Annotated in this window: 45 protein-coding genes and 6 pseudogenes (1 of these 51 running past the window's edge); 18 read left to right on the forward strand and 33 right to left on the reverse strand. The window is 70.1% G+C overall.

Going from position 1 to position 57,671, the window contains the following annotated elements:
* A pseudogene (locus ACH499_RS04735) lies at positions 1-252 on the forward strand (IS5/IS1182 family transposase); the annotation flags it as partial.
* A gap of 186 nt (positions 253-438) precedes the next feature.
* Here ACH499_RS04735 and dnaK read toward each other — a convergent pair.
* The 3 genes from dnaK to ACH499_RS04750 all read right to left on the reverse strand — a co-directional run bounded on the left by dnaK (position 439) and on the right by ACH499_RS04750 (position 4,664).
* Entirely contained in the window at positions 439-2,322 is a 1,884-nt protein-coding gene (dnaK, locus tag ACH499_RS04740; RefSeq protein ID WP_399013819.1) for a molecular chaperone DnaK, read from the reverse strand.
* Between the two features lie 148 nt (positions 2,323-2,470).
* Positions 2,471-2,776, reverse strand: a complete 306-nt coding sequence (locus tag ACH499_RS04745; protein WP_399013820.1) for a hypothetical protein — start codon at positions 2,774-2,776, stop codon at positions 2,471-2,473.
* A gap of 1,060 nt (positions 2,777-3,836) precedes the next feature.
* A complete protein-coding gene (locus ACH499_RS04750) occupies positions 3,837-4,664 on the reverse strand; it encodes a trypsin-like serine protease (RefSeq protein ID WP_399013821.1) in 828 nt (275 codons plus the stop codon).
* A 423-nt stretch (positions 4,665-5,087) separates the two neighbouring features.
* On the opposite strand from ACH499_RS04750, the pseudogene ACH499_RS04755 reads away from it, so the two are divergent.
* From ACH499_RS04755 to ACH499_RS04765, 3 genes and pseudogenes are all read left to right on the forward strand, one after another.
* Positions 5,088-5,315, forward strand: a pseudogene (locus ACH499_RS04755) (transposase); the annotation flags it as partial.
* A pseudogene (locus tag ACH499_RS04760) lies at positions 5,312-5,470 on the forward strand (IS256 family transposase); the annotation flags it as partial. The pseudogenes ACH499_RS04755 and ACH499_RS04760, both read left to right, overlap by 4 nt.
* 394 nt (positions 5,471-5,864) lie before the next feature.
* Positions 5,865-7,214, forward strand: a complete 1,350-nt coding sequence (locus ACH499_RS04765) for an erythromycin esterase family protein (protein WP_399013822.1) — start codon at positions 5,865-5,867, stop codon at positions 7,212-7,214.
* Between the two features lie 284 nt (positions 7,215-7,498).
* On the opposite strand, the gene menC is transcribed toward ACH499_RS04765, so the two are convergent.
* From menC to ACH499_RS04810, 9 genes are all read right to left on the reverse strand, one after another.
* Positions 7,499-8,608, reverse strand: a complete 1,110-nt coding sequence (gene menC / locus ACH499_RS04770; RefSeq protein WP_399013823.1) for an o-succinylbenzoate synthase — start codon at positions 8,606-8,608, stop codon at positions 7,499-7,501.
* Positions 8,605-9,471: a GNAT family N-acetyltransferase gene (locus tag ACH499_RS04775; protein ID WP_399013824.1), complete on the reverse strand. Its 867-nt coding sequence runs from the start codon at positions 9,469-9,471 to the stop codon at positions 8,605-8,607. The genes menC and ACH499_RS04775 overlap by 4 nt, the downstream gene beginning before the upstream one ends.
* On the reverse strand, positions 9,468-11,033 hold the full coding sequence (locus tag ACH499_RS04780; protein WP_399013825.1) for a PucR family transcriptional regulator: 1,566 nt from the start codon (positions 11,031-11,033) through the stop codon (positions 9,468-9,470). Before ACH499_RS04780 ends, ACH499_RS04775 begins: the two co-directional genes overlap by 4 nt.
* Positions 11,034-11,062: 29 nt before the next feature.
* On the reverse strand, positions 11,063-12,613 hold the full coding sequence (locus tag ACH499_RS04785) for an amidohydrolase family protein (RefSeq protein WP_399013826.1): 1,551 nt from the start codon (positions 12,611-12,613) through the stop codon (positions 11,063-11,065).
* Complete coding sequence (locus ACH499_RS04790; protein WP_399013827.1) at positions 12,606-14,369, reverse strand: dipeptide ABC transporter ATP-binding protein; 1,764 nt, start codon at positions 14,367-14,369, stop codon at positions 12,606-12,608. Before ACH499_RS04790 ends, ACH499_RS04785 begins: the two co-directional genes overlap by 8 nt.
* A complete protein-coding gene (locus ACH499_RS04795; RefSeq protein WP_399013828.1) occupies positions 14,366-15,241 on the reverse strand; it encodes an ABC transporter permease in 876 nt (291 codons plus the stop codon). Before ACH499_RS04795 ends, ACH499_RS04790 begins: the two co-directional genes overlap by 4 nt.
* Complete coding sequence (locus ACH499_RS04800) at positions 15,238-16,176, reverse strand: ABC transporter permease (RefSeq protein WP_399013829.1); 939 nt, start codon at positions 16,174-16,176, stop codon at positions 15,238-15,240. The genes ACH499_RS04795 and ACH499_RS04800 overlap by 4 nt, the downstream gene beginning before the upstream one ends.
* A complete protein-coding gene (locus ACH499_RS04805; RefSeq protein WP_399013830.1) occupies positions 16,177-17,766 on the reverse strand; it encodes an ABC transporter substrate-binding protein in 1,590 nt (529 codons plus the stop codon). It lies immediately after the preceding gene.
* A 95-nt stretch (positions 17,767-17,861) separates the two neighbouring features.
* On the reverse strand, positions 17,862-19,442 hold the full coding sequence (locus ACH499_RS04810; protein ID WP_399013831.1) for a serine hydrolase domain-containing protein: 1,581 nt from the start codon (positions 19,440-19,442) through the stop codon (positions 17,862-17,864).
* Positions 19,443-19,716: 274 nt separating this feature from the next.
* Here ACH499_RS04810 and ACH499_RS04815 point away from each other — a divergent pair, with 274 nt between their 5' ends.
* The 3 genes and pseudogenes from ACH499_RS04815 to bioD form a co-directional block, all read left to right on the forward strand.
* Positions 19,717-20,874 (forward strand): alanine racemase, encoded by a 1,158-nt coding sequence (locus tag ACH499_RS04815; RefSeq protein ID WP_399013832.1) that lies wholly within the window; start codon positions 19,717-19,719, stop codon positions 20,872-20,874.
* 98 nt (positions 20,875-20,972) lie between these two features.
* The gene (dapE, locus tag ACH499_RS04820; RefSeq protein ID WP_399013833.1) at positions 20,973-22,055 is read left to right on the forward strand and encodes a succinyl-diaminopimelate desuccinylase; all 1,083 of its coding nucleotides are present in this window, start codon (positions 20,973-20,975) and stop codon (positions 22,053-22,055) included.
* A 129-nt stretch (positions 22,056-22,184) separates the two neighbouring features.
* A pseudogene (gene bioD / locus ACH499_RS04825) lies at positions 22,185-22,831 on the forward strand (ATP-dependent dethiobiotin synthetase BioD); the annotation flags it as partial.
* Here bioD and ACH499_RS04830 read toward each other — a convergent pair.
* The 8 genes from ACH499_RS04830 to ACH499_RS04865 all read right to left on the reverse strand — a co-directional run bounded on the left by ACH499_RS04830 (position 22,806) and on the right by ACH499_RS04865 (position 31,758).
* On the reverse strand, positions 22,806-23,618 hold the full coding sequence (locus ACH499_RS04830) for a carbon-nitrogen hydrolase family protein (protein WP_356198225.1): 813 nt from the start codon (positions 23,616-23,618) through the stop codon (positions 22,806-22,808). The pseudogene bioD and the gene ACH499_RS04830 overlap by 26 nt on opposite strands.
* A gap of 101 nt (positions 23,619-23,719) precedes the next feature.
* Positions 23,720-24,400 (reverse strand): GntR family transcriptional regulator, encoded by a 681-nt coding sequence (locus ACH499_RS04835; RefSeq protein WP_356198226.1) that lies wholly within the window; start codon positions 24,398-24,400, stop codon positions 23,720-23,722.
* Positions 24,401-24,477: 77 nt separating this feature from the next.
* Entirely contained in the window at positions 24,478-25,005 is a 528-nt protein-coding gene (locus tag ACH499_RS04840) for a flavin reductase family protein (RefSeq protein ID WP_399013834.1), read from the reverse strand.
* Complete coding sequence (locus ACH499_RS04845; protein WP_356198229.1) at positions 25,002-25,355, reverse strand: cupin domain-containing protein; 354 nt, start codon at positions 25,353-25,355, stop codon at positions 25,002-25,004. Before ACH499_RS04845 ends, ACH499_RS04840 begins: the two co-directional genes overlap by 4 nt.
* Positions 25,352-26,842, reverse strand: coding sequence for a 4-hydroxyphenylacetate 3-hydroxylase family protein (locus tag ACH499_RS04850; RefSeq protein WP_399013835.1), 1,491 nt, complete (start codon positions 26,840-26,842; stop codon positions 25,352-25,354). Before ACH499_RS04850 ends, ACH499_RS04845 begins: the two co-directional genes overlap by 4 nt.
* Positions 26,843-26,853: 11 nt before the next feature.
* Entirely contained in the window at positions 26,854-27,516 is a 663-nt protein-coding gene (locus tag ACH499_RS04855) for a DUF2848 family protein (protein WP_399013836.1), read from the reverse strand.
* Between the two features lie 1,037 nt (positions 27,517-28,553).
* Complete coding sequence (locus tag ACH499_RS04860; protein ID WP_399013837.1) at positions 28,554-30,188, reverse strand: amidohydrolase; 1,635 nt, start codon at positions 30,186-30,188, stop codon at positions 28,554-28,556.
* 64 nt (positions 30,189-30,252) lie between these two features.
* On the reverse strand, positions 30,253-31,758 hold the full coding sequence (locus ACH499_RS04865) for an APC family permease (protein ID WP_399013838.1): 1,506 nt from the start codon (positions 31,756-31,758) through the stop codon (positions 30,253-30,255).
* A 154-nt stretch (positions 31,759-31,912) separates the two neighbouring features.
* Here ACH499_RS04865 and ACH499_RS04870 point away from each other — a divergent pair, with 154 nt between their 5' ends.
* A complete protein-coding gene (locus tag ACH499_RS04870) occupies positions 31,913-32,593 on the forward strand; it encodes a TetR/AcrR family transcriptional regulator C-terminal domain-containing protein (protein WP_356198237.1) in 681 nt (226 codons plus the stop codon).
* On the opposite strand, the gene ACH499_RS04875 is transcribed toward ACH499_RS04870, so the two are convergent.
* Complete coding sequence (locus ACH499_RS04875; RefSeq protein WP_399013839.1) at positions 32,574-33,026, reverse strand: MarR family winged helix-turn-helix transcriptional regulator; 453 nt, start codon at positions 33,024-33,026, stop codon at positions 32,574-32,576. The genes ACH499_RS04870 and ACH499_RS04875 overlap by 20 nt on opposite strands.
* A gap of 111 nt (positions 33,027-33,137) precedes the next feature.
* On the opposite strand from ACH499_RS04875, the gene ACH499_RS04880 reads away from it, so the two are divergent.
* Both ACH499_RS04880 and ACH499_RS04885 read left to right on the forward strand, forming a co-directional pair.
* Complete coding sequence (locus ACH499_RS04880) at positions 33,138-33,752, forward strand: non-oxidative hydroxyarylic acid decarboxylases subunit B (RefSeq protein WP_356198239.1); 615 nt, start codon at positions 33,138-33,140, stop codon at positions 33,750-33,752.
* Positions 33,749-35,260, forward strand: coding sequence for a UbiD family decarboxylase (locus ACH499_RS04885; RefSeq protein WP_399013841.1), 1,512 nt, complete (start codon positions 33,749-33,751; stop codon positions 35,258-35,260). The genes ACH499_RS04880 and ACH499_RS04885 overlap by 4 nt, the downstream gene beginning before the upstream one ends.
* Before the next feature lie 125 nt (positions 35,261-35,385).
* Here ACH499_RS04885 and ACH499_RS04890 read toward each other — a convergent pair whose 3' ends face one another.
* Together ACH499_RS04890 and ACH499_RS04895 are read right to left on the reverse strand one after the other, a co-directional pair.
* Entirely contained in the window at positions 35,386-37,038 is a 1,653-nt protein-coding gene (locus ACH499_RS04890; protein WP_399013842.1) for an amidohydrolase, read from the reverse strand.
* A gap of 68 nt (positions 37,039-37,106) precedes the next feature.
* Positions 37,107-38,447 carry an MFS transporter gene (locus ACH499_RS04895; RefSeq protein ID WP_399013843.1) on the reverse strand — a complete coding sequence of 447 codons (1,341 nt, stop codon included), beginning with the start codon at positions 38,445-38,447 and terminating at the stop codon, positions 37,107-37,109.
* Positions 38,448-38,648: 201 nt separating this feature from the next.
* Here ACH499_RS04895 and ACH499_RS04900 point away from each other — a divergent pair, with 201 nt between their 5' ends.
* Positions 38,649-39,542: a LysR family transcriptional regulator gene (locus tag ACH499_RS04900; protein ID WP_356198246.1), complete on the forward strand. Its 894-nt coding sequence runs from the start codon at positions 38,649-38,651 to the stop codon at positions 39,540-39,542.
* Between the two features lie 132 nt (positions 39,543-39,674).
* A pseudogene (locus ACH499_RS04905) lies at positions 39,675-39,762 on the forward strand (transposase); the annotation flags it as partial.
* Between the two features lie 27 nt (positions 39,763-39,789).
* Here the strand turns inward: ACH499_RS04905 and ACH499_RS04910 are convergent.
* On the reverse strand, positions 39,790-40,464 hold the full coding sequence (locus tag ACH499_RS04910) for a hypothetical protein (RefSeq protein WP_399013844.1): 675 nt from the start codon (positions 40,462-40,464) through the stop codon (positions 39,790-39,792).
* Positions 40,465-40,641: 177 nt separating this feature from the next.
* Between ACH499_RS04910 and ACH499_RS04915 the strand changes: the two genes are divergently transcribed.
* Positions 40,642-41,622 (forward strand): LysR family transcriptional regulator, encoded by a 981-nt coding sequence (locus ACH499_RS04915; protein WP_399013845.1) that lies wholly within the window; start codon positions 40,642-40,644, stop codon positions 41,620-41,622.
* 204 nt (positions 41,623-41,826) lie between these two features.
* On the opposite strand, the gene ACH499_RS04920 is transcribed toward ACH499_RS04915, so the two are convergent.
* From ACH499_RS04920 to ACH499_RS04935, 4 genes are read right to left on the reverse strand one after another with little or no spacing between them, the layout of a single operon-like run.
* A complete protein-coding gene (locus ACH499_RS04920) occupies positions 41,827-42,657 on the reverse strand; it encodes an ABC transporter ATP-binding protein (protein ID WP_399013846.1) in 831 nt (276 codons plus the stop codon).
* A complete protein-coding gene (locus ACH499_RS04925) occupies positions 42,654-43,742 on the reverse strand; it encodes a FecCD family ABC transporter permease (RefSeq protein ID WP_399013847.1) in 1,089 nt (362 codons plus the stop codon). The genes ACH499_RS04920 and ACH499_RS04925 overlap by 4 nt, the downstream gene beginning before the upstream one ends.
* Positions 43,739-44,749, reverse strand: a complete 1,011-nt coding sequence (locus ACH499_RS04930) for an iron ABC transporter permease (RefSeq protein WP_356198256.1) — start codon at positions 44,747-44,749, stop codon at positions 43,739-43,741. Before ACH499_RS04930 ends, ACH499_RS04925 begins: the two co-directional genes overlap by 4 nt.
* A 30-nt stretch (positions 44,750-44,779) precedes the next feature.
* A complete protein-coding gene (locus ACH499_RS04935) occupies positions 44,780-45,838 on the reverse strand; it encodes an ABC transporter substrate-binding protein (protein ID WP_399013848.1) in 1,059 nt (352 codons plus the stop codon).
* 560 nt (positions 45,839-46,398) lie between these two features.
* Here ACH499_RS04935 and ACH499_RS04940 point away from each other — a divergent pair.
* Positions 46,399-47,052: a hypothetical protein gene (locus tag ACH499_RS04940; protein ID WP_399013849.1), complete on the forward strand. Its 654-nt coding sequence runs from the start codon at positions 46,399-46,401 to the stop codon at positions 47,050-47,052.
* A gap of 396 nt (positions 47,053-47,448) precedes the next feature.
* On the forward strand, positions 47,449-50,886 hold the full coding sequence (locus tag ACH499_RS04945) for a phosphocholine-specific phospholipase C (protein ID WP_399013850.1): 3,438 nt from the start codon (positions 47,449-47,451) through the stop codon (positions 50,884-50,886).
* A 465-nt stretch (positions 50,887-51,351) separates the two neighbouring features.
* Here the strand turns inward: ACH499_RS04945 and ACH499_RS04950 are convergent, their stop codons facing one another.
* The 3 genes and pseudogenes from ACH499_RS04950 to ACH499_RS04960 form a co-directional block, all read right to left on the reverse strand.
* Positions 51,352-51,783 (reverse strand): hypothetical protein, encoded by a 432-nt coding sequence (locus tag ACH499_RS04950; RefSeq protein ID WP_399013851.1) that lies wholly within the window; start codon positions 51,781-51,783, stop codon positions 51,352-51,354.
* A 154-nt stretch (positions 51,784-51,937) separates the two neighbouring features.
* A pseudogene (locus ACH499_RS04955) lies at positions 51,938-52,054 on the reverse strand (IS5/IS1182 family transposase); the annotation flags it as partial.
* 81 nt (positions 52,055-52,135) lie between these two features.
* On the reverse strand, positions 52,136-52,909 hold the full coding sequence (locus ACH499_RS04960) for a TetR/AcrR family transcriptional regulator (protein ID WP_399013852.1): 774 nt from the start codon (positions 52,907-52,909) through the stop codon (positions 52,136-52,138).
* A 212-nt stretch (positions 52,910-53,121) separates the two neighbouring features.
* On the opposite strand from ACH499_RS04960, the gene ACH499_RS04965 reads away from it, so the two are divergent.
* From ACH499_RS04965 to ACH499_RS04975, 3 genes are all read left to right on the forward strand, one after another.
* On the forward strand, positions 53,122-54,057 hold the full coding sequence (locus tag ACH499_RS04965; protein ID WP_399013853.1) for a carbon-nitrogen hydrolase family protein: 936 nt from the start codon (positions 53,122-53,124) through the stop codon (positions 54,055-54,057).
* Positions 54,050-55,393, forward strand: a complete 1,344-nt coding sequence (locus ACH499_RS04970; RefSeq protein WP_399013854.1) for an APC family permease — start codon at positions 54,050-54,052, stop codon at positions 55,391-55,393. The genes ACH499_RS04965 and ACH499_RS04970 overlap by 8 nt, the downstream gene beginning before the upstream one ends.
* A gap of 116 nt (positions 55,394-55,509) precedes the next feature.
* Positions 55,510-55,701, forward strand: coding sequence for a hypothetical protein (locus ACH499_RS04975; RefSeq protein WP_399013856.1), 192 nt, complete (start codon positions 55,510-55,512; stop codon positions 55,699-55,701).
* 175 nt (positions 55,702-55,876) lie between these two features.
* Here ACH499_RS04975 and ACH499_RS04980 read toward each other — a convergent pair whose 3' ends face one another.
* On the reverse strand, positions 55,877-56,695 hold the full coding sequence (locus ACH499_RS04980) for an SAM-dependent methyltransferase (protein ID WP_399013857.1): 819 nt from the start codon (positions 56,693-56,695) through the stop codon (positions 55,877-55,879).
* Between the two features lie 324 nt (positions 56,696-57,019).
* On the reverse strand, positions 57,020-57,671 hold the end of the coding sequence (aspA, locus tag ACH499_RS04985) for an aspartate ammonia-lyase (protein WP_356198272.1). It continues 761 nt past the right edge of the window; the window shows 652 of its 1,413 coding nt (coding positions 762-1,413); the start codon falls outside the window, past its right edge; its stop codon occupies positions 57,020-57,022.

A 57,671-nucleotide genomic window follows, 5' to 3' on the forward strand; every position in this document is an offset into this window, starting at 1 on the left:
CTACGCAAGCGCGGCATCCGGGCCGTGATCCCCGTCCCCGCAGACCAGCGCAGCCACCGGCTTCGTCGAGGCAGTCGAGGCGGCAGGCCACCGACGTTCGACCGCGAGACCTACAAGCAGCGCAACACCGTCGAGCGGTGCATCAACCGCCTGAAGCAGTGGCGCGGCATCGCCACCCGCTACGAGAAGACCGCCACCATCTACCTGGCCGGACTCCACATCGCGGGCATCTTCCTCTGGTCCGCCCGGTGATCCAAACGAAACTGCCTAGCCGGGTCCGCACGTCTTCGGCTTCTCCGGCGGCCGAGCCCGCCTGCCGGGCGGGTTCGAGGTCGCCGCCGCGGCGGGGCTCCAGGCTGGTGCCCGGACCCCGCCGCCGGTTGTCCCGGATGAGCAACAGCGGATGCTCGCCGGGGCGGTGGGTGTCGCTCGGGCGGGTCATCCGGTGCCCTCCTGCCGCTTGTCGTCGTCGACGATCTCCGCGTCGACGACATCCTCGTCCTGGCCGGCGGTGCCTGCCGCGCCGCCGCCGGAACCGGAGCCGGCCTGCTGCTGGCCCTGCGCCTGCTGTGCCTGGGCATACATCGCGGTGCCCACCTTCTGGGCCGCGGTGGTGACCTTGTCGGCGGCCTGCCGCAGAGTCGCGGTGTCGGCCGACTCCCCCTTCAGCGCCTCCTTCAACTCCGCCAGCGCGCCGTCGACCTCGCCCTTGACGTCCCCGGGGATCCTGTCGGCGTTGTCGGTGAGCAGCTTCTCGGTCTGATAAGCGACCTGCTCTGCGTGGTTCCGTGTTTCGGCGGCCTCGCGGCGGCGCCGGTCCTCCTCGGCGTGCTGGTCGGCCTCGCGCATCATGCGGTCGATCTCGTCCTTCGCCAGCGAGGAGCCGCCGGTGACCGTCATGCGCTGTTCCTTGCCGGTGCCCAGGTCCTTGGCGGAGACGTGCATGATGCCGTTGGCGTCGATGTCGAAGGTGACCTCGATCTGCGGGATGCCGCGGGGCGCCGGCGGCAGACCGGTCAGCTCGAACATCCCGAGCTTCTTGTTGTACGCCGCGATCTCGCGCTCGCCCTGGTAGACCTGGATCTGCACCGACGGCTGGTTGTCCTCGGCCGTGGTGAAGATCTCGGAGCGCTTGGTCGGGATCGTGGTGTTGCGCTCGATCAGCTTGGTCATGATGCCGCCCTTGGTCTCGATGCCGAGGGACAGCGGGGTGACATCGAGGAGCAGGACGTCCTTGACCTCGCCCTTGAGGACACCGGCCTGCAGGGCGGCGCCCACGGCGACGACCTCGTCGGGGTTGACGCCCTTGTGCGGGTCCTTGCCTGTCAGCTCCCGCACCAGGTCGGTCACCGCCGGCATCCGCGTGGAGCCGCCGACCAGGATGACGTGGTCGATGTCGGACACCTTGATCCCGGCGTCCTTGATCGCGTTGTGGAACGGGCCTTTGCACCGCTCCAGCAGGTCCGCGGTCAGCTGCTGGAACTGGGTGCGGGTCAGTTTTTCTTCCAGGTGCAGCGGTCCTTCGGCGGAGGCGGTGATGTAGGGAAGGTTGACCGTCGTCTCCGACGAGCTCGACAGCTCGATCTTCGCCCGCTCGGCGGCCTCGCGCAGCCGCTGCACGGCCATCTTGTCCTTGGACAGGTCGACGCCATAGTTGTTCTTGAACTGCTTGGCCAGGTGGTCGACGATCCGCTGGTCCCAGTCGTCGCCGCCCAGGTGGGTGTCGCCGTTGGTGGCCTTGACCTCGACCAGGCCCTCGCCGATCTCCAGCAGCGACACGTCGAAGGTGCCGCCCCCGAGGTCGAAGACGAGAACTGTCTGGTCATTCTCCTTGTCCAGGCCGTAGGCCAGGGCGGCGGACGTGGGCTCGTTGATGATCCGCAGGACCTTCAGCCCGGCGATCTCCCCGGCCTCCTTGGTGGCGGTGCGCTGGGAGTCGTTGAAGTACGCCGGAACCGTGATCACCGCGTCCGTGACGTCCTCGCCCAGGTAGGCCTGCGCGTCCCGCTTGAGCTTCTGCAGCACGCGGGCGGAGATCTCCTGGGCGGTGTAGCGCTTGCCGTCGATGCTCCCGGTGTCCGGGAAACGCCACCGAGCGTCGTCCATGTGGCGCTTGACGGAACGCACGGTGCGCTCCACGTTGGTGACGGCCTGCCGCTTGGCGATCTCACCGACCAGCACCTCGCCGCTCTTGGCAAAGGCCACCACCGACGGGGTGGTCCGCGCGCCTTCGGTGTTGGTGATGACGGTGGGCTCGCCGCCCTCCAGCACGCAGACCACTGAGTTGGTCGTGCCGAGGTCGATTCCCACTGCACGTGTCATGGTCTCTCCTCCGTCTGCGTTCCCTTCCTGGGGCAGATGCGGCGCTGGGCCGAAAGGCGCGGCCGGCCGGGGCCGTCCCGATGGACGGTCGCTGGGTCGTCCGTGCCGCTCGGCCGGGCACCGCCACCTGCGGCTTCGGTAGGGGACCTCACTTCCAGTGTGGACAAACTTCAGTACCTTGTCTCGTCACGACCGGTGTACACCTCCTTGGGGCTTTGGTGACGGGTGGGACGTGGTCGCCGACGAGCGTGCGGTCCCGCCCGGGCTTCTCGGCCCGCGGCCGGCCGCGGGCGTACAGGCGCGGCAGGTCGTGGAAGCGGTAGCGATCCTGGACGGTGCCCAGCGGGCCGACCTCGACCAGTTCCTCGAGGGTGTCCTCGGTGTCGAACAGCACCTGTCCAGTCAGCTGGGCGGCTCCGGCCGCGCTGGTATCGGGGCCGTCGACGACGGACACCAGCCGAAGCAGCCGGGCGGCCGCGGGGGTTACCTGGCGGTAGGACATGTCGAAGGCCGCCGACGGACGCAGGTCACCGGCGGCCAGGGGTGTCCGGGCGCCGCTCCTCCCACACGAGACGGTCCGCCAGCCTGCGTACGCATCCCGTGAGGGTGGCCGGCCAGTCACCAGCTATCCGCAGAGCGAGCGGCAGATGCCCGCATCGGTCGGCGACCTCGGCCAAGGCGCCCGGTCCGCATCCGCGCGCCCGCCTCCGACCAAGGTGGTCGTCAGAAAGGCGGCGGCCTCGGCGGGGGACAGCTGGCCGACAGAAAGGCGGTGGTCGCTCTCCAAACCGCTGAGCATCCTCCGGCTGGCGACCATCACCATGCTCCCGCCCGTGCCCGGAATCAGCGCGCGGATCAGCCCTGCGGGGCCGGGTGGGATCGTCGTCCATGCCGCGCGGATCGAGCAGCAGCTGCCCGTCGGTGAAGCGGTCGGCCAGATCGTGGGCGGCCTGCAGCGCCAGGGTGGTCTGGCTGTGTCCGGGCGGCCCGGACACAGCCACCACCACCGGCAACCCTCTCCTACTGGTCTGGCCAGCCAGCCCGGTCAGCCGTGCCAGCTCCGCCTCGCGGCCAGTGATCACGATGCCCCGCGGGAAGGCACGCGGTCCCGCCCGGGCGGGACGCGCATTTCGGCCGATCCGGGCCACGCCAGCGGCCGCTCCCGCACCCCGTCGTCCCACCCCAGTCCGTCCGCGAGCGCGGCGACCGTCCGGCGCTGGGAACCGCCCGCCGTCCCCGTTCCAGATCGCCGATCCCTCGGACACTCACCCCGGACGCCTCCGCCCACGCCTCTATGGTCAGTCCGGCACCCGGCATCTCCGTCGGGACTGCGACTCCTACTGCTGCCACCGGGCGTCAGCCGTTGACCGCGAGACAGTCGAACGGCCGCGAGGAGTCGACCACACACAAGTCACCAGGGTCGTAAGAGGTCTCCTCTCCACGTTGGACGATGCCCACGCGAAAGGGCGGCGGCCCGTGGCAAGGGGGCCGCCTTTGGGCTGCGGCGGTTTCGCTCAGGCGGCGTGGCGGGTCTTGCGGCGGCGTACCACGACGGCGGTGCCGCCACCGGCGACGATCAGCGCGGCGGCCACGCCGGCGATCGCCGCGGTGTTGTCGTTCGTGCCGGTCTCGGCGAGGTCGGAGCCCTTGGGCGCAGTCGACGGAGCGCTGTTGGTCTTCATGGTCTTGTCGATCCAGCCAGCATAGGCGGGCGCGCTGGTGTAGAGGCCGGGGCCCTCCGAGCACGGCACGTTCGGGGCGCCGGGCCCCGAGGTGACGCCGATCAGCTCCCAGTGGCCGTTGCGGCCCTTCTGGATCTGCGGTCCGCCGGAGTCCCCGAAGCACGCCATGGCCTTGGGCACGGTGGTGATGGTGCACAGCCGGGTCCGGTCCGCGTAGCCGGGCGCGCACTCGGAGTCGGCGCCCCTGCGGGTGTTCAGCTCCTGCAGCCGGTCCGGGAAGTTGAACTCGTTGTCGACGGTGGTGCCGAAGCCCAGGAGCCGGGTCGGCGTGCCGGGCCGTCCTGCCTGCTCGGCGATCTTGATGGGTTGCTGGGCAACCGGACGGTCCAGACGGACCAGCGCGATGTCGTCCTTGTTCGCGGCCTTGTTGTCGCCGTTCACGTAACCGGGATGGATGAAGGTCCGGTCGATCTTCCTGACGGTGCCACCGGACTTGCGGTGGTCGCTGCCGACCCGCACGATGCCGTCCAGCTTGATGTTGATGCCCTCGACCTTCAGGCAGTGAGCCGCCGTCAGCACCCACTGCGGATCGATCAGCGACGCACCGCAGTTCCCGTCGATCAGACCCTGGTCCGGGGCCGACTCCGGAATGGTAGCCATGAACGGGTAGCTCTCGGTGGAGTCCGACCCATTGACGATGGCTCCGGCACTGCCGGCCATGACAGTGACGCAGGCCGCGCCCGCGAGAGCGCCGACTGCTGCGATGCGGGCGGTACGGCGGCGCGGCGACTTGAAGCTGAACACAGAGGGTTCCCTTTTGCTTGGTGGATCCGTATGCGTTCAGCCTCGCTGCCCGAAACCTGCCGCACCATCTGGGCAACGGGTCGGTAGACGGTGGGGCCAGCCCCCCCTCTGCACTGGGGAAACCTTGAGGGCGAGAAGCGTCGACGGCACGGCCACCCGGCCCGTCACTGAAGCGGACGACCGCTTCCGCGCCGGCGGGATCGTGTCGGACGAACTGTGGTCGCTCATCGAGCCGTCGCTGCCCGAGCCGAGCCCGAAACTCGACTCCTCCCACCTGCCGGCCGCTCGGCGCGACCCAAAAGCGGACCCGGTCCGGTCGACCGCGCACGGCCGGGCAGCAAGCACCACGTCCTCACCGGCGGCCAGGGCATCCCGCTCGCGGTGTCGGTGACCGGCGGAAACCGCAACGACGTCACCCCTCTGCTGCCCGCTGCTGGCAAGATACCGGCCGTGGCCGGCCTTGTCGGCCGGACCAGACACCGGCACGATGCACTCCTCGCCGACCGCGCGCCCCCGTGCCCGCGCTCGGCGAGGGTGCACTCGGGTTCTGGAGGGCCCTGCGCGAGGTCTTCCCCGACACCCTCGAGAGGTGCTGGGTTCGCAAAACCGCCAACGTCCCGGACGCCATGCAGAAGCCGGCCCAGCCGGCGGCCACGAAGGCGCGCGGGCCCGCTCCTTGATCCGGCCCAGCGGCCGGGACACCTGTGCGGCGTGGCTCATGAGGGCGAGCCGTAGTACCGGTCGCACGGGCCTGCCGCTTGCCGGAAGCCCGTACGGCGGGCTCACCGACACGATCCACTGGTCGGCGCCCTACCCCTCGTACCGTTGCACCTCGGAGGGCACCACCGGCTCGCCGGGAAGCGCGTCGGCGAACCAGTCGAGCGCCGCCGCGCACGCCTCGTTCGGCGTACCCGCGTCCGGCGAGCGGGCGCTGGCCTCCAGCTCTTCCGGGGGGATATCCCCCGGAAGGCCCGGAGGCTTCTCCCAGTGTGCGGCAGTGGAATCGGAGGCGACGATTCTTCTCAAGTTGCCATACGTAAGTTGAGAGGTAGCAGCATGGCCAAGCACCGGAAGCGGATCAGTCGACGGGTACTGCTGGCGACGGCGGCGGTCGCGACAGGAGCGGTCCTCGCGCCCACGGCGGTCCAGGCCGCTTCGGCCGACAGGGCCGGCCGGGAGCAGAACCCGGTCCGGGCACTGGAGAAGGCGGCCCACCCGCTGCGCTCGACCGAGCCCGGAAAGAACACGGCCGACCTGCGAGAGCTGGGCTCGATGATCGGCGACGCCAAGGTGGTCGGCCTCGGCGAGGCCACCCACGGCTCACACGAGTTCTTCGCCATGAAGGAGCGGGTCTTCCGCTACCTCGTCGAGGAGAAGGGCTTCACGACCTTCGCCCTCGAGATGAGCTGGTCCTCCGGGCTCCAGATCGACGACTACCTCCAGACCGGCAAGGGCGACCCCCGCGAGATCGCCAAGGAGGCCCTGGCCGACTCCCCCTGGGAACGCGAGGAGTTCGTCAGCCTCATCGAGTGGATGCGTGACTACAACAGCCGCCATCCCGGACGTACCGTCCACTTCATGGGCGACGACCTCAACGCCCCCTCGATGGACGAGGCGTTCTTCGGCCGGGTGACCGGCTACGTGCAGCAGCACCACCCGGAGGCGCTGCCTAAGCTCAACGAGCTCTACACCGGCCTGCGCCCGATGAACGACTTCCTCGACTACCTGCGCAAGCCGCTCACGGAACGGCAGCAGCTCGCCACCAAGGCACAGCAGGCCCTGGAACTGGTCAGCAGCCAGAAGGGCTCCGGCGAGGCGTTCGCTTGGTCCGAGCAGAACGCCCGCTCCATCGCCCAGACCGCCAAGTTCCTCACCATCAACCCCGACGACCCGGACTCGCTGCCCATGTTCCAGCGCTTCCGCGACGAGGTCATGGCCCAGAACGTCTCCTGGTGGCAGCAGCGCACCGGCCAGAAGATCCTGCTGTCCGCGCACAACGACCACGTCGCCTACGCCTCCTCCATGCCCGAGCTGTATCCGAAGACGCAGGGGTCGTTCCTGCGCGACACGATGGGCAAGAACTACCTCCCCATCGGCTTCACCTTCAACCAGGGCTCCTTCCTGTCGAAGGACACCGCCATCGGCGGCGACTGGAAGAAGTTCACCGTGGACGCCGCCAAGCCCGGCAGCAACGAGCACACCCTCGACCAGGTCCGCTACCGGGACTTCTACCTCGACCTCCGCAACGCCCCGGCCCCCGCGCGCGACTGGCTGAACGCTGCCCGGCCCACGCTCAATGTCGGCACGCTCTTCCCCACGGAACCGCGCGACACCGCGCTCGCCAAGGCCTACGACGTCCTCATCCACCTCCACGAGGTTCGGGAGGCCGACAAGCTGAAGCCGTGACAGCCTGGTTCCGGCGTGCGCTCCGAACGTGACTGCTGCCGGCGGACGCCGCTCTGCGGTCTCGGTGCGTAATGACCGGCAGTCCCACGTGGTAGCAGCCGAGCACGGTCTCCGCCGCGAGCACGGCGGTGGTGTGCGGTGCGCCGACTGCGGGGCAGGCTCGGCCACCGCACATTCGTACGCGGGCCGGCTTGAGGGGGATGCGGCGGAGTTGGTCCACGATCGCAGTGGCGCGGTGGGTCACCCGCTTCCATGAGGTTGGCCAGGAACGCGAATCCCACTCGTCAGGCACTGAGGAGTTCGGTGGCGGTGGTGACGGCTTGCAGGGCGTCGGGGTCGGGGACGATGCCGATTCCTGATCCGGTGGGGACGGTCAGGTGGCCGTCGCGAAGGATGAAGGGGGCAGTGATGTCGCGGGCGTAGTAGCGGGCCGTGGCCGAGATGTCGCCGGGCAGGGTGAAGCCCGGGAGTGCGGCCAGCGCCAGGTTGGCTGCCCGGCCCAGCCCGGTCTCCAGCATGCCTCCGCACCACACCGGTACGCCGTTGGCCAGGCACAGGTCGTGGATCCGGCGGGCCTCCAGGTACCCGCCGACCCGGCCGGGCTTGACGTTCACGATCGAACACGCCTCCTGCCGGATGGCTGTCGCCGCGTCCCGGGCCGAGGTGATCGACTCGTCCAGGCAGATCGGGGTGTCCATCCGGGCTGCCAGCCGGGTGTGCGAGAGCAGGTCGTCTGGGGCGAACGGCTGCTCGATCAGAGTCAGCCCGTAGTCGTCGAGCCGCCGCAGGTGGGGCAGGTCCGCCGGACTGTAGGCGGTGTTGGCGTCCACCTGCAGGGGGATCTCCGGGCCGAACGTCTCCCGCACCGCTCGCAGCGGCTCGAGGTCCCAGCCTGGTTCGATCTTCAGCTTGACCCGGGCGTAGCCCGCGCTGAGATAGCCGTCGACGGCACTGATCAGCTCGTCAACGGTGTCCATGATGCCGACTGACACTCCGACCGCGAGCTCGGTCCGCGTCGCCCCGAAGTACTGGGCGAGACTGATGCCGGCGGTCTGCAGTTCGGCGTCCAGCACTGCCATCTCGATCGCCGACTTGGCCATCGGATTCCCCCTGATCGGCCGGAGCAGCTCGGGCACCAGCGCGGCGGTCAGCTCGGGTGCCGAGAACAACCGGGGCAGCAGGAACCCACGCAACACCTCCCGGGCCCCGGACAGGTACTCCGCGCTGTACGTCGGGTCGTCGTCGGTCACACACTCGCCCCAGCCGACGGCTCCGTCGACCGTGGTCACCTTGACCAGCAACGAGTTCCGGCGTTCCTGGGTGCCCAGTGAGGTCCGGAACGGCGAGACCAAGGGCAGGGCCACCTCACGCAGTTCCACCTGCTGCAGCTTCATTTCGACACTTCCTTCCGTTGCAGGATGTACCAGCCCGACCGGACGAACCCGTCGATCCGATAACCGTTGTCCAAGGCGCCACCGAGTGACTCGCGCATCGCGGACCGCCAGCGCCGGGCGGCGGCTGGATCCCTTCGCCGCAAGGACTCCGCATCCACCGGGGTGGCACAACGCAGTACGCCGCCGGTCGCGGCGCGCAGTACTGGCTCGCCGTTGCCGTCCGGCTCGAGTACGGGCACCGCGGCGGCCAGGATGGGCAACGGTTCCGGGGCATGCGACGGCGCCTGCACCGGCCAACTGACGAACAGCCGGTCGGACTCGTCGCCGTCGTTGATGCCGTCGTCCAACGGCCCGTAGAAGTCGGGCAGGTACGCCTCCGCGACCGCCCCGAGCCTGTGCAGGTTGAAGTAGGCGTTGCGGCGGATCAGCGGGTCGTACGTCCACGAGATCGACGACAGGCCTGCCTCGGCAGCCCACTCCCGCTGGTGCGACTTCATCGCCGCGCCGATCCCACGCCCATGCATTCCCGGGAGCACGCCGGCCACGTGCGAGTGCAGGCTGTCTCCGACGGTTCGGAACCCGGCGGTGACGCCAACCATCGCGGTCCCGAGGTACGCCGCAGCGACGTAGCCGCCGGTGTAGGCGAGCGCGCACATCACGTCCAGAGCCAGTGGTGGCTCACCGGTGTCCGGGGTGTTCCACACGGCACGTAGCAACGCGTCGGCCTGCTGAAGTTCGGGTACGCTCCGAAGCAACTGGATCCGGACGCCTGCCCGTTCCGCGCCGGCGGATGGAAGTTCGACCATGTGACGAGTCTCCTTGGCGGAACGCCCCGAACCATTGGCGTCCAGGCCCAAGTTCACTTGGTCTCCTTTGTACTGATGTCCGGCAGCCGTAGCCGAAGCTGCAGCGCCAGCGCCAACCGCAGGTCCGGATCGTCGATGTCGATCAGCTCGGCCAGCCGGCGCAACCGGTGGCGCAATGTGTTGGGGTGCAGCGTCAAGGCGTCGGCGGCCCGTGGCACGTCGTAGTGCTCGGCGATCCAGCAGCGCAGCGTTTTCTCGTAGTCCGTTCCGTGCCGGGCGTCATGGTCCAGCACCGTCGACAGCGGCTCCGCGTCCAGGGCCGGTCGGTACCGGAGCGCCTCGTAGACGTCGCGCAGGAACATCGAGGCTGCCAGCTCGTCGTGCCGTCCGATCTCCGCCTTGCCGAACGGTCCGCAGACGACCTTGAGCGCCTGCCTGGCCTGACTCATCCCTGTGGGTATGTCGGCAAGGCCGGGAAGGGTGCGGCTGATCCCGGCCCGCCAGCCGCCGCCCAGGGTGTCCCTCGCCCGAGCCAGCACCGTCGCAAGGATCAGCTGGATCACGGGCGCGTCGGACGCAGTGTCGACCACTGCCACAGCCTGGCCGTCCAGCGCCCCTGCAGCGGCTCCCAGCCGGTACGCCGAGAGTCCCATCCGCAGCAGGTCGCCTACGTGCTCCGCGGCCGAATCCAGCGACACGCCTCGCGCGTGATCTGCCGGGTTACCGGAGCGGCCGATCACCAGCACGGTCGCCGGGGCGTCGAAGCGCATCCCGAACGAGTCGGCGAGCTCCCGGGTCGCTCCCAGGCCGCGGAGCAACCAGCCCAGACGCTCCACTCGTTGCCGACGCTCGGCATCCGCCGCGAGGCTCACCCGGGCCAGGTGGGGCGCGGCCAGTCGTGCACCCTCGGCAAGGACGTCTGACGCCCCCTCTGCCAATGGTTCATCACCCTGTAGCACCCAGATGGTGCCCAACGCCTCACCACCGTCTCGTATTGCGATGGCGAGTCGCGGCCGGTACTCCTTTGGCTCGTAGCTCCATACCGCGGTATCAGACCGCAGGACAGCGGTGTACTCCTCGGCGTGGGTCGGATGGTCCGGCACCCGGCGGCCGAGGATGCCGTCGCGACGCGGGTCGTCGACCAGCTGCCCCGGGACCGTGGAGTAGGCCAGCACGCGCATGGACAGATCCTCGATCGCCACCGCGCCACCGGCGCGCACGGCTATGTCGTTGGCCAGGGCGAACAAGTCGACGGATCGATGGCCGTTGGGCTCGAATACCGGGCTGGTGATCGCACGCAGTGCGTCGATCAGGGTGTAGAGCTGTCCCCAGGAGATCTCGGTACTGCGTTCCAGCAGCGCCACCCCGGTCCGCTCGGCAGCCTGTGTCAGTGCTGCCGTGTCCGTGGTGCCGGCTCGCATGACCACCGCCGTGGCGTGTTGCTCGGCAGCCCATTCCAGTACGTCGGCGGTCAGCCGGCCGGGCACCAGTACGATCGCATCGGTCAGCCCTGTCGTGGGGGCGTCGGTGTCATAGATCGTGGGCGCACCGATGGCGACCGCCCGGCCTCGTGGCAGCGCGAGCGGCCGTACGACGTCGGTTCCCAGGCTGTCGAGCACAACCCCGAGCGTGATCCCGGCCGGGGCGGTCATCGCCTCGCCGATCGCAGCATCCGGCCCCGGCGCTCACCGGTGAACTCACCGTCGGCGATCACCTGTTCACCTGCCAGGAACACATGCACCATGCCGGTCGGCCGCAGTTCGGGATTCTCATAGGTCCCGGCGTGGCCCATCCGCGCGGGATCGAAGACCACCAGGTCCGCTACGGAGCCGCGGCCGATCCAGCCGCGGTCGGACAATCCGAACTGGCTCGCGGTGGCGGAGGTGACCTTCCGGATCGCCTCGGGCAGGTCGACCACACCGCCGTCACGCACATAGCTGCCGAAGAAGGCGGGGAAGGTGCCAAAGGTCCGGGGATGTACTGGACCGATCGGGATGTCACTGTCCGAGCCGATGGCGATCAACGGATCGGCCATGAGCGCCAGTACATCACCTTCGTCCATGGTGTGGCAGACGACAAACGCGTGCGGGTCGGCGATCAGCAGCTCGCACAGCACGTCCCATGGATCTCGTCCGGCCAGCACTTCGGCCAGCCGGCGCCCCGTCACCGTCGGATCGGTGTGCCGCAGCATCTGCATGTCCTCCGGGTGGAGCTCCCGCCACAACCCGACGCCGATCCCCGGCCCTGGTCCCTCGGCCGTCGCTCTGATCGCCGCCCGGGTCACCGGATCGGAGAGCCTGGCGCGCAGCGCGTCCACGTTGCCTTCGCACGCCTCTGGAGGCAGCATCGCCGACAGGCTCGTACAGAAGGCCCGGTACGGGTACTGGTCTCCACGTACGTCAACGCCACTGCGGCGGGCCTCGGCCAGCTTGTCCAGGATCAGACGGGCCGCGCCGTGGACGGCGCGGCCGGAAGCCTTGCAGTGCGACACCTGCAGCCTGATCCCGGCTGCTCTGGCGATCGCGACCGCTTCGTCGAGTGCATCGGCCAGCCCCTCGCTCTCGCTGCGCATGTGGGTGGCGTATGCCCCGTCGTACCGGCGGGCGATCCGGGCCAGGTCGGTGAGCTCGGCCAGGTCCGCGTACGCGCCGGGCACGTACTCGAGACCGCTGGACAGTCCGCGAGCCCCGGCTGCGAAGGCCTCGTCGGTGAGCGCGCACAGCCGGTCCAGGCCCCCCGGCGGCAACTGCTTCTCCATGCCGGCTACCGCCAGGCGCAGCGTGTTGTGGCCGACCAGTGGGGCGAAGTGGTTGCTCAGCCCGGCGGTCTCCGCAGCATCGAGGTAGTCCGCGAAGGTCGTGAACGTCTGCTCGCCCAGCTGGATCGGGCTCAGCCCGGCGGTCTCGGGATCTGTCGGTCCCATCGAGAAGCCGCAGTTGCCGACGACCTCCGTGGTGACGCCCTGCAGCAGCTTGAAGGGCTGCGCGTCGGGTAGGAACGGGACGCTGTCGGAGTGGCTGTGGGGATCGACGAACCCGGGGGCTACCACCAGGCCGGCCGCATCGATGGTCCGTCTGGCGGCCCCGAGATCCTTGCCCACGGCAATGATGCGGTCGGCGGTGATGGCGACGTCGGCGGTGACTGGCGTGGAGGCGAATCCGTCGTGGACCTCACCACCGGAGATGATCAGATCATGCATGGGCTGCCTTTCCGGTCGGCGCCGGTGGCACGGAGGCCACCAGGCGGCGGGTGTATTCGTGAGTGGGGGCATCGAGCACCTTCTCGGTGTCACCCGCCTCGACCACCTGGCCGTGCAGCAGTACTACGATGCGGTCGGTGATCTGCCGGACCACGGCCAGGTCGTGCGTGATGAACAGCAGGGCGGTGCCCAGCTCGGTATTGATGCGGCGCAGCAGTGCCAGGATGTGGGCCTGGACCGACACGTCCAGCGACGCGGTCGGCTCGTCACAGATCAACAGCGCTGGACGCACGGCGAGCGCCCGCGCGATCGCGACCCGCTGTTTCTGGCCGCCCGACAGCCGGTGCGGCCGCAACCCGGAGTACGCCGGTGGCAGGCCGACCAGCTCGAGCAGCTCGCCGACGGGGAGCCGGTCCTCCGGCCGTGCCTGACCGGCCGCCTCTGCCAGGGTGGTGCCAACCGTCATCGCCGGGTTGAGCGAGGTGGACGGATCCTGGAACACACACTGCACCAAGCTCCGCGCGGTTCGCCGTTGGCTCGTGGACAGTCGCCGCAGCCGGGTCGTGTCCGTGCCATCCAGCAGGATCCGCCCGTTGCTCGCTTCGACGAGGCCGAGCAGGCACCGGGCCAGGGTCGTCTTGCCAGAGCCGGACTCGCCGACCAACCCCAGCCGCTCGCCCGGGGCGATCCGGAGGTCGACACCGTCCAGTGACTTCACCTTGCCGTAGCTCTTACACAACCCCTCGACCAGCAGGAGTGGGCCGTCTGACGCCTTCGAAGGCTTGGCCGCGACCGGCTCGTCGAGGGTCGGGGTCGCGGACGGCTGTACGTCGTACCGGCAAGCCGTTTGGTGGGCGACAGCAACCTCTCGTAGCGGTGGGCGACCGGTGAGGCAATCGTCCTGTTGCTGTCGGCACCGGTCGGCGAACGCGCACCGGTCCGTGACGTCGGCCGCGCGCGGCACCGAGCCGGGAATGGATACCAGCTGCATGGAGGTGCGTTCCACCGCTGGAAGCGCGCCGATCAACCCGGCGGTGTACGGGTGGCTCGGGGCAGCGGCGACGGTGCGGCTGCGGCCTGCCTCCAGCACGCGACCGGCGTACATCACCTGGACCCGGTCGCACAGCGCGAACGCGACTCGCAGGTCATGCGTGATCAGCAGCACGGCCATTCCCCGGGCCGCCTGAATCCTGGCGAGCAGCTGCATGATCTCGTGCTGAATGGTGGCGTCGAGGGCTGTGGTGGGCTCGTCGGCGATCAGCAGTTCGGGATCCCCGGCCAGCGCTGCCGCCATCGCCACCCGCTGCCGCATCCCGCCGGACATCTGGAATGGGTACAGCTGGGCCACGTGCGGGTTGTCGATGCCGACCTCCGCGAGCCGGCGGGTGATCTCGGCCCGGTCGTGGCCGGCACCACGAGGAAGCGACTCGGCGATGTGCGCACCTGCGGTCAGCAGCGGGTTCAGCTGGGCGAACGGGTCCTGCAGGAGCAGGCCGACGCGTCGGCCCCGCACCTTGCGCAGCACCTTCTCCCGCGCCCCGATGAGTTCGGTACCGGACATCCGCACCGAGCCGTGGGCCAGCAGCGGTGGGGGCAGCAGTCCGGCTATCGCCCGGGCGGTCAGGGACTTGCCACTGCCCGATTCGCCGACCAGTCCGACGGTTTCGCCGGGTGCGACGGTCAGGTCGACGTCATCGACTATCCGGCGGTCCCCGAGGGTGATCGTGAGGCCGTGTACCTGTAGCAGCTCGCTCATTCCGGAACGCCTTTCCCGGCGCTGAGCCGTTCGAAGATGCTGTCGCCGAGCAGGGTGGCCGCGATGGCGGTGACCATGATGAGCAATGCCGGTGCCACGGCCGCCCACGGATTGAGGTCCAGCAGGGTGCGGTTCTCCTGGATCATCAGGCCCCAGTCGGGCGTGCCCGCCGGCAGTCCGATTCCCAGGAACGACAGCCCGGTCAGCGCCGCCAACGCGCTGACGAAGCTGAGCAGCAGGTTGGCTGTCACAGTCGGCGCCAGATTGGGCAGCAGGTGCCGGAAGATGATCCGCCGGTCCGACAGGCCCAGAGTGCGGGCGGCATCGACGTACGCCAACTCCCGCTGGCTCAGTGCCAGGCTGCGGATTGTCCGCATGTCGACCGGGGCGCCCAGGACGATGAGGGCGAGCACGGCGACCGTGGTTCCGCCGCCGACGATGCCCACGAGGACGATCAGTATGAGCAGCCCGGGCAGCGCGTACAACAGGTCGCCAAGTCGCATCAGGACCGCGTCCAGCCAGCCCCGATGGTAGCCGGCGAGCAGGCCGAGGGTGGTACCCAGCAGGGTGGTCCCGAGGGCGATCAACACCGGGGCGACCAACGCGGTGTGGGCCCCTGCCAACAGCCGGGACACCACATCACGGCCCAAATCGTCGGTGCCGAGCGGGTGGGTCGCGCTCGGGCCGCTGGGGCCCAGCTCGACGTTCTGCAGCGCCGGGTCATGCGGAGCCAGCCAGTTTCCAAGGACCGCGGCCAGCACGATGATCGCGAGCGCCAGCAGCGCTGTCCCCGTCAGGATGCGGCCGCCGGCGAGCTTGTGCCGCCGGCCACCTTCTCGGACGCCCGGTCGGGTCGTCGTCGCCGCGCTCATGCGGGGGCTCCGTGCCGGACCCTGGGGTCGACCGCCAGGTAAATCAGGTCCACCAAGAGGTTCACCCCGATGACCACTGCGCCACCGAGCAGTACCAACGCCTGGATCAAGGGGATGTCCTTCTGGTTTACCGCCTGCACCAGGAGCGATCCCAGCCCGGGCAAGCTGAAGGTCTGTTCCACAAACACCGCGCCGGTCAGGTTCGCCGCGGCCAGGAGTCCCGCGACGGTGAGTACGGGCAGCGCGGCGTTGCGCAGGGAGTAGCTTCCCCAGGTCCGCATCCGGCTCAGGCCCCGGGCCCGGGCGAACGTGACGTAGTCCTGAGCACCGACATCAAGGGTGGCGGCGCGGGTCTGCCGGACCAGTACAGCCGCTTGACCGAGCGACAACGCGACCGCCGGCAAGATGTAGTGGCTCAGATCCCCGCCCCCGTACGTCGGGAACCAGCCCAGGGCGACGGCGAAGCCGTACAGCAGCAGCAGGCCCAGCGCGAACGGCGGGAAGGACAGCGCGACCAGCGCGACCAGCGTGATGCCCTGGTCGAGCAGCTTGCCGCGGCGCAGCCCGGCCGCCATGCCGGCCGGAATTCCGAGCAGCAGGGTCAGCACCATGGCACAGCCGGCCAGCGTGGCGGTCACCGGGAGGCGCTCGGCGATCACCGACAGCACCGGCTGCCTGGCGAATACCGAGGATCCGAAGTCACCCGACAGCACACCACTCAGCCAGTGCCAGTACCGCACCGGGAACGGCTCGTCCAGCAGGTACTGCGCGCGGATCGCGGCTATGGTCTGCGGGGTCGACGGTCTGTCACCCAGCAGCGCATGCACGGGCCCGTCCGGGGTGAGGGACAGCAACCCGTAGGTGAGCACCGACATCACCCCGAGCAGGACCACGGCGGACGCCAACCGCCGGGCAACCAACGTGGCAGTGTTCATCTAGGCCCCCGCGGGCTTGATCTCGGTGAAGATGTTCTGCGTCCACACCCCGACGTTCTCGCTGAACCGTTTGTTCAGCGCGATCCCGGAGTCCACGCTGTACAGCGGGATGTACGGCGCCTGCTCGGCGGTCTCGGCGAGGATCTCGGTGACTGCCTGTGTACGCTCCTCGCCGCTCCTGAGGCCGAGCACCTTGTTCACCTGGGCGTCCATCCGCGGGGTCCAGAACTGGGCGAAGTTGAAGCCGTAGGGCTTCGCCCCGACGCTGGACACCAGGTCCGGTAGCAGCTCGCCCGGATCCGGGGTGGCGTAGGCCAGGTCGCTCAGTCCCAGGGTGAGTCCATCGTGTCGAATTCGTTTGGCGCGATAGGCATCGTCTGGCAATGGGTGGGGCTTGAGCCTGATGCCGATCTCGGCCAGGTCCGCTGCCAGCACCTGCAGCGCGTCGGCCGTGTTGTTACCACTGCTGTAGTTGGCGGGCAGCTCGAAGCCGTTGGGGTACTTGGATTTCGCCAGCTCCGACCTGGCCGCGGACAGGTCGTACGGATACTGGGGCAACTGGTCGATCGCGCTCTGGAAGCCTTCCCCGTAGAGTGCTTTGAGCATCGGGTGGGTCAGGATCGTGGTCGCGGGTGCGGCCTTGTCGCCGACCACCAGCCGCTGCATCGCCTCCCGGTTCACCGCGTGCGCGATGGCCCTGCGGACGTGTACGTCCGACAGCGGCCCGTACTTGACGTTCAGGGAGAGGAAGGCGATCGAGTTGCCGGCGTAGAATCGGGTCTTGACGTCCTTCAGAGGGGCCCACTTGCGGGCGTCACGCGGCGGAACTTGATTGGTCCCGTCGACCTCCCCGGACGAGACGGCCAGCCGCAGCGTCTCCGGGTCGGTGATGGTGGTGACCTTCACCGTGCCGATGGCCGGCTCGGGACCCCAATACCTTTCGTTGCGCTTCAGGGTGACGCCCTCGGTGCTGGAGAACTCGGTGACCTTGTACGGCCCGGTGCCCAGGGTCCCGACTGCCGGCGTTCCCAGGTCCTGCGGGTGCGCCGCGGCGAGCTTCTTGGGCACCACTTGCCACACCACAGCTGCGTTCGGCAGGAACGTCTGGGTCGGGGTCTTGAGCACGACGGTGACCTCGTCCGGGCCGGTGGCCCGCACCGACTTGACGGCGGTCACCATGCTCGCCGCCTCGGAGGCCACCTTCGGGTCGGTGTGCCGCGACAATGAGAACGCGACATCCTCGGCGGTCATCGGAGAGCCGTCGGAGAACACCACGCCTTTGCGCAGCTTGAACACGTAGGTGACCGGGTTCGGCTCGGTCCACGACTGTGCCAACTGCGGGATGACCTTGCCGTTCTTGTCCCTCGTCACCGGCGATTCCAGGATCGCGAACTGCACCAGGGTGCACGGGCCGGTGAAACCATGGGCGACGTCCAGCACGTTCGGCGGGCTCGTGGTTGCCATCGTGAGCGTGTCCGGGTCGCCTGCCCCGCTGCCGGCCGTCGCGCATCCGGTCAGCAGCAGGCTTCCGATCAGGGCACCGCCGAGCAGCCCGCAGGCCGTCCGGCGGCTTGGCAACGTTGGAGTCATGGGGAGTCCTCGTCGTGGGATGGATCGGGTGAAGTGGACGCCGGTGAGGGACACGTCGGGGCGGTCGGCGCAGAGTGAGCAGGTGGTGGGCGGTGTCAGCCGGCGACGTTGAGGCCGGGGGGAAGACCCACGGGGGCGGTGCCGTCAGGCTGTCTGACGAAGCGCATCCGGCGGACCCCGTGGGTGCTGATCAGGAGGTCTTCACCGCTGGGACGCAGGCTGATCAGGCCGCCTGCGCTGAACGCACCATCCGGTGCCGGTTCGATCGTCTCGACGAACTCCAGACCGAGCTCGAGCTTGCCGTCCGTGGTGACTGTCGCCAGGATGCCCAGCTCGGGACTGCGGTAGACGGCCGGTGCCAGCGTGAGGCTGGTAGCCAAGGGTGGACAACGCCAGTACTCCGTGGCGCGGCCCGGGCGATACACCGACCCGATCCGGAGGGTGCCGGCCGACACCTGCCCCCAGAAGCCGGCACACTCCTCCAAGCCCTGCCAACTGCCGTCGACGGCCGGCGCGAACTCGCCGGTGGGCGACCCACCACGGATTCTGATCCGGCCGTCGCCCACGGCGTCGATCCGGATGGTGAGGTCGGATTGCGGATCCAGCCAGTCCCCCGTCAGCTGGGCAGCGGGCTCGCCGGCCACAGGGTCCGCCACCAGCTCGATGGGATCCGCCTCGGGCAGCCCGGCCGCAAGCCTGAGCACCTGGGTGGCCAGCTTCGGGGAGTTGATCGACGAGTTGTTGCTCAGCAACGCCACACCGAGGTCGGAGCCCGGCATGAACAACAACTGAGACCGGTATCCGGGGACGCCGCCGGCGTGGCCGAACACCGGGTGGCCCGCGATCGTCGTGTGGTAGAGGCCCAGCGCGTACGGCCACTCCTCTCCGTCCCCGGAGTCGACCTGCTGCAACAGCCCGTCGCGGATGTCGACGCCCAGAACCCGGCCGTCCTGCAGGAATCCGAACCACGGCCCCAGGTCGGCGACGCTGGTGGCCAGGCCGCCGTCGCCGACCGCGGACTCCTCGGTGTCGGCGCGCCGGACGGCACCGCTGGTGACGTCGTACCCGTAGGCGAATCGCGCCAACGGCTCCTGGCTGTTCTCGCGGAACATGGTGTTGGTCATGCCCAGCGGCGTGAACATCCGGTCCGTGGTGAACTCCCCCAGCGTTTGGCCGGTGAGCCGGTGCACGAGCGAGGCGACCAGGACGTAACCCGTGTTGGAGTAGGAGAACTCGGTCCCAGGTTCGAAGTTGACCTCGGTCAGCCCTGCCAGGAAGGCCAGGGTCTGGTCCTGGGTGATCCTGGTCAGTGGGCGGCCGGCTATCGTCGTCAGGGCCAGCCACTCCCGCAGACCGCCTGTGTGCCGCAGGCACTGTCCGACGGTCACCGGTACCGCCAACTTCAGTTCGGGCAGGTGGGTCCGTATGTCGTCGTCCAGCGACAGCCGCCCGTCCCGGCACAGCAGCAACGCCGCCGCGGCAGTGAACTGCTTGCTCATGGAAGCGATGTCGAACCGTGTCCGCGTGTCGACCGGCGCCTCGAACTCCACGCTGGCCAGCCCCGCCGTTGCCTGGTGGATCAGCTTCCCGTCGGTGTAGATCCCGACGGCCAGTCCCGGGTCTCCCGGGCGCACCGCCGAGTCCACCAGCTCGGACAATGTTGTTGAGATGTCCATGCGGCACAGACTCTCAGCCCGACTGCTCGGAAGGATTGTCCTAACCGGCAAAGTCCACGCACCCAACGTTGGCCGAAAGGACATGTCCAGGCGCCTCCTGCCGTCAGGAGTATTCCTTTGTTGAGCACGTTCCTGGACCTGGAAGCCGTCGACGTGCTTCCGCCGCCGGGCGATCCTGTGTTTCCCGTCCCGTGGCTGCAGTCGAACTCTACGCACCGTCGCTGATACACGTTCCCCATCGCCCTGCGGCAACGCGCCGCGCTCGGAGGAGCCCATGGACCACGAGATGCCACGAGGCGGACACCCAACCGGCCATCTGCCGGAGCTCCGCCTCGACCAGCAGGCGCTGGAGCACAACGTCCGGCTCATGGCGGCCTGGTGCCGCGATCACCACGTTGAGCTGGCCCCGCACATCAAGACCACCATGACACGCTCCATCGTCGAACGGCAGCTGGCCGCGGGGGCATGGGGCGTCACGGTCGCCACCGTGACGCAGGCCGGGATCGCCCTTGGGTGGGGAGCGCGGCGTGTAATCATCGCGAACCAGGTGGTCCACCCCCAGGACCTCTCCCTGCTGCGCAGGTGGCTCGACGACGCATCAGGACTGGAGCTGTACTGCTTCGTCGACTCCTCGGCCGGTATCGCCCTCGCCCAGCCGCTCATGGGCGGCGCACGGGCCCCCCTGCGCGTCCTGATCGACGTCGGAACGGACGCAGGCCGCACAGGCGTGAAGGGACTGGCCGAGGCGGCTGACCTGGCCAGGGCCGTCCGGGCAGCGCCCGGACTACTCCTTGCCGGCGTCGCCGCCTTCGAAGGCATCCGGCCCAACCGGAGGGACACCACGACCCTTGCCGCCGTCGACGAACACTGCCATCGGACGATCACCGTGTTCCGCGGCCTCACCGCGCTCTTCGAGACCACGCAGCCCCTCTTCAGCATGGGCGGCTCGGCCTTCCCCGACCGGGTCGTCCACGCCCTGGCCGAAGCCGCACACCACCCCGGTGGCCTGCCGATGGTGCCCGTCCTGCGGTCGGGCTGCTACGTCACCCATGACCACGGCACATACGAACATGTCTCCCGCCTGCCTGGGCTGAAAGCGGCGCTGACCGTGCGCGCGGTCGTGCTCTCCACCCCGGAACCAGGGCGAGCCGTCGTCGGCGCCGGGAAACGCGAGCTGCCCTACGACGCCGGCCTGCCGGTACTCATCGCCGCCCGCGATCCACACGGCGCGCGGCGGCCCGCCGCCACAGCGACCGCGGACCAGATCTACGACCACCACCTTGTCCTCACCGATGTACGCGATCTGCACGTCGGCGACGAGGTCGACCTCGGGATCTCCCACCCCTGCTCCGCCTTCGACCGCTGGCCCGACATCACCGTAGTCGACAGCCAAGGTCACACGCGTGACGTGTGGCATCCCCAGTTCCGCTGATCACAGCCGCTCACCGGCTGTCACCTGGCGATCACCGGATGCTGGGCGCCATCGCCCTACCCCTGCTTCGGCCGCCCCCTACCTTATGGAGCACTGCCATGTCTGTCCCCAGCGGCCTCCAGAGTGAGCTCGATCTCGGCTCGGACCTCGTCGAGTTGACACGCGCGTTGGTCGACATACCGTCCGAGAGCGGTGAGGAGGCGGCACTCGCCAACGGGGTGGAGCGCGCTCTGAGGAGTCTGCCCCATCTGAGGGTCAGGCGGATCGGCAACTCCGTGGTCGCCCGCACCGAGCTGGGACGAGCCGAGCGCGTGGTGATCGCCGCGCACCTGGACACTGTCCCGGCCTGCGACAACCTGCCTTCCCGTCTCGCGGACGGGTTGCTGCACGGGCTTGGTGCTTGCGACATGAAGGGCGGGGTGGCTGTGGCCCTGCACATCGCGGCAACCATCGCAACTCCGGTCCGGGACGTCACCTACGTCTTCTACGAGTGTGAGGAGACATCCGACGACCGCAACGGCCTGGGCCAGATCGCCGCCGAGCGCCCAGACCTCCTCGACGCCGATCTGGCAATCCTCATGGAGCCGTCCGATGGCACGGTGGAGGGCGGCTGTCAGGGCTTCCTCACGGCGGACATAGTCGTACGGGGAAGGCGGGCGCACACGGCCCGGCCGTGGATGGGCGTCAACGCGGCGCACCTCGCGGGTGATGTGCTGCGCAGATTGGCGGAGCACATCGCTGAGGAGGTGGTCATCGATGGGCTGGTGTACCGGGAGGGGCTGAGCGCCGTGGCGGTGCGGTCAGGGGTCGCCGGCAACGTGGTCCCTGACGTGTGCGTGGTCACGGTCAATCTGCGCTACGCCCCGAGCCGTACCACGGTGGATGCAGAGGCGTACGTGCGTGGGCTCTTCTCCGAGTACGAGGTCGAGGTGACCGAGGTGCTGCCGGGCGCCCTGCCGGGGCTCGACCGGCCCGCCGCCGCGTCGCTGCTCGCGCGGCTTGGCACCGAGCCGCGGGCGAAACTCGGCTGGACCGATGTCGCCCGCTTCGCTGCGGCAGGCGTGCCTGCCCTGAACTTCGGTCCGGGCGACCCGTCTTTGGCCCACACACCCGGTGAGTACGTCGAGGTCTCCCAACTGCGGCAGGTCCACCACTCCCTTCGGGACTGGCTCATCGGTTGATAGTCGCAGTCGACATCAGTCCGGGACTCTCAGCCGCCTACCCGCAGTCGGGCCAGCGCTCGTACCGGTCGCCCGGCCGATGGTCCCCGGGCACAGAGCGAACGGCGCGGCCAGCACCCCATCGGCCCCGAACCCGAGGCCGCCCAGGAGGCCTCACGCCTCGCGGGCGCGGTCACGGCAGCCGAGACCGCCCGCTACCCCGAACCCCTGGCACCCGCCACGGCCGCCCGCCTCGCCGAGCGCGCGCCCGTGCGGCCGCACGAGGTCGCGGAACGGGCCGACAAGCCGGCCGCCGACCACGACCCGGTCCTGCTCGAGGGAGCGGGCGGGCTGCTCGTCCGCTTCGACCAGGACGGCGGCACCCTCGCGGACGTCGCCGCCCTGCTGGACGCACCGGTGCTCGTGGGGACGTCGGCGGGGCTGGGCACGCTGAACACGACCGAGCTGACGGCGCGCGAACTCGCGGCGCGGGGCCTGGAGCTGACGGGCATAGTGATCGGCAGCCGGCCCACACCCCCGGCCTCGCCACACGGTGCAACGTCACCGACCTCCCGGTCGTCACCGGCGCACCCCTGTTCGGAGCGACCCCCCGGCGCGCCGGCGCGCTGGCCCCTCCGGCGTTCCGCGCACAGGCGTCCGGCCGGCTCGGGCCCGCGCTGTGCGGCACCTGGGACTCCGTCGCCTTCACCGCTCGGCGCCGCCCCCGCGCCGACATGGACCGACCGGGCGCGGGGCGGGCGGCCGCCGGGTTCAGGCCGAGGCGGCCGGAGTCGTGAGCCGCACGCGGTTGGCCATGACCGGAAGGGCCTGCCTGGCCTGCTCGAGCGCGGCGAGGTCCAGGTCCTCGACCAGCAGTCCGGGTTCCTGGTCGAGGGCCCCGACGAGGGCGCCGTCGGGAGCGACCAGACGGCTGTGTCCCACGCCGAGGGGGCCGGGCCCCGAGGGGTTGCCGACGCTCGCGGGGTCGGCCTGCCCGCAGGCGGCGACGAAGCAGGTGGTGTCCAGAGCACGCGCGGTCGTCAGGAGCCGCCAGGCCTCGGCCTTGCCCGGCCCGTCGCCCCAGGACGCGGAGACGACCACGACCTGCGCACCGGCCTCGGCGAGCGCGACGAACTGCTCGGGGAAGCGCACGTCGTAGCAGGTGGCGAAGCCGAACCGCACTCCCCCAATGTCGCGCAGGAGCAGGTCGGTGCCAGCCTGCACGGTGTCGGACTCGCGGTAGCCGAAGGCGTCGTACAGGTGGATCTTGTCGTAGCCGTCGGTGGTGGCTCCGTCGGTGACCAGCAGGGTGTTGCGCGTGCGCCCGTCGGGGGCCGGTGTGAACGTCCCGGCCACGATCGTCACCCCGTGGGCGGCGGCGAGGGACGCGACCTGCCGGGCCCAGGGGCCGTCCAGCGGCTCGGCCGCGTCGGCGACCGGACCGGAGAAGGCGCACATGGCGGCCTCGGGGAAGACGACGACGTCGGCTCCCCGGCCGGCTGCCCGGGCGGTCAGGTCGGTGAGGGTCCGCAGGTTCTCCTGCGGGTCGGTGGTGCTGAGCATCTGGGCCAGGGCGATACGCACGGGTCCTCCTGTGACGAGGGACGACGATGGACGGCGATGAGCGTCCGTGGACGGTGGTCCGGTCCCTCCGACGCCCGTGTGCTCCCGGCCGCGGGGGCGCTCTACTGGGCGAGGAGGGTGACCAGGGTGGTGTTCAGGTGCCGGTCGATGGCGGCCGTCGCGGCTTCGGCGTCCCCCTTCTCGAGGGCCTGCACGATGAGGGTGTGCTCGGCGCATACCTCCTGCCAGCGTGAGTCGCGTTCCTGGACCGCCAGGAGTCCGGCGCGCGTCTGGCGGTCGCGCAGGCTCGTGTAGGTGCGGGTGGCCAGGCGGTTGCCGGCGAGAGCGACCAAAGCCTGGTGGAATCCCCGGTCGGCGGCGATGAACTCTCGGGCGTTCTGCGGGGTGTGCGGGGTCGTGTCGGCGAGCTCCTGCTGGTGGGCCAGGTGCTGACGGAGTTCGGTGAGGTCGGCTCCGGGGAGGGAGGCGATCTTCTGTGCGGCGTGCTTTTCGAGCACGCCGCGGATTTCGAAGAGTTCGGTGAGTTCACGTGAGGTCATGGCGGGGACGAACACGCCCCGTTTGGGCATGAGCCGCACGAGGTCCTCGGAGGCGAGGATGACCAGGGCCTCGCGGACCGGGGTCCGCGAGACGCCGACGGTGTCGGCGATGGCCTGCTCGCTGAGAAAGGTGTCCTGGACGTCGGGGTCCGTCAGGACGTTCTCGCGCAGGTGCGCGAGAACCTTGTCCCGTGTGGAGAGGGCCTGTCCGGCCCGGGTGTCCGCAGTGTCCGCCTGGTTCATGTGCGCATCGTATGCAATCTGTGGACATCCGGCCGACGGGGCTGCCCGGAGAGCCCGGGAGCCCCCTCGTGGCACGGTCAGAAGGTCCAGGGCATCGGGTCGTGCCCGAAGCCGAAGAACTCTCCGAAGTGTCCGGTGTCGAAGGCCAGGGCGGGTCCCTGACGGTCCCAGGCACCGGTGACCTCCCCGAAGATGACCCGGTGGTCACCGACCGTGATGGCCTGGTGGACGGTGCATTCCGCCTGGGCCAGGGAGTCCTTGATCAGGTGGATCCCGTTCTCGGTCACGTCGAAGTGGCCGCCGGCGAAGTGGTCCTGGCCGGGGCGTGAGAAGACCCGGGCCACCTGCTCCTGGCGGGCGGACAGGATCGAGACGCCGAAGGTGCCGCAGGATTCGATGGCGTCGCCGGTACGGGATCCGTGGTTCAGGGAGACCATGAGGATCGGCGGTTCCAGGCTGATGGACGTCAGGGAGTTGACAGTCATGCCCTGCGGGGTGTCGCCCTCCAGGGTGGTGACGACGGCGACGCCGGTGACGAAGTGCCCCATGGTGCGGCGCATCGCCAGTTTGTCGGGGGCCCGCAGGCGTTGGGTCAGCGCGGTCACGCGTCCTCCTTGCGCATGTAGCGCACCTCGAACATGCGGGCGCCGGTCTCGGACTTCCAGGGGCCGTGCTTCATCCCGGGCGGGCGCACCGCGTAGCAGGGGGCGGTGAAGGTCCGGCCGAGTTCGAGGTCGGTGAAGGAGCCCTCGAAGATGAACACCTCTTCCCAGGAGTCGTGCACCTGCACGCCGTTGGCGGAGGTGTCGGTGCCCGGTTCGAACTTGAGGATGCGGGTGACGACGTCGTGTTCGGGGTCCTCGGCCAGGATGGCCATGGTCAGTCCGGGGACGTTTCCGGGGGCAGGGACGTAGGTGACGTTCTCGATGCCGGTGAACTCGATCTCGGGCTTCATGCGGAGACCTCCTGGGTGGCGGTGTGGGCGGGGGTGGTGGCGTGCGGGCTGGGGACGGAGGCGAGGAAGGCGTCCAGCTCCGGCAGCAGGGACTCGTAGCCGAAGTTGTTGAAGGCGTACACGCCCTTCACGAGGAACGGGGCGCCGGCGTAGAACATCTCGTACTGCTGGTGGCGGCCGCCGAACTCGGTGCCGATGACGTCCCAGGCGAGCTTGAAGAGCTTGACGCGTTCGGTGGTCTCCACGCCCGGGGACTTGACGTAGTGGGTGAGGTCGCCGCGGGTCAGGTCGCTCTCGAGGTCGCGCACGGTGGCGGGCAGTTGCAGGACGCCCCCGCCGACCAGGTCGCGCAGGATCGCGATGACGCGCGGGTACATCTCGGACTGCAGGCCCATGGAGCCGTACAGGGCGCGGGCGCCGGGGACCATCAGGCCGGCCTCGTCGGGCTCGGCGGTGTACTCGGCGGCCAGGACGGCGGACTCGACCAAGGACACGAGGGAGGCGATCTCACCGAGCTTCTCGCGCACGCTCGGGATGCGGTCGGTGCCGTTGACCTGGGTGACGCGCCGGGCGACGGAGGCGATGAACTTCAGCTTGGCGGTGAAACGGATCTGGGCCTGCCAGTTGCCCAGGGCGTGGGCGCCCGTGTCGAAGAACTGCCTGCGCACGGTGTCGGTGTCGCGGCACGCGAACACGCGCTCCCAGGGGATGAAGACGTCGTCGAAGACCACCAGGGCGTCGGGCTCGTCGAAGCGGGTGGTCAGCGGGTAGTCGAACTCGCTGGAGGCCTGCGGGGCGTAGGGGCGGCGATGGTAGAGCTTGAGGCCTTCGGCGGCGGCCGGCACGGCGAAGCTGACGGCGAAGTCGATGTCGTCCGGGCCGAGCGGCTTGATACAGGACACGAAGATCTCGTCGGCGATGGCCGCGCCGGTGGCCAGCATCTGTGAGCCGCGCACGACGATGCCGTCCTCGCGCTCTTCGACGACGCCGACCTGGAGGAACTCCTCGCCCCACCCGGAGGCGTCGGTGGCCCGGGAGTACTGCGGCGGGATGATCGCGTAGGCGAGGTAGAGGTTCTCGTCCTGTACGCGCTTGACGTAGTCCCGCACGTTCTGCGAGAAGTCACGCGTCTCGGTGGTGAACACCTCGGGGTGGGCGCCGAACGCGGCCATGTAGGTGCCCACGTGGTCGGGGCTGCGTCCGATCCAGCCGTGGGAGACCTCGGCCCATGTCTCGATGGCCCGGCGGCGCTCGACGAGGTCCTCACGGCTGCAGGGGGCCGTGAAGACCTTGTTGACGGTGGTGCCGTCCGCGCGGGTGGTCTGCATGCCGCGCTCGGGGCCGGCCGCCACGTCGAACATGGTGGCCACGGTGCGGGCCACTCCGGCGAAGGCTGGGTGCTCGGCGACGTTGTCGACGGCCTGACCGTCCAGGTAGACCTGGCGGCCGTCGTTGAGACTGGACAGGTACTCGGCTCCGGTGCGCATCAGGGGTCTCCTCAGTTCGTCTTGTACTCGTGGCGGATGGTGGTGCCCTCTGCTGTGGTCAGCTCGATGACCCAGGAGGTGGCGAACAGGAACCGGCCGGTCAGCAGCGGCACCGTGCCGCCGATGACCACGACGTCCTCGTCGTCCGTGATCAGGCCGCGCTCGGTCATGCGGGCGAACAGGTCGGACGGGTGGAGCAGTTCGGCGAGCCTGCCGTCCTGGTACGGGGCTCCGTCGGCGGTGCTGGTGACGGCGCAGCCGTCCCAGTCGAAGGTGTCCGGGTCGAACGGGACGACGGTCGCGCCGACCGGCTTGGGACAGGCCCGCTTCGAGGTCAGGATGTCGGTCTTCTCGATCTCGCGGTCGGTGTGGTCGGAGGCCACCCCCAGGTAGAAGCGGCCGCCTTGGCGCACGATCAGCGGCTCGACCTCTCCGGAGGAGTCCGGGGACGCGGGAGCCTGGGAGGCGGTGGTCAGGAGGCCGGGCGGCATGGGGTAGAACATCGGCACCTCCGGCGGCGGTGCGACGCCGATGGCCGCGAGCTCGTCGATGTGCGCCTTGACTCCGGCCTGGTCGCGGCCGGCGTACCCGGCCACCACCACGGTGGCGTTCTCCAGCGGGACGGGGACGCCGTCGGGTGTGGTGAGGGTGACGGCGTCGGTGGTCGTCGTCACTGACGACTCCTTCCGGGGGGTCGGTGCCTGGGTTCAGATGGCGGTTTCAGTGCGTGGCCGGGTTGGCGCGGAGGCCGTCGTGGCGCGGCGTCCGCACGGTGAGGTCAGGTGATCGCGGGCGGCGCGGACCTCCGTCTCCTCGTCGCCGAGCGCGAGGGCCGCGGCGATCGCGCGCCGGTGCCGCAGGGAGCGGCACAGGCCGGTGAAGACGTGGTTGCCGCCTGCGGAGACGATCGCGGCGGAGGCTGCTTTGGGCGGTGGCCCAGGCCTCGATCACACCGCGCGCCTCGAACAGGGCCTCGACGTCGCCGCGGCTCATGGACGGGACGCGCACTCCGCGCCGTGGGACCGACGCACCATCCGGTCCCCCTCCAGAGGGGTCAGTGCCTCGCACGCGGGGTGCGGGACACCTGTGCCGCCTCGGCCGCCCGGGCCTCGGTCAGGAACATGTCCTCGTCCGACGGCAGCGCGACGATCCTGCGCCGCCTCCAGTCGTAGGCGATGTCGGCGGCGGCGCCCCGGGCCCGTGGGCCCCATCGGTGAGCCGACGGGTTCCGTCACGCTTCCCGGCCACGTCCGCACCTGCCATTTCCGTGTCGTCGGAGATCGAGCAAGGTCCCCGGCCGAAGCCGGTATGCCGACTGTAGACGAACTGTATACAAGTTGTCGACAGGGGATTTCGTTGTTCTCGTCGACGAGGGGCGGAAGGCGGCCGTACAGGCCGGAACGGCGTCGCCACCTGGGGCGACGGGCTGACATGCCCTTCGTGGACCGCGTGGGCGGAGTCGACCGTGTACGCGCGCAGCGCCTCCTTCACGGTCACCGCCTCGTGCGGGGCGATCGGCAGACCGGAGGCGGTCCGCCGAGTGACCATGCCGTGGATGCTCAGCAGCGGATCGGGGGCGACGACGGGCGCGTCGCAGGAGCTCCGGTCGGGACCCAGAGCCCTCGGGAACCGGCGGGGGCCCGCTCGCCCGGAGCTCCGACGGCCGGGCCCGTCGCGGCGGCCGGGCCGCCGCGGTCGGGGCCCGGCCGGATCAGGCCCGGTGCACCACCGTCCCGCCGGTCATCGTCAGCGTCACGGGGGCTTCGGCCAGTTCGTCCGCCGGTGCGGTGACGGGGTCGACGGCGAACGCCGTGAGGTCCGCCCGGCAGCCCGGCGCGATACGCCCGGCGACATCCTCTTCGCCGACCGCACGCGCCGCGTGCGAGGTGCAGCCTTCCAGTGCCATCAGGCCGGTGAGCGCCTGTTCGGCCCGCACCGGCTCGACGTCCGGCCGTCCGGGCAGACGGCGCAGGCGGGCGGTGGCCAGTACCTCGCGCGGGTCGTAGTGCGCGATGGGCCAGTCCGAGCCGAGGACCAGGGTCGCGCCCGCGTCCCGCAGGTCACGGCAGCGCCAGGCTCGGCCGGCCCGTTCCTCCCCGAGGCGCGTCGACCACTCGTCGCGGTGGTCGGCGCGGGTGTAGGCGAGGTGCGTGGGCTGCATGGAGGCCGCCACGCCGAGCCGCGCGAAGCGCGGGAGTTGGCTGTCCGGCACGGTCTCGATGTGCTCGATCCGGTGCAGGGCGCGCTGCCGGTCGTCGTCGAGGAGTTCCACGGTGTCGAGGACATGGCGTACGGCCGCGTCCCCGATGGCGTGGGTGACCGTGCGCACTCCGGCACGGGCGAGGTGGTGGACCGCCCTCGTGTAGGCCGCGGGGTCCGGCCAGAACGCCTCGGTGCCCTGACCGTGGCAGTCGGCGTGCTCGAGCCACGCCGTGCCGCCCTCGACGGTGCCGTCCATGAAGAACTTGACGCCGCCGACCCGCCAGCGCCGGCCGTGGGAGCGCTGCGTCTCGATGAGGTGGTCGAGGCCCTCCTCGTCGGTTCCGGGCATGCACCAGGGGGCGATCCGCAGCCTCACGGGCAGCTCGCCGTCCTCCTCGATGCCGGCCAGGACGCCGAGGGCGTCGGGTTCCTGGAGGTCCATGACGTGGGCGCCCGTGAGGCCGGTCGCCGCCATGTCGCGCAGCAGGGCGAGGAGGCGTCCGCGGCGCGCGGCCGTGCTCTCGCGCGGCAGGACGGGATCCATCAGGCTCATCGCGGCGAACTCCACGAGGTGCCCGGTGGGCCGCCCGTCCGGGTCGCAGACGACCTGCGCCCGTTGCGCGAAGCGGCGCGGTCCGTCGATGCCCGCCGCGGTCAGCGCGGGGCCGCTGGCCAGGGCGGAGTGGCCGTCGTAGAGCCGTATGAGGGCCGGCACACCGCCGAGGGCCGGGTCGATCAGGTCGTGGTGGACCGGGTGGCCGCCGAAGACGTTGTGGTCGAGGCTGTGGGCCAGGACCCAGTCGCCAGGTCCAGTGGTACGGGCCCGGGTGGCCAGGGCGGCCCGCAGTTCGTCCAGGTCCCGGCAGCGGGAGAGGTCGAGTCCGGTGGACATGGTCACGCCCAAGTACGGGTGGCTGTGGCCATCGACCAGGCCGGGCGTGAGGGTGGCGCCGGCCAGGTCGACGACCTCGGTGTCCGCGCCCCGCCAGCCGCGGACGTCATCGTCGTCCCCGACGGCGACGATGCGGCCGTCTTTGACCGCGACCGCGCGGGCGTACGGCCGGTCGGCATCGAGGGTGCGGACGCGGGCGCCGGTCAGGACGGTGTCGGCGACGGCGGGGCGGGAGGTGGCGGGGTGTGTCACTGGTGTCGTTCCTTGCGGTGGATGTGTGTCGGTGCGGGCCGGCGCCCGGGCGGGCTGACGGAGGTCAGCGGACGGCCTCGTCGTCGGGCTCGTCGGCGAAGTGGGCGTACACCTCGGGGCGGCTGCGGCGGATGCGCAGCGCGATGAGGACGCCGAGGAGGAAGGCGCCGGGGACCAGCAGCACGAGGACGGTGTTGGTGGTGGCCGAGGCCCCGGTCATCAGGTCGATCTTGCTGATGACCAGCCACATCGCGCCGGCCATCAGGACGGCGGCGGCCGGCGGTGCGATCAGGGTCCGCCAGCGGCCCTCCTCGTGCCGGACGCGCCGGAAGTGGCGGAAGACGGCCACGGCGGTGACCGCCTGGAGGCCCAGCAGCCCGATCGCGCCGGGGGTGTTCACCCACAGCAGGAGTTGCCGGTACGGGTCGGCACCGGCCACCGCGAACGCGGTGACGACCACCAGGGCGAGGATGCTCTGCGCGATGCTCGCCACGTACGGTGACCGGTGCCTGGGGTGGACCTTGCCGAGGGCCTTGGGCAGGACACCCTCCTGGGCGAGGGAGAGCCCGTAGCGGTTGATCGCGTTGTGGAAGGCCAGTTGCGAGGCGATGATGCTGGTGACGATGAAGACGTGCATGAGGCCGGTCGCCCAGCCGCCGACGTAGTGCGTGGTCGCGGTGAAGAACAGGCCCGTCGGATCGGTGGTGACGGCCTTCATGATCTGCGAACCACCGAAGGCCTGGATGACGATCCAGACGCAGAACGCGTAGAAGAGGCCGAGGAACGCGACGGCGACGTAGGTGGCCCGGGGAATGGTGCGTCCGGGGTCGCGCGCCTCGCGGCGGTAGATCGCGGTGGACTCGAAGCCGGTGAAGGCGGCGAACGCGAAGGTGAGCACCGCGCCGGTGCCGGGCACGAGGACGTTGTGCGGTGCGAAGGAGTCCAGGGCGAGGCCCTCGGCGCCGCCGTCGAGGAGGACGCCGCCCGCGAGCAGGGCGAGGATGCCGGTCTCCGCGATCAGCAGGGCGCCGAGGACCTTCGCGCCGAACTCGATGCTGCGGTGGCCGAGTGACCAGATCACGAAGACGCCCGCGACGGCGATCGCCGGCCAGGGCACGTGGACGCCCCACAGCGCCTCCAGCGTGTCCTGGGTGCCGGTGGCGAGCAGGCCGTACACGCCGATCTGCATGGCGTTGTACGCGAGGAGCGCGAGGGTGGCGGCTCCGAAACCGGCGGGCCGGCCCAGCCCCCGGGTGATGAAGGCGTAGAAGCCGCCGCCGTGGCGGACGTGCCGGGTCATCGCGGTGAACCCGACCGCGAACAGGGCGAGCGTGGCGCCGGCGATCAGGTACCCGACGGGAGCGCCGACACCGCCGATGCCGATGGCCAGCGGTGCCACACCGGCCATGACGGTCAGGGGCGCGGCGGCGGAGACCACGAAGAACGCGATGTCGGCGACGCCGAGACCGGCCCGGCGCAGCCCCGGTGACTCGTTCTCGCTCACTGTGCTTGCGCCCTGGGACGGGGCGGCTTCCGGTGCTCCCTGGCGGGAGCCGGACTCAACGGCCATGACGCTCGGCCCTTCTTCGACGGAGGATCGGGGGGCCGCGGCCCTGAGCGTCCGGCGGGTGGGGGGCGGGGCCGCGTAAACCTAAATCGTTTCGGTTTAGGCAATGTAGACGGCCGCCGTACGATTCGGGAAGACCTCACGTCAGGAGAGAAATATGGGGCGGCCGCGCAAGGCTCTGCTCGACCGCGGGCGCATCGGCCGGACGGCGCTCGAACTCGTCGACGAGACAGGGGACTTCACCGTCCCCGAGATCGCGCGCAGACTGGGTGTGCAGACCGCCTCCGTGTACCACCATGTGGACGGCCGGGCCGGGGTGATCGAACTGCTCCGGGAGCGGGTCGTCGACGACCTCGACTCCTCGACGCTCGACGAACGCCCCTGGGACGTCGCACTGGAGGCGTGGGCCCGCTCCTACCGCGCCGCCTTCGCGGCCCACCCCCGGGCGATCTCCATGCTGATGACCGCGCCGGTGCGGGCGCCCCGGGTGATCGAGCAGTACGAGCGGGTGGCCGGCCTACTGCTGGACGCGGGCTTCGCACCGCGGACCGTGATGCCGGTCATCACCGGCCTGGACAACATCGTCCTCGGCTCGGCCCTGGACATGTCCGCCCCCGAGGTGATGTGGGTGGCGGAGGAGGACGGCTCCCCACGACTCGCCCGGGCCCTGGCCGCCACGGGACCGTCCCGCGCCGATCACGCCTTCGAGCTGACTCTCGCGGGGTTCCTGGCCCACTGCCGGAGCCTGCCGGCGGACAACCGGTCCGCAAAGGCCGCCCCGGACGACGGGACGTCCGCGGCGCCGTCCGAGCGGGGCGTCAGGCGTCCGGCTCGCTGACCGCCCGCCGCAGCAGGTCCAGCAGTTGATCCCGTTCGCCGGGTGAGAACCGGGCGAGCATCCGCTCGCTCACCGCGACGACCGCGGGCGCGAGCCGGGCGGCGAGCTCCCTGCCGTCCCCGGTGATGCGGACCAGCTTGCGCCGGCGGTCACCCTCGTCCCGGGTGATCTCCAACAGGCCCCGGCGGCGCAGCCGTTCGAGCAGCGGGGCGGCCGTCGACTTGTCCAGGCGCGCCATTGCCCCGAGGGTGCCCTGATCCATGTCCCCGTACGCGTCCAGCAGGCTCAGCACGGTGAACTGCGGCCCGGTGACGTCCTGGTGCACCTGCTCGTACCAGAGCCGGTTGTGCACCTGGTTCAACTGGCGGGCCAGCGGGCCGAGTCCGCCGAGCGCTTCCACCGGAGTGCGGCGGGCCGCGTTCTCCTGCGCCACCGTCCCCCCTCCCTCCGATTGATTCAGGACGTGTACGTACTATACCGTCCACACATAGGACGTGTACGGAATAACTGTGTGTAGCGATCCATCACCGAGGAGGTCGGCGGAGTGAGACTCGTCGTCGCCATGACCGGAGCGACCGGCGCGCCCATCGGGGTACGCCTGCTCGAGGCACTGAGGGAACTCGACGTCGAGACCCATCTCGTCGTCAGCCGCTGGGCACGGGCCACGCTCGCCCAGGAGACCCCGTACTCGCTGCGCGACGTGCGGGCGCTGGCCTCCGTGTACCACAGCCCGGACGACCAGGGGGCGTCGATCTCCAGCGGCTCCTTCCGGGCCGACGGCATGATAGTGGCGCCGTGCAGCATGAAGACGCTGGCCGCCGTCCGCACCGGGTACGGCGAGGGACTCGTCGGCCGCGCCGCGGACGTGATGCTCAAGGAGCGGCGCCGACTGGTCCTGGTGGCCCGTGAGACGCCGCTGTCCGCCGTGCACCTCGAGAACATGCTCGAACTGACCCGCATGGGCGCGATCGTGATGCCGCCCGTTCCCGCGTTCTACAACCGGCCCTCGGACATCGCCGACGTCGTCGAGCACATCGTCGCGCGGGTCCTCGACCAGTTCGGCCTGGACCTGCCCACCGCCCGGCGCTGGCAGGGCATGGGAAACGACCCGCGTCCGGCCGAAGACCACCCCTCGCCCACAGGAAAGGCCCAGTCATGACCCAGCACGGCAGCTCGCTCAACTTCCGGGACTTCGTCGCGGAGCTGCTCGCCACCGGCGACGCGGTCGACGTCCGCGCACCGGTCAGTCCCACGCTGGAGGCCGGGGCCATCACCCGGCGGGTCTACGACACCAAGGCACCCGCCCCCCTGTTCGGCAACCTGACCGAGGGCGACCCGGGATGCCGGATCCTCGGTGCCCCGGCCGGACTGAGCGGTGTCCCGGGCGAGACCTACGGACGGCTCGCCGCCCACTTCGGACTCCCGCGCGGCACCACGCCGCCCGAGCTGCTGGACAAGCTCATCGCCGCCATGGACGCCGATCCCGTACCGCCCCGGGTGGTGCCGACCGGCCCCTGCAAGGAGAACGTCCTCACCGGCGACGAGGTCGACCTGCGGCGCTTCCCGGTGCCCTTGCTGCACGAACAGGACGGAGGCCGGTACTTCGGGACCTACGGCTTCCACGTGGTGCGCACACCGGACGCGCGCTGGACGAGCTGGTCCGTCAGCCGCACCATGCTGCACGGCCGGAGCACCCTGGTCGGCCCGGCCATGCCGCAGCAGCACCTCGGCATGATCCACCGGATGTGGGCCGAACGGGGCGAGCGCACCCCCTGGGCGATGGTCCTCGGCGCCCCGCCGGCCGCCCTGGCCGCGGCCGGCATGCCGCTGCCGGCGGAGGTCGACGAGGCCGGCTACGTCGGCGCCCTGGCCGGCAGCCCCGTCGACGTGGTCCGCACGGAGACCAACGACCTGTACGTCCCCGCCAACTCCGAGATCGTGCTGGAAGGCTGGATCAGCGCCGATGAGACCGCCCCCGAGGGACCGATGGGCGAGTACCACGGGTACGCCTTCGCGGAGAGCAAGCCGCAGCCCGTGTTCCACGTCGAGGCCGTGACGTTCCGTGACCGGCCCGTCCTGCCCATCTGCGTGGCCGGACTGCCCCCGGAGGAGAACCACACCGTCTGGGGCACCATGATCTCGGCCACCGGTCTCGGCCTCCTGCGCTCCAGCGGTCTCCCCGTCTCGCTGGCCTGGTGCTCCTACGAGGCCGCGACGTGCTGGATGGTCGTCTCCGTCGACATCCGGCGGCTGGCGGAGACGGGCATGACGGAACGTCAGCTCGCCGACGCCGTCGCCGAGGTGCTCTTCGGCTCGCACACCGGGTGGCTGGTGCCGAAGGTCCTGCTGGTGGCGGACGACATCGACATCACCGACCTCGACCAGGTGGTGTGGGCGATGGCCACCCGCAGTCATCCCGCCACGAGCCACTACCTCTACCCCGAGGCGCCCGGCATCCCGATGGTCCCCTACCTCACGGCGGACGAGGTGCGTACCGGCCGCGGCGGGAAGACCGTCGTCAGCTGCCTGCTGCCGGAACAGTTCCACGGCGAGACCAGAGGCATCACCGCCTCGTTCCACAACTCCTACCCCGAGGACGTGCGCCGGCGGGTCGTCGAGAACTGGGCCGACTACGGGTTCGGGGCGACGGATCCGCGACCGCGCTGAGACACGTCCGCCGGCGACGCGGCGGAAGAGCCCCTCGCCGGCGCCGCGTGGCCGCTTCCGCCCGATCCCCGCACACCGGTGGGACGCGTCCGCCGGCGTGCAGGTGACCGTCGCGCCTCCGCGCGTCAGCAGACCCGCAGGGCCCCCGTGTCGTGGGCGATCCGGCCGCCGACGACGGTGGCCGTGACCGTCACCTCCGCGATCCGCTCGGGAGCCGTGGCCAGGAGGTCGTCGCTGAGGACGGTGAAGTCCGCGAGCCTGCCCCGGGACAGGGTGCCCTTGACGTGCTCCTCGTGGACCGCGTGGGCGGAGCCGACCGTGTACGCGCGCAGCGCCTCCTTCACCGTCACCGCCTCGTGCGGGGCGATCGGCAGGCCGGAGGCGGTCCGCCGGTTGACCATGTCGTGGATGCTCAGCAGCGGATCGGGGGCGACGACGGGCGCGTCGGAGGAGCCCGGCAGTTCGATCCCCGCGTCGAGGAACGAGCGCATCCGGTAGGCGAGTCGGCTCCGGTCGGGGCCGAGAGCCGCGAGCAGTCCGTCACCGGTCTCCGACAGGAAGCGCCCCTGAGGCACCGGGACCAGTCCCAGTGCGGCGATCCGGGCGACCTGCTCGGTGCTCGTCACCGCCGCGTGCTCGATCCGGTGGCGTACGTCGGCCCGGGGGTGCAGGCGCTGCGCCTCGGCGTAGGCGTCGAGGACGATGTCCAGGGCCGCGTCCCCGATGGCGTGCGTGGCGACCTGCCATCCGCAGCGGTGCGCCTCCACGACGTAGCGGCGGATCCGCTCGGGATCGTGCTGGAGCAGCCCGCTGTTGCCCGGGGTGTCGTGGTAGTCGCAGCACATGGCCGCGGACCGGCCGATCAGTGAGCCGTCCGACATCAGCTTCGTCGGTCCGACGCGCAGCCATTCGTCCCCGAAGCCGGTGCGCAGGCCGAGGTCCAGCCCGTACCAGTGGGCGCCCGGCTCGAAGACGCCGCAGTCGTGCAGTGCGGTGATGTACGGCATGACGGTCATACGTACGCCGAGCTCGCCGCGCTCCCGGACCCGGAGGTAGGCGTCCAGGTCGGCGGGGCCGTTGCCGATGCCGTCGGTGACGCCGATGCCCGGCTCCGTCACGCTGGTCAGTCCCACCGCGAGGGCGGCCCGCGCGCCGGCGGCGATGTTGGCGGTCCACTCGGCGACGGGCTCGGGCCGCAGCGCCCGCTCGACCAGGTGCATCGCCGTCTCCTGGAGCAGCCCCTCGGCCCGCCCCGCCGCGTCGCGCACGACGTGGCCGCCGGGCAGGTCGGGCACCGCGGTCAGGTCACCGAAGCCGGCCCGCCGGAACGCCTCCGTGCTCGCCACGCCCATGTGGTGGGAAGTGTGCACGAGCCACACCGGGCGGCCCCGCGCGGCCTTGTCGAGCGCCTCGGCGGTCGGATGGGCGCCGATCTTGTTCTGGTCGTAGCCCGCGCCGAGCACCCAGGCGCCCTCGGGCAGTGTCGCGGCCCGCTCGGCCACCGCCGCGTACAGCGCGTCGAGGCTCGGCGTGACGGCGTACGAGAGGTCGAGTTCACGCAACCCCTTGCCCACGAGGCTGAGATGGTGGTGCGCGTCGTTGAAGCCGGGTACGGCGTGAGCGCCGCCGAGATCCACGATCATGTCGGCCGTGCATCCCTCCAGTTCCTCGTCGAGGCCCACGATCCGGCCGGCGAGGACGCCGACGGAACCGGCGGCGGGGCGGTCCGGGTCGAGGGTGGTGAAGCGTCCGTTGCGGAAGACGGCGTCGAGACGCACAGGTGGTCAACTCCTTGGATGGGGAACGGACGGCGCACGGCGGCCGCCGAGAGCGTGGGACGAAGGGGTCAGGCGGCCACGGGAACGGGCCGCTCCCGGGGCGTTCGCCGGTCGGTGGACCGGGCGAGCGCGGCCACGCAGGCCGTGGTGGCCAGCAGCAGGACCGCGTAGAACGCGACCACGGGCCAGATGGATCCGCCGCCGGACGTCAGCAGCGCCTGGGCCACCAGCGGGGTGGTGCCGCCGATGAGGGTCGAACACAACTGGTAGGACAGGGAGATGCCGGTGTAGCGGACGCGGGAGGGGAAGGCCCGGGCGAGGAACCCGGCCAGGACGGCGTAGTACCCGGAACCGCTGACGATGCCGAGCGCGATGCCGCAGAAGACGAGGGCGGGCCGCGCCGTGCTGATCATCAGGAACATCGGAACGGCGACGACGACGTTGGTGAGCAGCGAGCACACCATGAACCGGGTCTCCCCCACCCGCTCGGAGATCAGGGCGGCGAACGGCTGCCACAGGAACTGCACCACGGAGATGCCGAGCAGGATGTACAGCATCGTCTGCCGGCTCATGTGCAGCTCGTTGGTGGTCCAGGACAGCACGAACGTGTTGGTGAAGTACGCGGCGGAGATGCCCATGACCGAGGCGCCGATGCCGAGCAGTACGGTCCGCCACGCGGTGCGCAGCACCTCGGCGACCGGCAGCTTCACCACGTCGCCGCTCTCCTTGACCCGCTCGAAGTCGTCCGACTCCTCGACCTTGAGGCGGATGACGAGGCCGACGACGACGAGCAGCCCCGACAGCAGGAACGGCACGCGCCAGCCCCAGGACATGAAGGCGTCGTCGTCCAGCGTGCCCGCGGCGAGGAAGACCAGCGTGGCCAGGATCGCCCCGGCCGGGGAGCCCTGCTGCACCAGCATGGCGTAGAAGGACCCCCGGCCCCTGGGGGCGTTCTCGGAGGCCATCAGGACCGCGCCGCCCCACTCGCCGCCCACGGCGATGCCCTGCACCGCGCGCAGCAGGGCGAGCAGCAGGGGGGCGGCGACGCCGATCTGCGCGTGGGTGGGGAGGACGCCGACGAGGAAGGTGGCGGCGCCCATCATCACCAGGGTGGTGACCAGTGTGCCCTTGCGGCCCATGCGGTCCCCGAAGTGGCCGAAGACGATGCCGCCCAGCGGTCTGGCGAGGAAACCGACCCAGAAGGTGGCGAAGGAGGCGAGCACGCCCGCGGCGGGTGACACGTCGGGGAAGAACAGCTTGCCGAAGACGAGCGCGGACGCCGTGCCGTAGATGAAGAAGTCGTACCACTCGATGGTGGTGCCGACGAACGCGGCGAGTCCCGCGCGGCGGGCCTGGCCCGGGGCGCGCGTGCTTCCGGCGACGGAAGAGGCTGGGCGGGGAACGTTCATGGGGCCTCCGGCGGACACGGGCTCTTCGGCGGACGAGGGCAACGACCGGGGTTCCGGACGGGACCCCCGGCGAAGCACCCGGGGCGGTGAGCGGACAGCCACAGTGTGATTTTCGGCCAGCCATGCGGTCTAATACTTGATTGCTCGCCTTCCCATGCCTTCGAGGTATGGGCCGCTCGCCGGGCGCTTCGGGAGGTCGTCGTGGAACTGCGCGTGCTGCGCTATTTCCTCGCCGTGGCGGAGGCCAGGTCGGTCACCGCCGCGGCCCGTCAGGTGCACATTGCCCAGCCCTCGCTGTCGCGCCAGCTCAAGGGGCTGGAGAAGGATCTGGGTGTCCGCCTCTTCACGCGCGGCCCCGGCTCCCTGACCCTGAACGCCGCCGGCCGCCGCTTCCTGCCCGTCGCGCAGGACCTGGTCCGCCGTGCCGAGCAGGCCGCCGAGACGATGGCCGCGATGGGGCGCGGAGAGGATGCCTCCCTCACCGTGGTCGCCGCCGCCCCCACCGTCGCGTACCTGCTGGCCCCGTTCATGGCGGAGGGCGGTTCCGCGGGGCCGGCGCTCCACGACGCCGTGCAGGCGGAACCGAGCCAGGTCTTCGACACGCTGCTGCGCAGCGACGCCGACCTGGGCATCTCGACCACTCCCGCACCGGCGCCGCTGGAGTCGGCGTTCCTGGGCCGCACCCCGGTCGTCGCCCAGGTCCCCGCCGCTCACCCGTGGGGCGGGCACACCGCCGTCCCCCTCGCCGAGCTGATCACCGAGCCGCTGATCCTGATGCCCCGCTCCCACGTGGCGCGCCTGGTCGTCGACGAGGCCGTCAGCCGGGAGGGCCTGACTCCCGCGAGTGTCGTCGAGAGCGGCTCCTCCGCCTTCGCGCAGGCCCTGGCCGCGCGGGGCCGAGGCGTGTGCCTGGTCACCGACGACCCGCGCTTCGGACTGCGCGAACTGATCGTCCGGGCCCCCGAGGGCCCCCTCACCGTCCCCCTGTACGCCGGGTGGGACGCCTCCCACTACGCCCGCTCCGCCATCCACACCCTGGTCGACGGCCTGAAAGAGCACCTCGTCCATCGCCTCGGGCGCTACCCGGGGCTGTGATCCAGGGCCTACGAGGAGGCGTGGTCGTCGGAGAAGCCCTCACCGGACTCGCGGCCGGGCCAGGAGGGCACCGCCTGGCGGGCCGGGTGAACCCGACCCGGCACAGCGGCGCGAGTGCACGACCCGCGGGAGATCGTCAACGCGATCCTGTACGTCGACCGCACCGGCATTCCGTGGGAGTACCCGCCCCCACGACTTCCCGCCGTACAAGACCGTCTACGGCCTGACGCGCTGACGACCCACCATGTCAGGCGTCGGGGTGTTCGCCCGCCGCCACCTTCCTGACGCGCTCCACCTGGAGCTTCGCCAGCTTCTCGAACTCGGCGTCGCCGGCGAGGTTGCTGCACTCGATCCGGACGACCGTCCCCCCGACGCGCAGCACGCCCTCCCAGGCCCAGGGCGTCATCGTGCCCTCCTTCGTCTCGGCGAAGGCCGCGGTCTCGTCGGCGCCCGCGTCCGGTTTCACCGGCTTCACCGGGTCCTCGGCGTTCCGGGGCAACGCGGCCGCGATCATCTTGTGGGCCACGGCCGCGTTCTCCGGAGTGTCGAAGGCGAGCACGGCGAAACGCGCGAAGGCCGCTTCCGTTCCCTCCCCGTCGGGATCGGGCCGCTCCCCGACGAGTTTCACCCGGCCGGCGGTGTGCAGTCCGACACACACCGTCCCGGCCTCCTCCTGGCACGCGGCGGCGGACTCGGAGCCGTCGAGCAGCCTGGGGGGGTCAGCCGACCAGCCCTCGGGCGCGCCGACCTTGCTGGGCAGCGCCTGGGCCACCTGCTCGGCGCCGTCCAGGACGGGCGCGCCGTCCGTCCCCCGCACCCCGGCCGCCCATCCGGGGCCCGCGTCGTCGCCCTCGTCCCCGCAGGCGGTCAGCCCGGTCATCAGCGTCACACCGAGGACGATCGCCGGCAGCCGGCCGGACACATTCGGTTTCCTCACAGCGCCCTTCCCACGTCGGGAGGCGGGCTCCCGCCTCCGCATTCCCATGCCTCCCATCGTCGCGATCAAGGGATGACCAGGGAAGGAACAACTGATGCACGGTCAGGGAGCATTGATAACCTGCCTGCATCGACGCAGGTCCGGACGGTTCTGGCGGGGGAGATGGCCACCGACCCAAGCACCCAACAACTACGGCTGCTGCTCGCGCTCGCGGACGAACTGCACTTCGGACGGGCCGCCCGGCGCATGTTCGTCAGTCAGCCCGCGCTCAGCCGCACCATCCGCGCGCTGGAGGAGCTGTGGGGCGTGACCCTCGTCGACCGCTCCACGCGCCGGGCCGAACTCACGGCGGCCGGACGGGATCTGCTGCCCCACGCACGTGCCGTGGTGGAAGCCGCCGACACCCTGCGGGACGCCGTCCGTGAGGTCGCCCGGGATGGGGCACGGCGCCTGCGGATCGGCAGCTATCTGTCGGCCCTTCCGGCCCTGCGGATCATGTTCGAGGGGTTGCGGGCCCGGCACGGCGCCCCCGAGGTGGACTGGCGGGACGTGGACAACGTCGAGCAGGTGGGGGCGCTGCTCGACGGCCGGCTCGACGCGGTGGTGTGCTACGGCCCCGTGCCGGAGGGCATCCGCGCCCTGGCGCTCGGCTCGGAGACGCGGTTCGTGTGCCTGCCCGACCGCCACCCGCTCGCGGACCGGGACGAGGTCTCCCTCGCCCAGCTCGCCGACCTGCCCGTCGTCGGCTTCTCCCCCCACGTGCATCCGCGGTGGCGGGAGTTCTGGGCGGCCGATCCCCGCCCCGACGGCCGCCCCGTGCGCTACACCGCCCACGAGGTGACCACCCTGGAGTCGTCCATCGCGCACGTCAGCCTGGGGCACGGCATCCGGTTCATCTCCGAAAGCTGCCGCGCCCTCATGCCCCGTCCCGGCGTCCGCTACGTCGCCGTGACGGATCTTCCCCCCTGCACCGCGCTCCTCGCCTGGCCGGCCACGAGACCGTCCCCACCGGCCCTCGTCCACCTCCGGCGCCTCCTCCGCGAACGCGCCGCCGCCCATGAAACGGGCAACGTCCCCACCCCGGGCGGCGACGGCGTACCCGCGAGACGATGGTGGGAGACGGGGGGCGCGACGGGGCCATAGGAAGGCGGGGACGCCACACCCGACCGGATGGGACGTCAGCGTCGGTGAATCCCCATCGTCACGTGCACGCGCTCGGCGAACCGCCGTACGACCGTCTGGATGCGATCGCGTGACGCCGCGCCGGCGGTACATCTTGTGGTCGCGGGTGGGCACCAGGGCGGACTGGGAGATGCCGAACAGCGGAGCGAGCTGCCCCAAGGCCCATCAATGTGTCTGCGTCTTCTCCGGCACCGAAGGCTGCCAGCTGCAGGTGGGGACCACGAGGCGGCCGCCGGTGACAGGGTCGGGGATGACAACGGACGACAATCCGAAGACGTCCTGGACCATCTCGGCGGTGACGACCTCGCCCGGTGCCCCCTGCGCGACAATGCGGCCGTCTTTCATGGCGACGAGGTGGTCGGCGTAGCGGGTGGCCTGGTTGAGGTCGTGGAGAACAGCGACAATGGTTCGGCTGCGTTCGCGGTTGAGACGGCGAACGAGTTCCAGGACTTCCACCTGATGAGCGATGTCGAGATATGTCGTGGGCTCGTCGAGCAGCAGAAGTTCGGTGTCCTGTGCCAGGGCCATGGCGATCCACACGCGCTGGCGCTGACCGCCGGAGAGTTCGTCCACGGGGCGGTCGGCGAGGGCAGTCGTGTTCGTGCGTTCCAGAGCCTCGCTCACAGCTTGCTCGTCGGCCTCCGACCACTGCTGCCACCATCTCTGATGCGGCTGGCGGCCACGGGCGACCAGGTCGGCGACGGTGATGCCGTCCGGTGGCGTGGGGGACTGCGGCAGGACGCCGATGGTCCGCGCGATCTGCTTGGCGGGGAGACTGGTCAGTTCGGCTCCGTCCAGCAGTACGGCACCGCGCCGCGGCTTGAGAAGGCGGCCGAGTGCCCGCAGGACGGTGGACTTGCCGCAGGCGTTGGGCCCGACGACGATGGTGACTTTGTTGTCGGGTATCTCCAGGTCCAGGCCCTCGACCACGGTGCGGTCCTCGTATGCCAGGCTCAGATCGTGGGCGGAGAGTCGGCTGACGGACGGGCGGCTCATGAGGAGGTGCCTCCGGAACGGCTGCGGGTACGGATGATGAGCCACATCAGGTACGGGGCACCCACGACGGCGGTGAGTACACCGGTCGGCAGCTCGATCGGGGAGAACAGACGGCGGGCCAGGAGGTCCGCGACCACGACGACCAGGGCGCCGGTCAACGCCGAGGACAGCAGCGGGATCTGAGCCGTGCGGGTGAGCCGGCGCGCGATCTGCGGGGCGAGCAGCGCGACGAAGTCGACCGGTCCCACTGCGCCTGTGGCCACCGATGCCAGGACGACGCCGAGTGCGGTCAGCCCGAGCCGAATCCGGCCCAGGCGTACACCGAGCGAGGTCGCGGTGTCATCGTCGAAGGACACACCGCGCTGGGCCCGGGCCGCCCACAGGGCCGCCGGGACGCCGATCAGGAGCACGAGTGCGAGCGGGCTCGCCTCCGCGTAGCCACGGCTGTTGAGCGAGCCGGTCAGCCAGACCTTGGCCTGCTGGGCCACCAGGTAGTCGCCCTTGGTCAGAAGCAGTTGGGTCAAGGAGCCGAGCGCGACCGACACGCCGATTCCCACCAGCACGAAGCGCGAGGAGTGGAGCCCGCCCCGCCAGGCGAAGACGTACACGAGCAGGGCCGCCGCCATGCCGCCGGCGATGGAAACGTAGGGCAGTGCGCCAGCCTCTACGGCGTTGAAGCTGAGTGCGGCCACCGTGGCCGCTCCTGCCCCGTGCGTGACGCCGATGATGTCGGGGCTGGCCAGCGGGTTGCGGGCGACGGTCTGTATCAGCGCTCCCGCGACGCCGAACGCGGCCCCCGCGAGGAGTCCTACGACCAGACGCGGCAGGCGCAGTGTGCCCACCACCAGTTCGTCGGGGCTGGGGCGGCCGAACAGGACGCGCACGACCTCCACCGGTGCGACGAAGGATTCACCGATGCACAGGTACGTCACGACCGCACATGCGAGCAGCACCGTCAGAGTCACGGCGACGACGACCGCCCGGCGGTGCACAAGAAAACTGGCGCGTTTGCCTCGCAGCACGCCATGCCCGGCGGGGCGCACGGCGGGCCGGCAGGTTGGAGCGGCGGATTCGAGGTGGCTCACGCGGCCACCACCGCTCGACGCCGGACCAGTGCGATCAGGAACGGCACGCCGATCAGGGCGGTCATGACGGCCACCGGTACCTCCGAAGGCGGAAAGAGGATGCGGCCGAGCACGTCGGAGCCAAGGATCATCACCGGGCCCAGCAGTGCCGCCAGGGGCAGAACCCAGCGGTGCGCCGTGCCCACCAGGGCACGGGCAATGTGTGGGACGGCCAGTCCGGTGAACGCGATCGGGCCGACCGCTGCCACTGCGGCGCCCGTGAGCACGGTCGCTCCGAGCGCGCCGAGGGCCCGCAGCAGTCCGACGTTGTTGCCGAGGTTTCTGGCGGCGTCGTCTCCCAGCGCGAGCGCGTCGAGACCTCGAGCGAGCGCTGCGACCAGGACGATCCCGGTCAGGAGGAAGGGCCATACCTGGCCGATGACTTCGCCGTCGCGCCCGCTGATCGAGCCGACTTGCCAGAAACGGAACTCGTCGAGAGCGCGAGCGTTGGTGGTGGCGATCCCGGATACGAGCGAGGCGAGGAACGCGTTCATCGCGGCACCTGCGAGCGCGAGTTTGATCGGCGAGGCTCCGCCTCGACCGCCGCTGGCGATGGCATAGACACCGACCCCGGCCAGTGCGGCCCCGGCGAACGCGAACCACACATAGCCGTTGAGCGTGTGCACTCCGAAGAGCGCGATCGCGCTGACGACGCCTATCGACGCGCCCTGGCTGACACCGAGAATGCCCGGTTCCGCGATGGGGTTACGGGTGATCCCCTGCATGACCGTTCCCGCGAGGGCGAGCGCGGCGCCCGCGAGTACGCCGATGACCGTCCGGGGGACCCGCAGCGCACGCACCACCTGGGCGTCTTCGCTGCCGCCGTCGTGGAACAGAGCCTGAAGGGCCTCGCTGGGCGCGACCTGGCGGCTGCCCACCGTAAGGCTCAGAAGGACGGCGATCAGCAGCATCACCGCGCCGGTCAGCAGCCAGCCCGCCCGTCGAGGGGTGGGGTTGGGTGGCGACATGCGTCGCGCTCACTCTCTCTTCTTTGCTTCTCAGGCCGTCAGGTGCTTCTGGAGGTCGTCGAGCACCTCGTTGGCGGCAGTGACGCCGAGTCCCAGGTACCACGTCTCATCCGGCACGTCGTAGGCGTGTCCGTCCTTGACCGCCTTCAGGTTCTTCCACAGCGGATTGGCCTGCGCCTTGCTCTTGTCAGTGGCATTCGCATCGCCGTAGACGCCGGTGAAGATGTAGTCGGCGTCGGCCTGGTCGATGTTCTCGGCGCTGACCTCGGCGGCCAGATCCATGATGTCCTGGTTCTTGGGGCGCGGGATGCCGACGTCCTTGAGGATCGTGCCGATGAACGAGGCATTGGCGTAGAGCCGGATCACGCCGTCGGGCAGGTAGCGGACCATCGAAACGGTCGGCTTGTTGGTACCCAGCTTGTCTCCGAGAGCCTGGGCCTTCTTCTCGTACGCGGCGAGGTTCGCCTTGGCCTGCGCCGTCTTGTCCAGTGCGGCGGCGTTGAGAAGGTAGTTCTCCTTCCAGGTGAAGCCGGGGCGGATGGAGAAGACGGTGGGCGCGATCTGTGACAGCTCGTCATAGGAATTGGCGGCGCGCAACTGGCTGCCCAGGATCAGATCGGGCTTGAGCGCGGCGATCGCCTCGAGGTTGAGGCTGTTGATGGTGCCGACGTTCTTCGGCGTGCCTGCGTCCTTCTTGAGATACGACGGGAGTTCCGGTGATCCCTCGGTCGGAGCCAGACCGACCGGCTTCACACCGAGCGAGACGACATTGTCGAGCTCGCCGACATCCAGTACGACCACACGCTTGGGTTGGGCCTTGATCTCAGTGCTGCCCATGGCGTGCTTGACCGTGCGTGGCCACTGGCCGGGCTTGGCGTCCGTGCCGAGAGCGGCGGTCTTCTCGGCCGCGTCCGCGAAGTCCTTGCCGCCCTTGGCGACCGACTTCGAGTCCTTCGCACCTGCCCCGGCCTCGGCGGACGCGCCTCGTTCCTGCCCGCTCTCGGAAGAACCGGTGCCGCACGCAGCCAGTGACAGCGCTGCGGCGACGGCGAGAGCGACTGTGGCTGTCCCGCGAGACCGATGAGACATGCTGACTCCTAGATTTGATTTACCCTTGAAGAATTAGGTCAGGCTTACCTTACGTCAACGTCGCGCACTGGACGCAAGCGGGGGTTATGAGGACCTCTGGCAGTGGTCGATTCATCCGAGTGGTCATCGCCCGGGGCATCACGCCGCATGAGGCGGTGTCCACTCACGGGCACCCTGCGTGCCGGCTCCCGGACCGATACGTGGACGACATGCAGGTCTTGGGCTTGCGTGCCCGGGCGCGTCGCGCAACCTCCGTCGGGCCAGGAGCGCGGGCGACAGCGGGATGCACCGCCGCCCACAGAGCTGGACAACAGCCGCCGCCTTGCCGGTTACAGCCGCCCGTGGCTGTTCGAGCCGGACATCCCGGCCGACTGCGCAGCGCCGATCTGCCGATCGTTCGTCAGGGCCCAGCGAGTCAAGGACCGCGAGGAGCGCGAGGAGCGCGAGGCCGACGGAGTCCCCGTGACAACGTGACAACCCCAGGCAGCAGTGGCCGAAGGGTGGCACGCCCCGCGTGAAGATGTTCCGCGTAAGATGGCCGACTCGAAGGGGGTGGTGGCATGGCCATGAGAACGCACTGGGGGTACGCGGCGACCGCGGTGGCACTGCTGCTGACCGGTTGCGCAGGCGCGCCGGAGAGTGACAGCACAACCGGCAAGGCGGCGGCGCTCACGAAGGAACAGGTCGGCCAGACGCTGCCGGACGGCGAGGTCATGACGGGCTGGAAGCAGTCCTTCAAGCCCACGGCCATCGAGATGAACGAGCTCTATCGCTCGCAGGCCTGCCCCATCAAGGGCAACGCGGGCTGCGAGAACTCCCGCTTCTTCGGCGCCGCGACCTTCCGTCGCGAGAACCCCTTCGCCTCCGTCACCTTCCAGGTCGTCGCCTACGACAGCGAACAGGCCGCCCAGGACGCGTACGACGTGCTCTGGGACGGCTACTACGGAAACCAGGCCGGCCAGAAGGCCAAGCCCCTGGAGCTCGGCCCGATCGGTGACGAGCACGACGCCCGGCTCGGCACCTCCGGCTTCAACGGCGAGCCCGGCGCCGTGTCCCAGACCCGGGTCGGCACGACGCTGCTGTGGACCATGGAGTCTGCCGCGCACAAGGGCGACATCGACGAGGACAGTGTTCGAGACCTGGCCACGATGCTCGCCAGGCGGTCCCAGCAGGCCCAGAACGGCAACGAGCCCTCCGCCACGCTCGACGGCTGACCGCACGGCCACCTCAGGCCCCGTGCCTCCGACTCAACCCCGCTAAGACGCCCCGGGTTTGAGTCTTCCGCCGGCGCCGACGATCTCGGAGTATCGAGGGATGGGGAACGGGGGGATCTGACCGAGGCATTCCGGGCGGAGGCGGGCGTTGAGTTCGCGTTCCTGGTCGAGGACGTCGGCTTTACGGACCCGAGCAGACTGGCAACTGGCGGCTCCACCACGGCGGCGAACGCCGAGCCCGGAACCGGCGGTCCGGCAGTTCTGCGCGTGTCGCGCCCGGGGCCGGCGCCTCGGCGGGGCGGGTCAGGAGAACAGTTGATGCCGCTGCCTGAACGGTCGGCGAAATCCTGCTGCACCGGGTTATGCAGTGCGGTAAAGGCATCTAGCCTTCCGCGCATGTCTGATGTTTCCCGTCGCAAGGTCCTCGGTGCCCTCGCCGGTGGTGCCGCGTTCTCCCTCCTTCCCCCGTCGCTGCACCAGGCGATGGCCATGCCCATGCCGCCCGGCGGGATAGGTGCCATCGAACACGTGATCGTCCTGATGCAGGAGAACCGTTCCTTCGACAACTACTTCGGAACTCTCAAGGGTGTCCGCGGATTCGGTGACCGCACGCCTCTGCGTCTGCCCACCGGGACCAGCGTCTTCGAGCAGCCCCGGCGCCAAGGCGGCACCGTGCTGCCGTTCTCCGCCCGCCGTGCGGCGGTCGAAGCGGGCCGCGAGGAAAGCGACATCCAGTACCTGGGATCGCTCGCGCACGGTTTCTCCGACGCCACCCAGGCCAGGGCGAAGGGATGGTGGAACGACTGGATCGCCGCCAAGACGCAGAGCAGCATGGCCTTCTACGACCGGCGGGACATACCGCTGCAGTACGAACTGGCGGACCGATTCACCATCTGCGACGCGTATTTCTGCTCCGTCTACGGTTCGACCAACCCCAACCGCTTGTACCTGTGGTCCGGCACGACCGGCTACGAGGCGGACGGCGTCAACCGGGCCGTCACCAACGCCGCGTACGACTACGCCCACCCCGGTTACACCTGGACGACGTACCCCGAGCGTCTGGAAGCCGCGGGCGTGTCCTGGCAGATTTACCAGGAGTGGGACAACTTCACCGACAACGCGGTGGAGTACTTCCGGCCGTGGAAGGAGATCGGCCGGAAGATCCTCTCCAAGGTCGCCGGCCAGTACTCCACCACCGAGCAGTTCTACGACAGCCTGTGGAACAGGACCTCGGAGCAGAGAAAAAACGCGCTGGCCGAGTTCCAGCGGGGCGTCGACGCGTTGACCGAGTCCGAGCGACAGCTCTTCCTGCGCGGTGCCTACCGCTCCGAACCGGACACGCTCATCCACCGGATCCGGTCCGACATCGAGAACGGCACACTGCCGAAGGTCAGCTGGGTGGTTCCGACGGCGGCGCTCTCCGAGCACCCCAGCACCTCTACTCCGGCCGGCAGCGCCAACCTCGTCTACGACCTCCTTGACGCCATCGCGAGCGACCCGAAGACCTGGGCGAAGACGGCGTTGTTCATCAACTTCGACGAGAACGACGGCTACTTCGATCACGTCCCCGCCCCCGTCGCGCCGCAGCCGTCCTCCGGCAACAGCGACGACTGGTTCAACGGCAGTCCCATCGGCCCCGGTCCGCGCGTGCCGATGACGATCGTGTCACCCTGGACCGTCGGCGGATTCGTCAGCTCGCAGGCGTTCGACCACACCTCCGTGATCCGGTTTCTCGAGACGTGGACCGGCGTCCACGAGCCCAACATCAGTGACTGGCGCCGCAGCGTGTTCGGCGACCTGACCTCCGCCTTCGACTTCCACCGTGGGCACCGGCAGCCCAAGGTCGAACAGCCTGGACCGGTGCCCGCGGCGGTCGCCCGCTGGACCCCCGTACCGCCGAAGAACCAGTCACTGCCCCAGCAGGAGACCGGCACGCGCCCGACACGTCCCCTGCCGTACCGGCTCTCCCTGCGGAGCGACATCACCCGCTCCGGCTGCCGCCTCCGGCTGGGCAACCAAGGCACCGTCGGCGCCGTGCTCACCGCCTACCCCGGTGACGGTACCGCTCCGCGCGCCTGGACGGTCCCTGCGGGCAAGAGCACCGACACGACGGTGGAGTACGGTGATGACGGCTACGACCTGCAGGTCCACGGTCCCGGCTGGTCCACCTGGGAGCTGCGCGGATCCGGTGTGGGAGCCGACGCTCACCTCGTCGAGCACCCGGCCGCCGGCCGCGTGGACGTCGTATGCTCCAACTCCTCCCCGACGACCCGCACTCTCCTCGTCGGTGAGTCGGTGTACTCCCACCGTCACGGCGGGCCCGTACGCACCGTCACTCTTGCGCCCGGCATGTCCCGTACGGTCCGGTTCCGCCTCCCGGACCACGGCTGGTACGACATCGCGGTCCTCGACAGAGACGACCAGGCATTCCTGCGCCGCATGACCGGCCGCGCGGCGGACGGCGGACCCGGGGTCACCGACCCCGCGACCGGTGGCGTCCCGGCGCTGACCGCGACGATCCGCCTGCCGGCCGCGGTTCCGCCGTTGGACACGCCGTTCACCCAGGGAGACCCGACCGAGGTCGTCGTCACCGTGGGGAACCAGGACAGCGGCAGGCTCGGAGGACTCGCCGTCGCCCTGCTCGCCCCGTCAGGCTGGACGGTCGAGCGGACCGGTGAAGTCCCCGGAGGGCTCGAAGCCGGGAAGTCGGCCGACGTGCGCTTCACCGTCACGCCCACCGACAGCGCCACCGCCGGCCAGCTCGTCGTCGCCGCACACGCCGAGAGCGACCGTCTGCTCAGACTGGCCGACGCGCGCCTGCGGACCAGGGTCGCCCCTGCCATGAGCATCGCACTGAACGGTCCGGCCAGCTCACCCGAGACCGACGGCATGGTGCTCTCGCCGGGCAGGCCCACCACGGTGGCTGCCACCGTCACCAACGCCGGCAGCACACCCCTCACCGATCTGGCCGCCACCCTGACTCTTCCGAAGGGCTGGAGCGCCACGGCCAAGGGCGCCACGCCCACTTCTGTCGCGGCCCGTTCGTCCGTGGCCCTCACGTGGGACGTCGTCGCGCCCGTCTCCGCGGTCCGTACCGCCGACACCCTCGAGGCCGCCGTCACGGCGAAGCTGACGGGCCGGGCCATGAAGGCGTCCGCGTCCCTGCCCGTCAAGACCGGCCCCCTCATGACCGGATACCTGCTCGCGGAGGACTTCGAGTCCGTCGCCCCCGCTCTCAGCCCTGCGGCCGACCTCGACCGACCCGGCCTGCTCGGATGGACCCGGACCTCGCCCGAGGGCTGGACGGTCACCAATGCGGCGGATATGCCACAGGGCACGCGGGAGCTGCAGGGCTGGACCTTCCTGTCCAAGCAGTTCTGGTTCCCTGCCGGTCAGGGCCGCTCAGGCTTCACCCGGTCCCTCGGAGTCGTCGCCGTCGCGGACGCCGACGACTGGGACGACACCGGCAGTCCCTCCGCTCGGGGACGCTTCGACTCGACCCTGACCAGCCCCGCGGTGACGATCCCCGCGGGCACCACCACGCTGTACCTGGGCTTCGACTCCCACTACCGGCAGGAGAGCCCGCAGGAGGCCGAGGTTGTCCTCGAGTTCGACTCGGGCGCAACAGCGCGACTGCTCCACTACAGCAGCGATTCCTCGGGCAACACCAACCAGGGGACGGACCAGCAGAACCGGCTCGTCCGTCTCTCCTGCCCCGTGCCGTCCGGCGCCACGTCCGCGAAGGCGAAGTTCCGGATCTTCAACGCGGGCAACAACTGGTTCTGGGCGATCGACAACATCCGCCTGGGCACGAGCCCGATCACCGACGTCTGACCGGTCGCTCACACACACCACCGCGGTCCGCCCCTCCCGGAACGCTCTGTTCCGTTCTCGCCTCCCGGCACGGGAACGGCTCTCCGGGGGGTGACGGCATGCTCTGCGCCGCGGCCTGCCGGGAGACAGCCGGTGGAGCTGCGGGCGCTGTGGCTGCTGTGCGCGGGCAGCCAGGCGGACTTGGCCGCGACGCCGGAGCATCCCGCATACCATCCCAGCGCGGGGCGACCAGATCCGAACCCGGGCCCGGCGTGACAGCATCGGCGGACGTTCGACCGCAAGGTCCACCAGCAGCGCAACGTTGTCGAACAGTGCTTCAAGCGTTTGAAGCAATGGCACGGCATCGCGACCCGCTACGACACAACGGCCGAGTCCTACGAGGCCGCCGTCACCCCTGCCTCGCCCCTGATGCGGGCGTGACTTTCCGTTGCCGGCTTTCCGCAGCCCACCTCGGTACCGCAATTCTCATGAGCCCACGCTGATCGAATAACCGGTGGCGAGGTCGGGGCGGCTTCCATGGCCCTCCTCCGCGAGAAGTTCGGCGGTGAGGAAGACGATCTGCAGACTCCTGCTCTCCTTGACGAAGCTCAGGCCATCGGGCGCAGCCTCGGGGTCTGGGCTCCATCCGTCCTGTTGCGCTGCTGCCCGGTAGTGCGCTGCCACTTCGGCCCGTGTGCCGGGAAAGGCGTATGTCCGCTCGGCGTACACCATGACGTCGCCGCTGTCGGACCAGCAGCCGGCGTCGACCTCCTCGAAGCCCCGGGCCACGGTGGCCCGGTTGTGCCTGGAGTCAAGGATGTTGAGCGCTGCCATCTCCTCGACCTCGGCGTCGGTCCCTTCGCAGCCCTGGGCGAGATCCATCAGCGTGCAGCCGGTGAGCGCCGAGGTCACGAACACCGTCGCCAGGAGAAGGGATACAGGACGGACGCAAGCTGTACGTAAGGACAAAACGGGCTCCAAGCGGTAGTCCGGGGCAGCGGACAGGCCACTGCCGGAAGAAACCGGATCAGGGTGATTGTGATCGTGGCCCTGGCGACCCAACTGATCGTGATACGCCGATGAATGCCGCTCGGCCGGGAACATGCAGCCGCTCGGGAGCAGGCGGCAGCAGCGGGGCCACCCGCTCCCAGAGGTTGCCAGGGACAAGAGCTGCACGCACCTCGGACATTAACCGGCCTTCCTCCCGCTCGCCTTGGTCATTGGCGAGCCTGCTGATCAATGCTCACGCGAGGGGCCGCCGTGAGGCTCCTCATGCCTTGTCGGTGCCTTCGGAGCGTGTGGTGCGCTCGGTCTCGAGGTGCTCGGTCACCGCGTGTTCGGCGGCGGAGAGGATCGCTTCGACGGCGGCGGTGTAGATCGCCTTCTGGGTCACGGTGGTCAGGTCGTCGATGTGTCTCACGGTTGCCGGGTAGTGGCGCTCGGACAGATGGGAGTAGACGCGGGTCCAGGCCGAGTCGTCCTTCTCACGGTCCTCGGGCGCGAGCGAGCTGAGCGAGGCGGAGTGGGCGCAGAGGCCGAGGGCGGTGTCGATGAAGGTGCGGTAGAACAGGACGGTCTGGGTGGGAGGCAGACCGGCGCGCTCGAAGGTGGAGAGAAGAAGCTCCACCATGCGTTGCTCGGCGGGTCCGCCGGTGGTGCGGGCGAAGCTGAGCAGGGTGATGGCCGGGAAGCGGTTCTGGTAGGCCCAGGTGATGTCGGCGATGCGGCGCAGTGTGTCCTGCCAGGTTTCCTCTTCGGGGACATCGCCGATTTCGTCGAGTTCGATCTCGATCGTCCGCTCGCACAGTGCGAGGACGAGTGCGTCCTTGTCGCGGAAGAGCCGGTAGAGGATGGAGACGTCCACGTCGAGTTCCTGGGCCAGCTTGCGCATGGTCAGGCCGGCCGGGCCCTCGCGCTCGGCGAGCTGGAACGCGGCGTTCACCGCGGCTTCCCGGCGCACGCTTCTGCGCTGGCGTGGGCCGGTGCCGCGAGCGGAGCCCGTTTCGGCGTTCTCCGGGGCCTTGGGTGCCGTGTTCTTCGCCATGGGTGCCGGTCTTCTCGGTCGTGGGGTCGGGTGACGACCTTACCAACAGGAGGCAATCATTGTTGCCAACACCGTTGACAACGGTATGTCGGATCGGGTTCCGTGTCGCAGGCCACGCCGCCGCCGACTCCGCCCGACGGACTCGGGCCCGGCTGCCCGTACCTGTGCACCACCGTTTCCGACACGGCCCGTCCTTCACCTCAGGAGCCCTCATGAGCCGGCACCTACGCGTCGCCCTGGTCCAGACGTCCGCGGAATCCCTCGAGGAGTTCGCCGACGGACTGCGCCGGCGTATGAAGTCACCCAACGCCGCCCAGCTCGTCGTCTATCCGGAGCTGCACCTGTGTTCGCTCGGCGTGGAGGAGATGACCGAGCAGGAGGCCGTCGACCGGTACGCCGAACCACTCGACGGCCCGCGCGGCCGCGAGCTCGCCGCACTCGCCCGCGAACTGGGCATCTGGCTCGTTCCGGGAACGATCCTGGAGCGCGCGGAGGACGGCTCGGTGCACAACACCGCAGTGGTCTACAACCCAAAGGGGGAGCGGGCCGCTCACTACCGCAAGATCTTCACCTGGCGCCCGTACGAACCGTTCCGCCCCGGGCGCGAGTTCGTCGTGTTCGACATGCCCGGTCACGGTCGGGTGGGCCTGTCGATCTGCTACGACAGCTGGTACCCGGAAGTCACCCGGCACCTGGCGTGGATGGGCGCCGAACTGGTGATCAACCTGGTCCAGACCCCGACGACGGGCCGGATCCAGGAGATCCCCCTCAACCAGGCGAACGCCATCGTCAACCAGATCTGGGTGGCCAGCGTCAACGGCTCCTCCCCCACGGCCCACGGCGGGAGCCTGCTCGTCGACCCCGAAGGACACTTCCAGATCCCCGCCGCCGGCATGGAGGACGCCACCCTCGTCGGCATCGTCGACTTCGACCGGGTCGCAGCGGCCCGCACCTACGGCACCAGCGGTGACTCCTGGCCCTGGGAGCACTTCCAGGAAGGAGACAGCCGCCTCGCACTCCCCCTGTACAACGGGTACATCGACCCGGCCGCCTGGCGCCCCGCCGTCCCGGCCCAGGCGCCGGCCGCGCAGCGCGCCGCCTCCCTCGACGGCTCCGTCACCTCGGAAGGCGGCGCCGGACATGAGTAGGACCTCCGCGGACCTCGTCCCCAAGCTGTCCCTGGCATCCGTGGTCACCTTCGGACTCGCCTACATGGCGCCCAGTCTCGTGATGGTGCTGTTCGGAGTGATCGCCGCGGCCAGCTCGGGGACCGCGCCGACGGCCTTCCTCGCGGCCACCGCGGCGATGTGCCTCACCGCTCTCAGCTACGCCAAGATGGCCCGGCACTTTCCCGTCTCCGGATCTGCGTACGGCTACGTCCGCAAGGTGGCGGGCGGACGGGCCGGATTCCTCGTCGGCTGGCTCGTCCTGCTGGACTACTTGTTCCTGCCGATGGTCGCCTGGCTCGTCCAGTCCGTCTACCTCAACGCCCAGTTCCCGCACATCCCCGTCTGGGCATGGATGCTCCTGAACGCCGGCCTGACCACCCTGGTCAACATCATCGGCGTCTCCCTCGCCGACCGCGTCAACAAGCTGCTGACCGCGCTCGCGGTTCTTCTGGTACTGCTGTTCGTCGCCTACTGCCTGGTCCACCTCGCGGACACACAGCCGCGCTCCTACACGGCACCGCTGTGGAACGCGGACAGCGGGCCGGCCGGCATATCGGCCGCCGCCGCCGTCGCCGCTTACAGCTACCTCGGCTTCGACGCCGTCACCACGCTGTCCGAGGAGACCCGTGACGCCCGGCGTACCATTCCGCGCGCAGTCGTCCTCGTCGTCGGAATCGGCGGACTGCTCTTCGCCACGGTCGCCTACATCATGCAACTCGTACACCCGGGAGGTGATTTCACGGACCCGGACATCGCCGGCTACACCCTGTCCGTACAGGTCGGTGGCCAGGCCTTCGCCGACTGGACCAACATGGCCGCCATCGTCGGCGGATTCGCCTCGGGCCTTGCCGTGCAGCTCAGTTCGAGCCGTCTGCTGTACAGCATGGGCCGCGACGGCGTCCTGCCCCGGCGAATCTTCGGCACGCTGCACCCCCGGACACAGACACCGGTACTCAGCCTCCTCGTCACAGGGGCCATGTGTCTGACCGGACTGAACATCGATCTGCAGACAGCGACGTCGTTCATCAACTTCGGCGCATTCGCCGCATTCACCGCCGTCAACGTGTGCGTCGTGCTCTTCTACCTCCGCAACCGGCCCACCAGCGGCGGCGGCGACGTCCTCGGGTATGTGGTGGCACCGACGCTCGGCGCTTGCGTCACCGCCTACCTGATCACCCAGCTCAGTGCGGACGCGCTCACCATCGGACTGGTATGGCTCACGGCCGGATGCGGCTACCTCCTCTGGCTCACCCGAGGATTCCGCCGCCCCACCCCCGAACTCAGTCTCGCGGACGAGCGCGCCCATGCCCCCTGACAACGGATCGGCGTGCTGAGCCCCACAGCGACGGCCTTGCCACCCTCATCGGCGACGCCGCGGCCCGCGCGATGTCCGCCGGAGGCGCCGGCCGGGGGTCGTCCGGCCCCGCCTCCGTGACGCTGCCGACCGCCGACCGGTTCGCCGTCGCCCTGTTCCACGGCGAGCCCACCTACCGGATCGACGGCACCGACCGGCCCTCGTCCCCCCTCGCCACCTTCGGCCTTCCGTCCGGCCAGGACTACGCGGTGCCGCCCGACCTGCTGCCCCACCTCGGGCGCGGGCTCGACCTGTCCCTCTCGTGGTGATGAGTGCCCAGTTCAGGGGTGCTTCGGAGTGCTGCGGGAGGCGTTCGCGGTCTGGAGAAGTTGTTCCTCCTGGCGGTCCGTGCCCGTGTTGCGGTCGTCGGGCCCCGTCCTTGGCACGTTCGGGCAGGCAGGGGCGGTGCCGATGACATCTCCGCCCCTCCCCGGCAGAAGACGGTCAGACCTTGCGTCCCACACCGCCGAACATGGCTACTTCGGCGGGCAGAGCGGCCTCGCCGTCGTCCGGCCGCCAGCGATTGCAGGAGACCACGCCCGGCTCCATGAGCTCCAGCCCCTCGAAGAACCCGGCGATGGCGGCCGGGGTGCGCTGGGTCAGCTTCGGCGTGCCGTGCTCGTTCCAGAAGGCCACCGCGGCGTCGACATCCGGCATGTCCGGCCGGGTGATGGTGTGGGAGAGGACGAGGTGGCTGCCGGCGGGCAGCGCGTCCATCAGACGCCGCACGATCCCGTACGCCTCGTCTGTGTCCTCGATGAAGATGACGACGCCGAGCAGCATCAGCGCCACGGGCTCTTGGAGGTCCAGGGTCCGCGCCGCCTGCTCAAGGATGGCGTCGACGTTGCGCAGGTCCTCGTCGAGGTAGTCGGTTCTCCCTTCCGGCGTGCTGGTCAGCAGTGCCTCCGCGTGGGCCAGCACGATGGGGTCGTTGTCGACGTAGACGACGCGGGAATCCGGGGCGAGGCGCTGGGCGACCTCGTGCGTATTGTCGGCGGTCGGCAGGCCGGTGCCGATGTCGAGGAACTGGCGTATTCCGCACTCGCGGACGAGGTACCGCACGGCGCGCCCGAGGAACTGCCGGTCGGCGAGGGCGTAGTCACCGATGCCGGGGTGCAGGCCGCGGATCTGGTCTCCGGCTGCCTGGTCGACCTTGTAGTTGTCCTTGCCGCCCAGCCAGTAGTTCCAGATCCGGGCCGTGTGGGGCTGGTCCGTCTTGATGCGCTCGCGCGCCTCGATCGACGCGGCTGGTATCTCGGTCACGGGCTTTCCTCCGGATCATGCCGATGAACGGTCAAGGAGCAACCTACCGGCAGGAGTTGAGGACCGACTGCGTGCCGTGCAGGAAAGACCGACGAAAAATGACCTCCACGCCCGACGAGCTGTGCGCCTCCACCCCGCCCCTGGCGACTCGGCCACTACCAGGCCTTCCACGACATGCTGGGCGGGCCTGCCGCGGCCGGGATGTGTTCGATCTCCTCGACGATGCGCTCCAGGACCGGCGTGAAGGGATGGGACGACGTCATTGTCATGATCACCATCGTGGCCCCCGCCGGTCCCGACGCGTCGCCGCGGCCCGGCCGCGGATCAGACCAGCGGCGCGCCGCTGCCCGCGACGACCTCCGGGCGGAGCAGGCCGGCGAGGGTCTCGGCGGGCAACAGGCCTTTCTCCAGGACGAGTTCGGCCACTCCGCGGCCGGTGGCGAGGGCCTCCTTGGCGATGTCGGTGGCGGCCGTGTACCCGATGTGCGGGTTGAGGGCGGTCACCAGGCCGATGGAGTTCTCGACGCTCGCGCGCAGCGCCTCGGTGTTGGCGGTGATGCCGTCCACGCACCGCTCGGCCAGCGTGACGCAGGCGCGCTGGAGGTGGGTGATGCTCTCCGAGAGGGAGTGCAGGATGATCGGCTCGAAGGCGTTGAGCTGGAGTTGTCCGGCCTCGGCGGCCATGGTGATGGTGACGTCGTTGCCGATCACCTCGAAGGCGACCTGGTTGACGACCTCGGGGATCACCGGGTTGACCTTGCCGGGCATGATGCTGGACCCGGCCTGCACCGGCGGCAGGTTGATCTCGCCGAGCCCCGCGCGTGGACCGGACGACAGCAGCCGCAGGTCGTTGCAGCTCTTCGAGAGCTTGACCGCGATCCGCTTGAGGACGCCTGACATCTGTACGAACGCCCCGCAGTCCTGGGTGGCCTCGACGAGGTTCGCGGCCGTGACCAGCGGCAGTCCGGTGATGGCG

It is taken from the genome of Streptomyces sp. NPDC018947 (assembly GCF_044390505.1).
GTDB lineage: Bacteria > Actinomycetota > Actinomycetes > Streptomycetales > Streptomycetaceae > Streptomyces.

Excerpts from the sequence above, each read along its gene's own strand:
- dnaK (WP_399013819.1), bottom strand. The coding sequence starts at position 2,322 with ATGACACGTGCAGTGGGAATCGACCTCGGCACGACCAACTCAGTGGTC.
- ACH499_RS04750 (WP_399013821.1), bottom strand. The coding sequence starts at position 4,664 with ATGGCTACCATTCCGGAGTCGGCCCCGGACCAGGGTCTGATCGACGGG.
- ACH499_RS04765 (WP_399013822.1), top strand. The coding sequence starts at position 5,865 with ATGGCCAAGCACCGGAAGCGGATCAGTCGACGGGTACTGCTGGCGACG.
- menC (WP_399013823.1), bottom strand. The coding sequence starts at position 8,608 with ATGAAGCTGCAGCAGGTGGAACTGCGTGAGGTGGCCCTGCCCTTGGTC.
- ACH499_RS04785 (WP_399013826.1), bottom strand. The coding sequence starts at position 12,613 with ATGCATGATCTGATCATCTCCGGTGGTGAGGTCCACGACGGATTCGCC.
- ACH499_RS04790 (WP_399013827.1), bottom strand. The coding sequence starts at position 14,369 with ATGAGCGAGCTGCTACAGGTACACGGCCTCACGATCACCCTCGGGGAC.
- ACH499_RS04795 (WP_399013828.1), bottom strand. The coding sequence starts at position 15,241 with ATGAGCGCGGCGACGACGACCCGACCGGGCGTCCGAGAAGGTGGCCGG.
- ACH499_RS04800 (WP_399013829.1), bottom strand. The coding sequence starts at position 16,176 with ATGAACACTGCCACGTTGGTTGCCCGGCGGTTGGCGTCCGCCGTGGTC.
- ACH499_RS04805 (WP_399013830.1), bottom strand. The coding sequence starts at position 17,766 with ATGACTCCAACGTTGCCAAGCCGCCGGACGGCCTGCGGGCTGCTCGGC.
- ACH499_RS04810 (WP_399013831.1), bottom strand. The coding sequence starts at position 19,442 with ATGGACATCTCAACAACATTGTCCGAGCTGGTGGACTCGGCGGTGCGC.
- ACH499_RS04815 (WP_399013832.1), top strand. The coding sequence starts at position 19,717 with ATGGACCACGAGATGCCACGAGGCGGACACCCAACCGGCCATCTGCCG.
- dapE (WP_399013833.1), top strand. The coding sequence starts at position 20,973 with ATGTCTGTCCCCAGCGGCCTCCAGAGTGAGCTCGATCTCGGCTCGGAC.
- ACH499_RS04835 (WP_356198226.1), bottom strand. The coding sequence starts at position 24,400 with ATGAACCAGGCGGACACTGCGGACACCCGGGCCGGACAGGCCCTCTCC.
- ACH499_RS04845 (WP_356198229.1), bottom strand. The coding sequence starts at position 25,355 with ATGAAGCCCGAGATCGAGTTCACCGGCATCGAGAACGTCACCTACGTC.
- ACH499_RS04850 (WP_399013835.1), bottom strand. The coding sequence starts at position 26,842 with ATGCGCACCGGAGCCGAGTACCTGTCCAGTCTCAACGACGGCCGCCAG.
- ACH499_RS04865 (WP_399013838.1), bottom strand. The coding sequence starts at position 31,758 with ATGGCCGTTGAGTCCGGCTCCCGCCAGGGAGCACCGGAAGCCGCCCCG.
- ACH499_RS04870 (WP_356198237.1), top strand. The coding sequence starts at position 31,913 with ATGGGGCGGCCGCGCAAGGCTCTGCTCGACCGCGGGCGCATCGGCCGG.
- ACH499_RS04885 (WP_399013841.1), top strand. The coding sequence starts at position 33,749 with ATGACCCAGCACGGCAGCTCGCTCAACTTCCGGGACTTCGTCGCGGAG.
- ACH499_RS04895 (WP_399013843.1), bottom strand. The coding sequence starts at position 38,447 with ATGAACGTTCCCCGCCCAGCCTCTTCCGTCGCCGGAAGCACGCGCGCC.
- ACH499_RS04915 (WP_399013845.1), top strand. The coding sequence starts at position 40,642 with ATGGCCACCGACCCAAGCACCCAACAACTACGGCTGCTGCTCGCGCTC.
- ACH499_RS04920 (WP_399013846.1), bottom strand. The coding sequence starts at position 42,657 with ATGAGCCGCCCGTCCGTCAGCCGACTCTCCGCCCACGATCTGAGCCTG.
- ACH499_RS04930 (WP_356198256.1), bottom strand. The coding sequence starts at position 44,749 with ATGTCGCCACCCAACCCCACCCCTCGACGGGCGGGCTGGCTGCTGACC.
- ACH499_RS04935 (WP_399013848.1), bottom strand. The coding sequence starts at position 45,838 with ATGTCTCATCGGTCTCGCGGGACAGCCACAGTCGCTCTCGCCGTCGCC.
- ACH499_RS04940 (WP_399013849.1), top strand. The coding sequence starts at position 46,399 with ATGGCCATGAGAACGCACTGGGGGTACGCGGCGACCGCGGTGGCACTG.
- ACH499_RS04945 (WP_399013850.1), top strand. The coding sequence starts at position 47,449 with ATGTCTGATGTTTCCCGTCGCAAGGTCCTCGGTGCCCTCGCCGGTGGT.
- ACH499_RS04960 (WP_399013852.1), bottom strand. The coding sequence starts at position 52,909 with ATGGCGAAGAACACGGCACCCAAGGCCCCGGAGAACGCCGAAACGGGC.
- ACH499_RS04965 (WP_399013853.1), top strand. The coding sequence starts at position 53,122 with ATGAGCCGGCACCTACGCGTCGCCCTGGTCCAGACGTCCGCGGAATCC.
- ACH499_RS04970 (WP_399013854.1), top strand. The coding sequence starts at position 54,050 with ATGAGTAGGACCTCCGCGGACCTCGTCCCCAAGCTGTCCCTGGCATCC.